Below are 57,671 nucleotides of genomic sequence, written 5' to 3'. Positions count from 1 at the left end.
ACGGTAACTAAATTGAGTGCTGTCTGCTAGATTGGCGTTTCCAAACAAATTGTCTCTGTGATTTTGACCAAATGTATAGGTGTTGAGATATCGAAAACGAGCATCTGCTGAAAAAAAGCCATCCTTAGGATTATAGAAGCTATGACCAATATAAAAACCCCAACCCGCTCCCGCAAGGGCTTTGATATCACTGTCTTGCCAAGCTCCTCCAGCGTTGAGCCCAAAAATCCAATAGCCTTTGCCATTGCCCATGCGCCCTTCACCCCCTTGAGCACTACTTTGAGTAGCTCCCAATAAGCTTAGTCCTAATATTAGACATAAGTAAAGTAATGATTTCATAATGTAAGTTTTGTAAGATAGATTTATTGATATTGAGGTAAGCATCAAAACAGTTGATATATCTATTTTTGGACTGCTTGGTGCCTAAATATGTTCTATTTGTTCTTTTTTAGAACAAGATACAATTCTAAATGTTTTAAGTTTTTCTTAACGTTATTTTTTATAGTAGTTAGTAGTAGCAGCGCAGCTAACTATTGTTTTTAAATAGTGCTACTTAATATTCTGTACAATAATATCAAACTGCAAGTGATCTCCACAACAAATAAAATGCTCTATAAAAAATACAAAAATTAATATTGCAGAATACTCAGGTCTAGTGGCATCAAACTAAGAAGTTGCTTCAAAAAAAACAATAAAAAGTAGGACCAACAAAAAAATGATGGTCTATATTCCTGAGTATGGTTCCAAAATCATCTTCAATAAAACACCAAACTACTGATCCAAAAGGTGTAATGGGTATCTTAGTAGACGCTTTTTAGAATAAAAAATTAAAGGAGAAATAAGTACTTTTTAGAGTTTACCGATTATATACTAATGGTGGTGTACAAAGTTCTGTAGATTCAGCACACAAGCATTATTCGAAAAACAACGATATAAATAATGGTAATTTTGAGGGTCACAAGTATTTGGATAGGCACTTTGGGCAATCATCAACATACTACTTTCGTTGTTAAATGCTCCCAATATATCGTAAATCTGATGTGTTGTCAACCAATTGTGTTCGACATAATCCAATGCCATATCCAATCGAACAGCTGAATTGCATTGGTGTTTTAAACTATGCAGCCAGCCCGAAAAAGCATCTATATGAACAGGAATGTGTACGTAATTCGTATGAGCACAACCAAATGTACAACTGTGACCATGTGAACAAGTATGCTGGTGCCCGTCGTGGTGATGCCCTCCATGATGCACATGATTGGGATTATGATGGTGCCCTCCTCCATTGTAAGTAGGCTGATTGTTCAAATTGCTATTGGGGCGCAAACCACCATTGGGATTGTTACCTCTATTCAACGTCAACATTGAGCCATACTGAGCTTGATTATTGGTAGAATGGTGGTTGTAATTATTATTATTGTTGTAATATGGTGCATTTCCACCCCGCTGTGCCAACAGCCCTAAAGTCGTGCATAAAATAAAAACGAGTGTAAACGTAACTTTTTCCATGTTATTGTGTGTTTTTGATGTTTTATAATTATTATATATTGAAAAAGCGTGCCAAACTTCGCGCATCGGGAACTATTTCTATAAAAAAATAGTTTTACGCATTTTGCCACAATTACCCACCCACACAATTCACTCAATTATAAGTCATTGCCACTAAAACCTCGTTTGCATAAAAAAATTATTGCCTTATTTTTAGGCAAAAAAAAACCACCCAAAGGCGGTTTTCTTTGCTTTACGCAGGGACTGTATTTTTTATTTTTTGAACGTTACATAACAAGTAATACAAGATCTACCAATGATAATCACGGATGTAACAATCCAACTCACGACGACTAGAATTAAAAGCCAATTGATCAAATACAATTCCATAGTTGTGAATATCACATGTTCTGTGGAAAGCATATTTTGCAAAAGCTAATCGAGTACTTTCAAAGCTGAACATCAGCATAATATCTGCAATTTGGTGCGCACTTACATAATTGCAACGTACAAAACGTTTTGCTGCTCTCAAACGATCGTTGTCATAACCACAACCTCTAATTGAGCGACAACCTATATTAAAATCAGCAACACAAACAGGTGCCCAACCATAGTTGTGATTGGTATAGTTGCAATAACCATTATAATAGTGCCCATGGTGATGAGAAGTTACCACCACGTTTACATTGTTGTGGTGACCATGGTGACCGTGATGCCCATTGTTATGATAAACATGATGCGAATTATTGTGATGTCCGTGATGACCGTTGTTATGGTGACCATGATGTCCATGATTGTGATGCCCATACCCATTTGGACGATTTCCTCCTCGTCCGCTATTAGAATAACCACTGTTTGGTCGTCCTCCTCCCCGTCCATAGTTAGAACCGCCTCGGCTTGTTGTACCAAGATTTGGGTTTCTATTTAGGTTTGAGTTTCCTCTCAAGGTAGAATTAGAACTTGTATTCCCGTTGCTATTTAAAGTACCTCCTCCTCGTTGAGCAGAAAGTGCAAAAGATGTTCCTATTATAAGTGCGATGATTAATGTTAGATTCTTCATAGTAATTCATTTGAATGGTGTCAAAATTATTGCATAGATTAGATGTTGTGTATTGGGTTCTATGTAATCTTTAATTTGTTCTATTTATACTAATAAAAAAAGCGTGCCAACTTTTCTTTCGCATCTTAACAAAAAAAACACCCTATTACATCTACACACCTTTAAACATGGGCATTACATACTTTTTAAGGACATCAATAAATCCTCAACTTTAACAATTGCAGCAGCTAAAAACGTACATTTTAACTAAAACATTAGTTTTTTCACTAAAGCAATTGATCCAATATACTTTATTTAGATAAATGAAATTTTTATCCTCTAAAAACCGTCCATATCTCCTTCTTAATCCATTCCAAAAGCTATAGAATTTGCTGCTTTTTTTGTATCTTAAAGAGTAAATACGAACCTCAAATAATAAAAATTTATTGCATGAAAAAAGAGCAAAAAATAGAGCTAAAAGCTCCACCAACACTCTCCTATATAGAGGCTATACGACTAAGACCAGGGATGTATATTGGCAGTGTTGACATGAGGGGCTTCCTTCATTTACTAAAAGGGGTGCTCTATGATAGCATTACCATTTTTCAGTCATCCAATATTAACATAGAGATAATGGGAAGGCAATCCATTCGCTTTCTCATTCGAGACATTCCCCAACCGATTCAAAAATGCTGGGCAAGTTGGGAACGAGACTTTAGTAAAAACCCTATTTTTGTCGGATTAGAAACCCTCAATGCTTTAAGTGCTATCTTTAATGTTCAACTATTGGATGCTTCATCCACTGTTCTTTTGGAAGAGAAATTTGAAGCAGGGGTTGCTAGCCAAAGTACTACCAATCAATTATGGAATGGCACCACATTACAAATAGAAAGCACATTAGACGGTAATATTTGGAAAGATATAGACCTTCAACCTACCTTTATCTCTAATAAAGTAGCCCATTTTGCTTATTTAAACAAACAAGTGCAATTTGAAGTCCAGTATAACACAAATGGTAGAGCTTGTAATGTATTCTATCATTTTAAAAATGGGCTACAAGACCAATTGCGTTTAGAAGCTTTAACAGGATTAGGACAAAATCTTTTTGAAATGTCTATTGATCAACAGTTGGATGGAATGCATATAGAAATAGCTTTTGCATTTAGAGAATATGGTGTTGACGAGGCTATTTTAAAATCTTATGTCAATTATCACCCAACTCATGAGGGAGGAACGCACGTAGATGCCCTTCTAAAAGGATTAACTTATGGAATTATGCGTTATTTAAAACAACAACAAGTTACACATTACAGAATTTCTGAAAAAGGGATAAGAGAAAACTTAATCGCTTTTTTACATCTAAAAATGGATGCTCCCACTTTTGTTGGCTGTGTCAAAAACAAATTGGCGAATCCCGAGGTGCTATCTCCCATTAGCCATTTAGTCGCTGATGTTCTATTTGAACAAATGGAATCCAATTCCCAAAGTACGCAACAGTTGATTAGAAAGTTTGAGATTTACTCTTAGTGGCTTGACTCTTATTCCAAGAAAAAAACACTTTCTAAAAGAAGATAGAAAGTGCTTTTTTTCAACATTAGTTGTTGATTTTTAGTAGTTAGCTACGCTGCTACTTCGTGGTCGTTGATTAGCTCCCTGCGGTCGTGAGATCGCTATCGCTTAGTTGTTTACTTTTTTAGCTCGCTACGCTCGTGAGATCGCAAGCTTACTTACCAAAAAGATAAAAAAGCACATTCCTATTAGTTTCATAATCAAAGTTTTACTTCGAAATACGATAACTTGCAACTTGTTGATTATCAACTGCGCCGCACTCACGAAGTAAACTAATAAAGTTTTCAACGACCACGTAGTAGCAGCGCAGCTAACTATTTTGATTTTAATAATTGTCAATATAAGATTGTAAATCTCGCTGGCTTGAAGGATTGACCAAGACTCCTTGAACGACACTATAATTTTGAGGATCGTATGTTTTAGCATAAGCTTCTTTCGCAAAATCCAAGCGTACGTCTTCAAAAACAAATAGAGTCATAATTTCTTTTACTTGCTCTGCTAGTAGGAAATTATTTGGTAAAAACTCTTTTGCTTTTTTTATTCTATCGCTATCAGAAGAGTAAGCAACAATTGCTGTTTTCATTGCGTCAAAATCACGTGGAGACATGGCTTGTACCGTTCCACCTTGATTGTTGTTGTTACTAGCTGGGTTTCCTAATGTCACATTCCCATTTGGGCGATCATCATTCCAGTTATTATTATTGCTATTGTTATTACTATTTGTATTATTGTTGTTATTTGTATTAGCTGGGGGTCTACTGTTCCCACCATTGTTATTATTCCAGTTATTGTTTGTTGAATTGGAGTTGGAATTAGTACCACCATTATTTAAATTATTATTCCAACCGCTATTGTTGTTGTTATAATTATTGTTGTTATTATAATTAGGATTTGGGCTGTTTGGTGGTCGGTTGTTTCCTAAATTAGGATTGTGATGTATACCTCCTCCATGAGAATGTCCCGTGTTAGGTGGACGAGCATAGTCTTTAATAGGTTGCCCATCTAACCATCTTTCCAAAGCATCCTTACTAGAATCGAAAGTAAAGGCATCGTATACCAAATAATAATTTCTTTGATCATAAGTTTTGGCATAAGCATACTTGGCAATTTCTTCTTGGTTATTCTTAAAATCAAATTCTTTGACTAAAGCGTTAACTTGACTAGCGTACAAATAATTTCCATCGACCAATTGCTTGGCAACTCTTAACTTTCCATTATCAAAAGACTCTGCTCTCAAATGACGCAATGCTTGCGCAAAATCGGCATCCGTAATAGGATAAGGACCATAATATCCGCCCCCTTGATAATCGTTAATTGGCTGCGTACTAACCCAGTCACTAACTCTATCTTTGCTAGAATCGAAGGTAAAAGCGTCATATACAATATAGTATTTGTTTTGGTCGTAGGTTTTTGGGTAAGCATATAGCGCAACCTCTTCTTGATTCGCTTTAAAACTAAATTGTGCTACCATTATCTTTACTTGTTGTGATAATAAATAGTTTCCGTTGATAATTCCCTTGGCAATACGCAATTTTCCATCATCAAAAGATTCTCTCCCCATTTGATTTAGAGCTTGATTAAATTCAATGTCCGACATTGGGATTGGATAATGGTGATGGTGACCATGATGATTATGATGACCTCCTGGGCGTTGTGCCTGTACTATTAGGACATAACTTAGCAGTAGTAATGTAATTATTGTTCGCATAATTTGATGTTTTTTAGATAGTAATTAGTACTCTGACTCTTGTCGTCACTTGTGTCTTGTATGAGCCGTCAATATTCAACCTAATGTTATTAATATCTTTGTAGCAGAGCACTTCTCCTTAGAGTAAATGTACATAATAATAATTATTAGTGCCAAAAACATACCATATCAATTCTATATAGGTCCATTATCAACTTACATCAAGCTACTAACTCAACATAACACACTACTAATCAAAACTATAAAAACAACTCACAAAACTAATTTTTCTCTCTTTTTCTCTAAAAAAACATCTATTTGCCACCTTAACAAATAAAAAAGGGCCAGAGTTTCCTCAAACTCTGGCCGTATTCACACCCTATATCCTATTGATTAAATAATAGGTTATAATATTTGTCAAACACTTAACTATGCGTATTCATCAAAATATTATTCTTTGACAAATTTCATAGTTTGTTGTGTTGTTTCACTTGTAATTCTTACTACGTATACACCTGCTGGTAACTGCTCGATAGGAAGGCTTACTTGCTCTTGTCCTGCTCCTACATTCAAGTTATTCATGTAAGCAACTTTTCCTGTCAAATCTAAGATAGAAACGGTTCCATCTATTGCTTCTTCTGTACTAATTGCTAAATGTACTACACTGTTTGCTGGATTAGGGAACAAATTGATTGTTGTTGCTCCTTCTTCTACTTCTTCTACTGCTGTATAGTAATTGATTACAGGAGGCAACATATTTACAGTAAAGCCTGGCTTCGTAAAGTTACGGCTAAAGTTACCTACAGAATCTACTGTAATAGTATCACAGAAAGTAGATACACAACCATTTACAGTATCCAAAGCCATCAAACAAACTACATAAGAGCCAAAGCTATTGTAAGTGTGTAGTGGTGCACCAGACATTGCTCCTGTACCATCACCGAAATCCCATACGAATGTAAATCCTGCATTCGAAGCAGCACCGTTTACTACTGGTTGCATCCACAATAAGAATGGATCGTTAATACTTTGAGTAATATGAAGATCTGTTGTCAAGTTAGCACAAGGTCCTGTTGGGTTGCCATTGTTCGTTGTTACCATGATTGAATCACAGTAAGTAAAGGTACAGTTTGCAGAATCTGCCGTCAAACATACTAAGTGGTATCCGTTTGTGAAAGTAAACGTTGGATTAGAACTATTCGAAGTATTTCCGTTACCAAAATCCCAAGTAAAGTTTAGTGGGTATTGGTTGCTTGTTAATACTGGTGTAAAGGTCACAACTCCATTCGCACCTACTGAGTAAGTAAAGGAACCATTTCCAAAGTTTCCACATGAATTAGAAGCTCCTCCTACACAGAAGTTTGTTGTTTCTGAATAAGTGAATGAACCTCCTGACACTAATGTCATTCCTGTTGAGTCATCTACCAAAGTATAGCTTCCTTGGCCATACAAGCAGCAAATACCATCTCCATAGCTATCATAGATATTAAAGTTATAACAACCTGTTGGCAAACATAAATTGATTGGTAAGTTTTGACCGTTCATAGCTGAGCTATAGTTTCCACCATTCGCTACTACTACACCATTCGCATCTGTTACAGTCCAAGAAGTTTCTGTTGCATAGTTATCAAACAATAAGTTCAATGTTACAGCATTTTGTGCACATGGGTTTGGATTGCCTCCATTCACATAAATTGAATCACAGTATGTTTCTGTACAAAGTGAATCACTTACTGTCAAGCATACCAAATGCCAGCCGTTTGATAAGTTTACAGTTGGGTATTGTCCGCTTGCATACACACCATTTCCAAAATCCCATGAGTAATAAGTTCCTATTCCGAAGCCTGATGCAGAAGAGTGGAAAGTTACACTATTTCCCATTGCCAAGGAATCAATGAACCATACCGATGTATTACATGGGTTTGGATTACCTCCATTCACATAAATTGAATCACAGTATGTTTCTGTACAAAGTGAATCATCTACTGTCAAACATACATAGTGCCAGCCGTTTGATAAGTTTACAGTTGGATATTGTCCGCTTGCATACACACCATTTCCAAAATCCCATGAGTAGTAAGCACCTGCTCCGAAGCCATACGCAGAAGAATGGAAAGTGATATTATTTCCTGTTGACAAAGAATCAAAGAACCATACTGATGTATTACATGGGTTTGGATTACTTCCATTCACATAAATAGAATCACAGTATGTTTCTGTACAAGACGAATCACTTACGGTCAAACATACTTGATACCAACCATTTGATAATTGTACCGTTGGGTTTGGTCCATAAGCCTGAAAGTTAGTTCCAAATGTCCACGCATAAAATGCGCCTGCTCCAAAACCAGATACTGACGAATTAAAAGTCACATTATTTCCTGATGATAACGAATCTGTAAACGAAATTGTTCCACTACATGGATTTGTATTACCACCGTTTACATAAATTGAATCACAGTATGTTTCTGTACAAAGTGAATCATCTACTGTCAAACATACAGAATACCAGCCATTTGATGCAGGAAATGTTACAGTTGGTCCTCCTACAATGATAGAGCTACCTCCTATATTCCAAGTATAAGAAGTTCCTGCTCCAAAACCAGAAGTAGATGCTTGAAGTGTTACATGATTTCCTGTTGTTACTGAACTAGAAAATGATACAGATGTGTTACATGGGTTTGGATTCCCTCCATTCACATAAATTGAATCGCAGTATGTCTCAACGCAAATTGAATCGTCTACTGTCAAACATACATAGTGCCACCCATTTGATAAGTTTACAGTTGGGTATTGTCCACTTGCATACACACCATTTCCAAAATCCCATGAGTAATAAGCACCTGCTCCAAAACCTGATGCATAAGAGTGGAAGGTTACACTATTTCCCATTGCTAAGGAATCAACAAACCATACCGATGTATTACATGGGTTGGTGTTGCCACTAATATAAACTGAATCATGGTAAGTAGCTTGACAACCTAATGTATCATAAACAGTTACATCGGCAGCATACCATCCTGGTCCAGGGTAAGTAAACGAAGGATTTGCAACTGAAGAACTTCCTAAACCATGAAAATTCCAAGCATAACTATACATTGGATTGCCTCCTACTACATTGCTAGTAAAAGAAGCTGTATTGCCGCTAACTGTATGACTGTGTGTTACAGCAAAACCTGAACATGGATTTGGATTAGTATTGCTAATAATACTATCACAATAAGTTGTTGTCTGACAATTTGTTAAACTATCATATACCGTTAAACAAGCATGATGGTAACCAAATGGAGAACCACCACTAAAGTTGTAATTAATTGTTGGGGTAACTGATGTCACCGTGTTCGTTGTATTATTATTGTAATCATCAATAGTCCATACATAAACAGGATTCATCATCCCCGCACTCGTAGTGGCTGTAAAGTTGTAGTTGTTCCCCGTATTGGTATACGAAAACGTAGCACTACACTGTGCTTGCAAACTACTTGTTGCCCCTAAGAACAGTAAAATAGCTAATGTTAAATAATTAAATGCTTTCATAAGTTGATTTTGATTTAAACGTAATTTTTGTTTGGAGTAATACTTTTCTTTGACAGTACAATAATAAGTAGAAGCATTACTGTTTAAAAAGACATTTTTAAATAAAAATTAATCACTTTAAATAAAAAATTATTTATAAATCATTAAACAACAATACAAAACAACACTAAAAAAACACTAAAAACTTATAACAAAAAACAACAAGGTCAATCCAAAAAAAAATATTTTCCAGAAAAATTTTAGAAAATATTTTTTAAACAATCATTTTTTTTAGAAATATTATATTCCTAATAAATAATGCGATCACAATTTTTCTTGGCGAACAAAGCGACCATTGATAAAGTCAAATTTCTGTCCTTTTATGGTAATGGATTCTCCTTCTTGCGTTTTTGCCAAGTCAAATATGTCCTGTTTTATCAAATGAATAGAACCATTCGTTGCATGAGCCAAGTTTAAATATTCTTCATTAATAATTTTCTCTTGTTTCCCCCAAAAAGAACTCCCGCCATCTTCTACACCACATAGTATGATACGAATAGGTACTTTTAATTGGTGCATTAATTCCAAATCACGTATCGGGCTATAATTATCTGCTATCAAAAAAACTTCATCGTACTTTTTGCGTTTATCTTGTGCCGCCAATAATGCCTCCACATCATTTTCTGGATATTCTCCTCCTCCTCCGTTTCGCATCCCCTTTCTCATGGTATTAATAATAGTATTAAAATCTTTTATTTGCCCCTGACAAAAATAAAACCCACCTGTTGAACCAATCCTCTTTTGTGAAGTAGATTTGTTATCACCGTCATTAAAAAATAAGTATTTTTTATCTTCGTTCTCCATAAAATTTAAAGCATGCCACAAGATCACTTGCTCGGTATAACCATACATAGATCCTGTAATATCGGTTACGACAATTTTATGTTTAAACTGCTTTTTTAACCGAAACAAAGGCGCTAGAACTGCTTTATTTTTTTCTTCAAAAAAATGAGGATTTTGCTTTAATTTTTCTCTATACGTTTGCGCTTTAATTTGCAACATGGCATTCACCCACTCCACACTATCATAGTCTATTGGAATGTAAATATCTTCCTCTGCTATTTTGTGTTTGTTGCCCGTTCTAACCAAAGAATCTAAAAAATGAATGGCATCCATATGAACAAGACGAGACAAAGAATCGGCAATGTGCGCCAATCGTTCTTTTTCTTTAGATCCCATCCAAGTAAAAACAGTTGACATAATCTTATATTCTTTGCCAACATCTAAAGGACGTATCGTTTTGACATTATCATGGTATTTTACAGCAATTCTAAATTCAGATACAAAAGGCAGGTAAAAATGCACTTGCCCTTCAGCATTTGTTGTATCTCTAAAAACTTCCCCAGTAGTGGTATATAAAGTTACGACTTCGTTGGGCAATCGTTGATTGGCAATATTTCTATACGTAAATGTAAAGTAGATAAATCGACGCGTATAGGCTTGATAATTATACGTCACATAAGGAAACGCATTGATTGTAATCGGTCTCAGACAAGTGTGTTCGCCACAATGAACCGTATATGTCTCATCAAAAGGAACCTTGACTTTCACACGTCCATTAGAGCCTGTTATAGCTTCTACCACATGTCCCTTTTTTCCCTTTAACACAACGGGCGCATTGGCATAGGGACTACCGTTGGGATTCATGAGATTCAAGTTGACAAAAGAAATCGTGTCCTCTGGACTAAAATTAGGTTGATGTCCTTGTGCATGAGCTGTTGTGAGCTGTAAACACAAGTAGCATAAAAAAAAAGTGCATCGCATAGTCGGTCATTTTTAAGAACTTCAATAGCTTTTATTAATAATCCCTAAAAAGTCAATTAGTTACACTTTTTTTTATAAAATAGCAGCTTGACCTGTCGATTATTGTAGAGTATCTAAAAATGTGCTGCTATAAAATCTAACGTATGGTTGTAATAAGCGGCTCCTCCTGCCGTGTATAAATCTGTGTGTGCTCCTCCTTTCACAGTATAAAAAGTCTTGTCAGTACTTGCCAAAGCTTCAAACAACTGCTTGCCATATCGAATATGAATATGCTTATCGGCATCGCCATGATTCATCAAAATAGGTTGTTTTATTTTTTTACAAGCTAGTATGGGTTGAATTTGGTACGGATCAAAATTGGCAATCCGCCCAGCAAGCGTTAAAGCTCGATTAGAAGCAAAACGTAAACCAATCCCATAACAGTATCGTTTTTGGTACTGATAAACGATCTCTGATAAATCTGTGAATGTACTTTCAATCACGCCAAATTGAATTCTTGGTTCTATAGCCAATGCCTGCAATGCAACCGCCGCTCCCATAGAACTCGCCCAAATTCCAATAGACGTATTGGGGTCATAATTTAAAATTGCAGCAACGACAGCTTGAACATCTTCTTTTTCATGATACCCAAATGTACAATATTTTCCCCCACTTTGTCCATGTGCTCTGGCATCATAAATCATACAGTTGTATCCTGATTCGGTCAAACGCTTCGCTATCCCTAAATAATCTTCTTTACAACCTCCTATACCATGCAGCATAATGATTGTTCCTTTTACAGAATCTTGGTCTGGCAATGCCAAATAATTGGACAAAATAACACCATCCTTTGTCTCTATCTCCAACACTTCTGTTTTTAGTTGGTAATCTTTAGGGAAGGCACCATAAGAAAATCGCTCTTGGTGTTCTTCTAAATCAATCTTTTAGGGCATTACAATAGCATAAGGAGCTATAAACTCTACAATAACAATTAGCGCAACCAATGCGACAAGCAATAAAATAACTAGCACTTTGTATCCTATTTTTTTCATGGGAAAAATTCATTAGACATGATTACGAATAGAGTCGTATTACCGAAAAAGCAAGATTTTTTGAAGGACAAGGAAAAGCGCAAACTCATAGCTGTAAGCTATGAAGTAGAGCATTTGACGAAGTCAATCCCAAAAAGATGGTTTTGTAGGCATACCATTTCATTCGTGATCATGTTTATTAATGGTTTGGATTTTTTATGATAATAATACGAAATTTTCAAGACTTTAAGTAACTTACCAGCTCTATAAAACCGTATATAAATTATAAATTAGCATCATGAAAGAGCAGATTTTAGATCGTTTTCTCCGTTATGTCAAAGTAGATACTCAGTCTGAGTTTGGAGTAGAAAAAATTCCTAGTACAGATAAACAATTCATCTTAGCCAATCAAATTGTAGAAGAATTAAAAGCCATAGGTTTGAGTGATGTTGAAATTGATGACCATTGTTACATTATGGCTACGCTTCCTGCCAATACCGACAAGAAAATACCTACAGTTGGTTTTGTTGCCCATATTGACACATCTCCAGATTTCACAGCAACAGGTTGCGCTCCAATTGTTTGGAACAATTACGATGGTGGAGACTTGGTATTAAACGAAAAAGAAGATCTTGTTCTTAGAACTTCTGAATTCCCTGAAATGCTCCAATTTAAAGGTCAAACTTTGATTACGACTGACGGCATGACACTTTTAGGAGCAGACGACAAAGCTGGTGTAACAGAAATTGTTTCTGCTATGGAATACCTTATTAACCACCCTGAAATTAAACACGGGAAAATCCGTATCTGTTTTACTCCTGACGAAGAAGTAGGTCGTGGAGCAGATTTATTTGATGTGGAAAAATTTGGTGCAGAATGGGCGTACACAATGGATGGCTCGCTTCCTGGTGAGATTGAATACGAAAATTTTAATGCGGCTTACGCGGCCATTGATATACAGGGAAAAATTGTTCATCCTGGTGCCGCAAAAGACAAGATGGTCAACTCAATGTATATTGCAGCCGAACTTATTCAAGCTTTGCCCGCAGAGGAGGTGCCCGAAAAAACAGAAGGTTATGAAGGTTTCTTCCACCTGCTTTCTGTCAATGGAGATGTAGACAAAACAGAACTCCGTTATATCATTAGAGATCATGACAAAGAAAAATTTGAAGCAAAAAAAGCATTGATGCAACAAACAGTAGATGCTTTAAATCAAAAATATGACCATCGTCTTTCTTTGAGTTTGAGTGACCAATATTATAATATGGCAGAAAAAGTTCGTCCTGTTATGCATATTGTCGACTTAGCAAGAGAAGCCATTAGCAACTTAGGAATGCAACCCATTACTCGTCCTATTCGAGGAGGAACAGATGGTTCCAGATTGTCATTTATGGGCTTGCCTTGTCCTAATATTTTTGCTGGCGGTCTAAACTTCCACAGTCGTTATGAATATGTTCCTTTAGAATCTATTGTAGCCGCTACAGAGACAATTATTGAAATTGCTAAATTAATGGAAAGCCGAGATTGGTAATCTTATCAACAAACTTTACTACCTATAAGTCATCTTCTAATTAAAGAGGATGACTTATTTTTTTCTGACTATTGAGCATTTAAATCCCAATTGTAAGACTTAAATTTCACAACAGCATTATTAGAAATTGTATGATCTGAATATTGTTGAATGTAATTTACAAGTTGGCTGCTGCCACCAAAATCGGTGGCATACCAATCAAAAATTTTCGAAATTTCTATGGTATCAGTTGTTATGGTGTTATAAGTAGGATTATTAATAAAAGCTTTGGTTTGACTGGTATAATATTGTTGAATATTGGATTCTGTCCATGCCTTGTTCAATAAAGGAGGACACGAAGCAGCAGCGCAATTAACTGCAAAATGCACTTTGGGCTCTCCAAATGCAGCCAATAATTTATTTTTTTCGATTTGATCCAATGTATATGCTTGGCTTCCAACCATTATTTGACGCGTAGTCCATACCATACCACCATCAATATCTAAAATACTATTCACAGGATGTTCTACCAAAATAGTATATATCGTATAAGCATTGTATAAATTGATCCAATAAGCCATCTGTTTGTTATCCGACCAAGTCGTTTCTGGACCATTGGATTTTAACCAGTCAATATATGCCAACAGTTTTGCTTCTTCATTTTTAAACCCCACGTAGTCAACATTTCCATTTGTATCTACATATTTTGTTAGAAGAGCATCAAATGAAGCGTGACTCTGAGGCTCATTATTTACGATATTTTTATCACAAGCGGTTATTAACACAACCAACAACAAGAAACCAATCCATAGTTTTTTCATAAACACCAAGCATCTTTATTAAAGAAATAAAAGAAAGTTCTATTGAGACCATTCTTTTTAGAACCATAGGAAGATAACAAGTTCTTTTTAAGAAAACAGGCTTCTAAGTTTTAAGCAGCTCTTTTTGACAGAAGTATTATAATACTCAAATAGTTTTGTGTGTTGTATAAGGAATCCCCCACAAATTAAAGGTATTATACGAGTAGAAATATAAACTCCTAAGGAAAAATCTGCAATTTTTCAGGTTGTCCATAACACAGTTTTTATTACTTGATTTATTCAGTAAATGATTTACATTCCCATCCATCATAATACCCATTAAAATCTTTAGCTAATTTATATAAACTAGTGGTATAAATATTAACTTCATCATAGTCAACTTTATCAAGCCTTGAAAAAACTATTTCATATCTTAATTTATCCTCTTTATTGAATCTCTTTCTAAGCACTTTAAAGTTATCTTTCTTAACAGCTTTCTCAAAAGAACATTGATCTTCTTGCTTTTCAAAATACGCCCAATGACTTACTTCTCTTAATTTCTGAAGAGTATCGCCATGCTTTTCCATATTGCGCAAAACTCTCCTGTTTTGCATCAATTGATATTGTTCTTCAGATGGCATTAATACCATTAAAAATAAATCCCAATTTTTATCTTCACTAAAATGATAAGTGCTTGATGGGAAACTTCGAAAAGGTCCTGAAAGTATATTGTCTATCTGGACTTTTTCCTTGAAATAAATGAAAAAATCTCTTGTTCCTTTTGACGTAATATGTCCCACTTGGATTGCCTTAAATTTTTTCCATAATGTAGGAATAATTTCCTCTTCCAAAATACTTAGCCTGTCAAGATCATCGCTTGTAGGAAAACCATTCTCTTTTGATGTATACCTTATTGAAATGCACAAAAGGTTTAAATATTTTTTTATAGGAGCTATTTGATGCAATCCAATGTTTACAAAAATGGACATCGGACCATCTTCATCTTCTTCAAAGTAAAAGTCCCAATTTTCAGGCATTTTCATATATTAAGGCTTCTTTTTTTAATCACATACAACATCTAACTATATTAATTCCGTTTCCTATTTTTTTTCTTTTTCTTCTTATTTTCCATAATATCCATTCTTCCCGTATTAGATATATCTAACAAAAGCGTCGAGCCATCTTCCTTTACTAAAAGCACATCTGCTACCAAAGTATATTTCCACTTCTTATTGGGATGAAAAATAACATTTAAGGCATCCTTAATGAGTTCCAATTTGTCAAAATCCATTCTTGTTTCGACCACTGTCGTTTTCATTGGTTCGATCACAATTTGTTTTTTATGGTTCACTTTTCCGACAAACAATTCTTCAAAATCAATTTTTCCTTTGATTTCATCAATTACAATCTGATGCAAACTTGGATTTTTAATCGCCAACTGTACATCAAAAACTGCATGGTGCAACTTTAGCTCCCGCTTTTTCATTTTTAATATCTCAACCTTGATAATCTTCGGTGCCAACGTTTGTTCATTAATTTCCATCTCCAACTCCCGTTTTCCAAAAATAGGCAAATCCAAATAGTTTCGAAATACGACTCGTATCGTGGCAGTATCGGTCGGATTCATTTTTGCCAAGGTAGCTTCCAATACTTTTTTATTAATATCGACGGGCACTGTCAAGACATTTTTATCTCCTTTCTTTTGATAATCTCTATCCACAAAAATAGTTCCCTTAGAAAACTCTGTCTCTCCCATATATACTTTATAAGCCATAGAATCAATAATAACATCTAAGTAATAATCTGTTGAAATTTCAACATCTAATTTCATGAATATATTGTTCTCTGTTATCTTAGTATGTGCAGTATTAATCTCTATTTGTACAGGTTGCGTAAGCTCTAACCAGTATTTAGGATTAATAAAAAAAGCAATTACAGCAATTAGCAACAGTGCCAACAACAGCAGCAGCGATTTTTTAATAATATTTTTCATTCAGAAAGATTCGGCTGGAGTATTTTAATATTTGGTTTACATTTTTATAACAAAAAAGAAGTCCATAAAGATGTAAAAAAGTACTATTTAATGCCTCAGCTTCTTACTCCATCGACTTTTAAGGAGAATATAATGACAACCAACTCTCCCTTAGTTCTAGGAGAAAATTAAATCAATTTTTAGACAAAAAACAAGGGAACAAAGGAAGTATACGATCAAAGTTGGTACTCAAAAATTTTCGATGACCTATAACTCCATACTATATGAATCGTCAAAATACCCTCTAAAAAAGGACTCAATCTGATGACTTAGAACAATAGTTAGCTGCGCTGCTACTACGTGGTCGTTGAAAAACTTTATTAGTTTACTTCGTGAGTGCTGCGCAGTTGATAACCAGCAAGTTGCACCCTTGTCGTATTTTACATTAAAGCACTGATTATCAATGCTAATATAAATGTATTTTTTTATCTTTTTGGTAACTAAGCTTGCGATCTCACGAGCGTAGCGAGCTAATCAACGAACTACTATTAGAAAAAATAAACATTATTCCTTCCTGCCTCGGTAGGTATAGCGAACAGAAGATGAGTAGCCAATACTAGCATCATTAATAATCTTCGAATACTGTAAAGACAAACTATCATTATGCCAGTAGATGTTTCTAGATACCTCACGTCTATAATAAGAGTAAATATACAAAGAAGTGTAATTTTGATAACTATCAAATAAATCTAAAGAAAACCTTTGCTGATCAAAGAAAAAAGAATTTCCCGAAGTAGTCACTACTACATTTTTGATATATTGTGTGTCTAGGTTATTTGTAAAGTCTTGTTTTCTTACCCATAGTCTATACGTTCCTGTTAAATTGGCGACATCTCCATGAGGCAAAACGGTCTCGTTTTTTGTCGTGCGAAGTCCATTAAAATCTAATTCAGAGTTAGCACAACCATTGTAAGGACCATAATAACAGTCATAATCGTATTCTATAACAATTCGATTATAATTATTACTATACGTCAATTTTAGGATTTTAGTATTACTATAAGAGTTTGGATTGGGGATAACACTCGCATCAAAATGAGTTTGCGACAAAGAATCGATTGGAAAGGCATAGTTCAAAACCTTAATCGTGTCATTTTCCACATATACTTTTACCACTTGATCTGCCTGATTATTAAAGTCGTCTGGTGGCAACATGATTCGACTAGTATAAATTGAACCATAAAAGTTTCCTTCGAAGTGGCTAGTGCTTGACGTAACTGAAGGGAAAACTGTAAGCGTCTTAGCATCTTGCATTGTTTCTGCAAAACGAATAGTATCTGAAGTAATTGGTGGATCAACAACAACAGTTCCTACCTCTTTAATTGTTTCTTTTTGGCAAGCAGTAAAAAACAACGTAGTTATTAGGGATAGGTAGCATACAAAATTTGTCTTAGTTAACATAATCTTTTTTTTGAGGTAGTGTGGGGATAAAAAACAGCGAACTACACTAAAGACGAATGCTTAGCATAGTTCGTTGTAATAACTTCAGTTATTTTTTTATCCCCCCCTTATTTATCAACCATTAAGGTTTCTTCCAACCATTTAAAAAATTCTGTTTGCCAAATTAAAGCATTTTGCACAGAAAGCACCCAGTGATTTTTTTACAACCTCAATTTACAATTTTTTATTACCCTACTTTTCTGTATTATATTTAGATGTGCAGTACATCTCTACCTATGTAGGCTGGATTAATTCTAATTATCAGTTAGGGTAAAAACCCTACAAATTGTCAAAACAATCTCTAATTAGTAAAAAAACAAACATTATTCCTTCCTGCCTCGGTAGGTATAGCGCATAGAACTCAAGACACCATTATCGTTAACATTTTTCGAATACTGTAAAGACAAACTGTCGTTAAACCAATAAATGTCTCTAGCTATTTCTTCTCTAAAAATATAACCAGAAGAATTGTTATAAAAACAAAAACCAGTATAGTTCTGATAACTATCAAATAAACCTAAAGAAAACCTTTGCTGATCAAAGAAAAAAGAATTTCCCGAAGTAGTCACTACTACATTTTTGATATATTGTGTGTCTAGGTTATTTGTAAAGTCTTGTTTTCTTACCCATAGTTTATACGTTCCTGTTAAATTGGCGACATTTCCATGAGGCAAAACGGTCTCTTTTTTTGTCGTGCGAAGTCCATCAAAATGCAATTCAGAGTTGGCACAGCCACTAATAGGTCCATAATAACATTCGTGGTCGTATTGTATAACAATTCGATTATAATTAATGCTATACGTCAATTTTAAAATCTTAGTATCACTATAAGAATTTGGATTAGGAATAATGCTTGCATCAAAATGAGTTTGCGATAAAGAGTCGATTGGAAAGACAAAGTTCAAAACCTTAATGGCATTGTTTTCTACATATACTTTAATCACTTGATCTGATTGATTATTAAAATCATTGGGAGGTAACATGATTTGACTAGTATAAATTGAACCATAAAAGTTTCCTTCAAAGTGGCTAGTGCTTGACGTAGCTGAAGGGAAAACTGTAAACGTCTTAGCATCTTGCATTGTTTCTGCAAAATGAATAGTATCTGAAGTAATTGGTGGATCAACAACAGTTCCTACATCTTTAATTGTTTCTTTTTGGCAAGCAGTAAAAAACAACGTAGTTATTAGGGATAGGTAGCATACAAAATTTGTCTTAGTTAACATAATCTTTTTTTGAGGTAGTGTGGGGATAAAAAACAGCGAACTACACTAAAGACGAATGCTTAGCATAGTTCGTTGTAATAACTTCAGTTATTTTTTTTATACCCCCTTATTTATCAACCGTTAAGGTTTCTTCCAACCATTTAAAAAATTCTGTTTGCCAAATTAAAGCATTTTGCACAGAAAGCACCCAGTGATTTTCTTCTGGGAAATACAGCAATTTGCTCTTAATTCCTCGCATCTGAGCAGCATTAAAAGCTTCCAAACCTTGCCCAATTGGTACTCTAAAATCCTTTCCTCCTTGGATGATTAGGATTGGAGTATCCCATTTTTGAACATGCTCAATAGGATTGAATTCATTAAAACTACGTTGTGCCACCTTGTTGTTTTTGTCCCAATAATGACCTCCCATGTCCCAATTGACAAAAAACATTTCCTCTGTTGTTCCATACATTGATTTCCAATTAAAAATACCATCGTGTGCAATAAAGGTCTTGAAACGCTTCTCATGAATACCCGCCAAATAGAAACAAGAATAGCCACCATAACTTGCCCCAACACAACCCAATCTATTTTTATCAACATAAGGTTCTTCTGCAACAGCATCAATGGCTGCCAAATAATCTTTCATATTTTGCCCGCCATAATCTCCACTAATCTGTTCGTTCCATTCAACCCCATATCCTGGCATTCCTCGGCGATTGGGTGCTACGACAATATAACCTTGTGCTGCCATAAGTTGAAAATTCCAACGAAACGAATAAAATTGGCTCAACGCTCCTTGTGGACCTCCTTGGCAATATAACAGTGTTGGATATTTTTTATTTTTATCAAAGTTTGGAGGATAAATTACCCATGTAACCATTTCTTTTCCATCCGTCGTTTTTACCATTCGTTTTACCACATTGCTCTTATTGATGCCCTCATAGATAGCATCATTCTCATGCGTCAATTGTTTCATTTCGCCAGTGGTAATATCTACGGTATACAACTCTGTCGCATGGTTCATGTCTCTACGAGCAACCACCATTGTAGCACCATTGTGTCCAACAATTCCATGCACATCAAACTGCCCTTTTGTAATTTGCTTCGGAGCTGTTACTTTAGCTTCATAAGAAGTGGGCACCGCCAATTCGAACAAATGAACGGTTCCCCCTACGGGTGCTGTAAAATAAATTTTGTCACCTTCATTACTCCACAAAAAACTATTGACCGTACCATCCCAATCTTTTGTTAGATTGATATCGCCTTTTTTTCCCCCTTCTTTGTAACGAATAATAATATCATTTTTATCCGACTCATAACCATCTCGTTTCATTTGCAACCAACCCAATAATCCCTTAGAAGAAAATGCAGGTGCCATATCATAACCATTATTATAACCCGTCAAATTTTCTGTCTTTTGGGTAGCTATATCATAGGCATAAATATCGGTGTTGGTACTCTGAGTATATGCCGTTCCATGTAGTTTTTTGGTAACATACAATACTTTCTTACCATCAGGACTCCACAAATAGTCTTCCCCACCACCAAAGGGCATGGTAGGGCAATCGTAAGGTTCTCCTTTCATAATATCCACTCGATCCATCATACGCCCTTTTATGTTCTCTACAAACAAGTGGCTGTATTCTCCATCTTCCCAAGTGTCCCAATGGCGATACTGTAAACTTTCGTAAATACGCACATTTGAATTTTCTAGTGTTGGATAATAATCCGTTCCAGTAACACGCTCTATTTTAACATTTTCGGCTGTAATTTTCAATTGACCATCTGGAGACACGTGTCCGTCTTTTACCAAGTTGGAGTAATCACTAATTGTTTTTTTCTCTCCACCTTTAATCGGTTGCAAATAATACTTTGTTGTTTTGGAATTACCTGCTACATTATATTGAGAAGAACGATAGACAACAGCTGTTTTGTCATTGGTCAACCCTACTGCTGACACTCTATTTAGTTCCAATAATTGTTGCGGGGTTAAGTTTTTTTGCGCTTGTATACTTCCTAAAAAAGCAGTCAAACAAAGTACTAGATATTTTTTTTTCATAGTTGAATTAGACTACATACACGGCAAGCAATAGGTTGTTAATTGGAGTTTCGAACAGTTTTTAAATTTGTCTAACTACCACAGTTCCATCAATACCACAACTTCAAAGTTAGATCTGCGTATCTTTTATTTGATAATAATAAAAAATTAGATACTCTTAGCAGCACGATCTTTCTATTTATCAAAAATAATGCTCTGTCCTGTAAAAATTTACAAACTATTGTGCAAATGTATTATTATAAAAAATGCGTTTAATCACCCAATAAAGGTAATTAAACGCATTTGATTCTTCCTTATTTTAAAGAAAAATTCAACCAAACAACTTATCAATATACTTTGTTGACAAACCCGTTGGCAACATAGGTTGATCCTTTGGAAATAGAAAGAATGGTATAAGTTTTAAAGTCACCCTCTATTTTTTGAATAGACTCTATACGCTCAAAACTTGTCTTGCCAGTTTTTTCATCAAAAACCATGACTTGCACCTCTGTTTGGGACAATGCCTTCCAAGTTTGCTTATTTTTTTGGTTTCTTAATTTTGCCAACGACACAAATCCCTGTCCTTTGATATATAAAGGATGATCAGGAGTAATTGAAATTTGATAGGAAGCCGTTTTTACATCCAATAAACTCAAATGACGTTGATTGGTTGTCAATTCTACTGCAGATTCGAATGTTTGAGATGTCTCCAAATCAATGGCCAACAATGTAGTCCCGACAGTCAATCCTTCTACCATTTTTGTTGTGTTATTTGCTAGACTAATTTGAGTAGTTGGTGCAAAACAACAAGCAACATGATCGATATGAGAAATACAAACATCTTCCCACTTTTCTCCTTTGTATACGTCTACTATTTCAAATTTAAAATTCTCTTTTGTTTCCCAGTTGATGTGATGTGGTAATTCAAAATGCTGTGCTCCCATTTCATCGGTCAAATCCAAGTAACAAATTGGCTCACCATGTCGATGCACCTTAAACCGCTTTACCCTTGAATTGTATCTCCAGTTTTGAGGACTAGACTGATAACCGTTGTAAATCACATTCACAGTAATTGCTTTGACCTCAAAAGATTCACCAATACCATACCCTTGTACCCCTTCTACCCAAGCTGTCATTGGATTATCGTCTGACAAGTTTCCTATGTTATAATTTTTAGAACCTTGCCCTTTTAGCGTGGATGAAGCATGTATTGGTGTTACACCTTGCGCACAATCGTTGTAAAAGAAACCAGGATTTTTCTCATCGGCATCTTCCGCTTCTTGCACCGATCGCCAATCTATTTCTACGCCATCTCCTCCTTTGGCTTTTACAACAGGCAGCTGCGCCTGAACATGAACAAAAAAGAAGCACCCAAGAAACGTTGTTGACAATAATTTAAAATTCATTTTTTTATTTTTTGGTATTTAATTATTGGTTGTTCTTTCTATTTCTAAAGATGCATTTGAACCCAACCAATAAATCTTAAAATTGTCTCAATAATTCAAAACACAATAAAACATCTTATTTTACAAAAGACTAGCCAAAGCTGTTATTAATTTGTTAAAATAGAATTGTAAAGCCTGTTTGGGGTATCTGAAAGATTAAATGAATGCTGGTGGATATAGTAAAAATATTGTTAGCTTTTATATTTTTTAATTGTTTGGAATATCTTGGTGTATAGTTGTGTATAGGAAAATTAAAATCTCATATATTTTGCTCAAAATCTCAATTTGACATACAAAAACCTTGTTTATGACTTATGAAATATTGGATACTATTGAAAATTCAGAAAATAAAGTGAGTCCAATAAAAAAAAGACACTTGGAATAATGTGGCTTCTATTAGGTTGTTATTTCATATATGAAGGAAATAACCTATTCCAATCTTATTTAAATCAACAACATCGATTAACTGTTCTTCTTCCCATTTCAATAATAAGTGTCTATAATCTCTTAGTAAAAGGTCTACTTGCCATAACTATTACATTTTTTTTGTTCTCAAAATCAAAAAAAGTAATTACATTAATAACTATTTTTCTAGGAACGATTTCTCTAAGCTTTATCACTTATCTTTGGGCTAATGGGATGGAAATTATTACACTCATATTTTTTATCGTATATATTTCCAAAGTAAACTCCCTACTCCTATTTATTACTAGCATTCTTATTTATGAAGTGAGAATTTTTATTCAGCTTTTACCAAGTAAACTTTCTGAACTAATTAGTTTTATGGGATATCTAGAATATGGACTTTCTCTAACAATTCTAAGTTTAATCATTTTGAAAGGAAATATTTGGTTGCAAGGAAATCTAAATTGGAAAACTAAAATTCTTATTCTATTTATTGGTTTTCTTGATCATATATTAGTATACTTAATGTATTTTCAGGAAGAATATCCCTTCAAAAATCAAATCATTGAAACTAAATCATTGAAATATAACTCAAAAGCTGAATGAAATGGATCTAAAGATTTTTTTCTCTAGTTTTTTTCAACAGTCTAACATTGTACCAAATTAAAAAATTGAAAAAATGGAAATTACTCCTTTACAAAAAGAGTTTTTAAAATTAGCAGTGGTTCAACAGTACTCTTATGATGAAATTGAAACTATTTTGAATATTCCTCGAAAAGAACTTTCTTTATGGTGGAATAATCTAAAGGATACACGAGAAAAACTTTCTAAAATTAGAAGAATATGGCTCTCAAAAAATCCTACAATAGATTTAACAAAAGAAGAACAATGCAATAAATTTTATGATTTCAAAAATTGGTTTGAATTATCAAAAAAAGAATGTTACTATTGCCATATTTCTGAAAAAGAACTAAAAGTTTTATGGGAAAAAGACCCATTCCTTACAAAAAGAAAGAGGGGAAAAAAATTAGAAATTGAGCGAAAAGTTCCTAATCAACCATATTTAGACATTGAAAATCTCGTATACTCTTGTTATTGGTGCAATAATGGAAAAACAGATACATTTACGGAATCCGAATTTAAAGAAATAGGTCAAGTTATTTCTAAAATTTGGAAAAAAAGACTACTCCATTAATGCAAAATCATAGACTCTAAATATAAAATCAGCAACCTACTTCCTCCAAAGGAAATTATTCAAATATCCCTAAGTAACGCATGACAAAAATCAAAAAGCGTCTAGTAGTTTTTTACCACTAAACGCTTCTTGATTAAAAAGACTGCGAACACAATCACTTTTATTTATCCTCCCCTCGTCCACTTCGATTCACATCTCTAGCAGAAGCCTGCTGTGTTCCGAACATTAGGATATCCTGAATATTCACATGATCGGGTCTCGTGGCAACATAGTAAATTGTCTCGGCAACATCACGTGCAGAAAGAGGTTTAAAGTCCTCATAAATTTTTGCTTTTTCCTTATCCTCATAACGTACCTCTGCAAACTCTGTTGCTTCTACATGTCCAGGGCTTACACAAGTTACCTTAATATTGTGTTGATACAAATCCAAACGCATAGATTGTGTCAAAGAATCAACAGCAGCTTTAGTCGCACAATACACACCACCACCAGGGTAAACCTGCGTTCCAGCCACAGAACCTAGATTAATAACATGCCCCTTCTTACGTGCTACCATATTGGGAGTTACCATGCGTGTCATGTACAACAACCCTTTTATGTTTGTATTAATCATTGTTTCCCAGTGCTCCACGTTGCCTTCATGAATAGAAGCTAACCCTTTTGCCAATCCTGCATTGTTAATCAATATATCAATATTAGACCATTCTTCGGGCAAGCTATCCAAAGCATTTTTGACTGCATCCAAGTCACAAACATCAAAATTCAAACTATGAATATGTGTTTCTTCTAAATGCTCCTCCATCAATTGCTGAAACTCATCCAAACGTTCTTTTCGGCGACCAGTAATAATCACTTTGTAGCCAGCCATAATAAATTGACCAGCAATAGCCTGTCCAATTCCCGAACTCGCTCCTGTTACCATCACCACAGTATCTGCATTAGGACTTCTTTCCTCTTCAATTACTTCCTCTTCCTCCTCTAGTTCCTGAACAGCTTCCTCTACTTCATCCTCCAATATGCGAAGCACTCCAAAATAATTGTCATTTTCTGCGGTTTGAAATTTAGCAGCATCCAATACACAAGCCTGCAAATAGTTAGCTTTTGCTTGGTCAATCATTCCCATCTCTCTTTGACATTGCGCCAAACCTAGGTAAGCATCTTCAAACATCGAATCAATTAACAAAGCTTCTCTAAAAGAGTCGCTTGCTTTGTTATAAGACTTAAAGTATTCTTTTTGCAACAAAGCATATTCATAGTACAAAGCAGCGTTATCATCATTGACCATAATTGCCTTGCGGTACAAATGTGCTGCCTCCATTGTCTCTCCGTCGTAATGTCTAGCCAACAAACGAGCCAACCAGATTAATGCTCGACCATTATAAGGATCCAGTTTAAGAATACGTTCGTATGTTCTTCGAGCATCCTCAAAATCTCCTTCTTCCGCATTACTTTCTGCTATATGAAATAGGATATCTACATCCTCTACCTCATCTATATTATACTGTTCCAATATAGCCTGTGCATCTACACTATCTAGATCTTTCAACCCTTCCATTGTAAATGGGAGCTCTACTTTATCCTCTTCAGATTCATCAACAATAGCAGTAGTTTCTTCTGGTTTCTCTTCTAGTTCTTCATTGACCTCCTCTACTAACTCTGCTAGCACTTCTTCTTTGACCGTCGCCTCAGGTTCAGACAAGATTTCCTCTATTTCCTCCTCTATTAATTCTGCTTCTGGTTGTTCTTCTGTTGCTTCATTTAAGGTAACTTCTGGCAATGGCATTGCTTCGATTGGCTCTTCTGAAAACACCTCTTCTTCTATTTCTTCCTTTGTTTCTTCTTCGTTTTCTGAAGTTGTAGGAAGTTCTTCTTCGTTTTCGTTAGAAGGTATTTCAGATGCAGATACCTCTACCGCTATGCTTTCTTCATCGCCTTTTAAGTCCAATACTTCTGTTTCCGCATTTTCCTCCACAACCACTTCCTCAACAGGTATCTCAATAGTAGGAATTTCTGAGACTTCTTCCTCCTCTTCTCCCTCAACAAAAACTCTTTCAATACCAACTTTATCAAAAAGCATTTTGTAATCATCGGCACACAACTCATCCCAATCGGCAGGTTCGGTACTATTAATTTTTCGAATAAAATTCGAAATACTACCCACTGACATTTTTTTAGCAATCTCTTTTTGCTCATTCAAAGCTTCCTGCTCTTCTATAGGAGCACTTTTAGATTTTTTGCGCAAAGCAATCCATTCTTCATACCAAAAATCTCTGTAATACATGACATTATTTAGTGTCTGAATTTTGGTAGGATACACTTCCATCTGAGACGTCCCCACTTTTAGACGGCGACCATGCGTAATAACTGGAATTATTCGATTTTCTAGATCTTCATCTAACAAACGATCTAAGTGCGTTGTTTCTTGAATAGATTTGAGGTAATTATCGCTCACTAAAAGAAGTCCTGTTGCGTCTTCTTTTTCTACCAATTGCGTTACCTTCTCAGCAGTTGGTGCCGCAACGATACAATTAATATTCGTGTGCTTTAAATCTTTAGCAATTTGATTGGCCTCTATTTCATTAGCCTCAGAAAAAAAGATATAAACAGTGTGCTTTTGCATGAAAAAAAATTTATTGGGTGCTTAAGTTATTTATAAATCACTAATTTGTAACACGATGTTTCCGCTCTTATGTGGGTACTCCATTTTTTGCTACATTTATTCAGTAAGATAGGACTTCTTAAATGTATGGTTTTTGTCTAAAAAAACGAAAAAGATACTAGCTAAATATTGATTTAAAGGATTATTTCTATTTTAATTCATCAATCTCTCCAAACTACCACCTTGAAAAAACAACTACATTTCAATCGATTATAAATAGAATAACGAACCATTCCTACAAGGTAGGATACGTTGAATCTTCCACAAGATATACCGCTCCTTTATCCTCTCTAAACTTAAATAAAAGTAAAATTAGCCCTCTACTATTTTGCATAACCTACATAAATAAACGTACCTTAGTGAACGATTTGGGCACTACTTTGTGTTAGGAGAACATGACAGTTTTTAATTTATTATAAATCAATTGGATTGGAAGGGATTGTAACAAAATCAACAGGCAAATGGTATATCGTCAAGTTAGAAGATGGGCGATTGATGAATTGTAGAATTAAAGGAAAATTTAGATTGGGTAAATTTAAATTGACCAACCCTATTGCTGTTGGTGACAAAGTTTGGGTAGAACAAGAAAAAGGCTTGGACACGGGAATGATTGCTAAATTATTTCCACGAGAAAATTATGTCCTAAGACAATCTACTCGACGCAAACATTATATGCATTTGATTGCGGCCAATATTGATCAAGCTTTTATTATTGTTACCATCCAAGATCCTATGCTCAAGCCAGGATTTATTGATCGTTTTTTGTTAACAACAGAATCTCACAACATTCCCACTTATATTATCGTCAATAAGGCAGATATTTATACCGACGATGACATGGCTATTTTTAATGGTTTAAAGCAATTGTATGCAGAAATTGGCTATCAAACGAAACTAGTTTCTGCCGAAACAGGTACAGGTATCGAAGATTTAAAAGAACTTTTAAAAGACAAAACGACGCTTTTATCTGGGCATTCTGGTGTTGGGAAATCTTCCATTGTCAATTGTATACAAGATAATTTAGAACTGGACACACAAGAAATTTCGGAATATTCTGGTAAAGGAATGCATACCACGACCTTTGCGCAAATGCATGAATTAGAGTTTGGAGGTGTTATTATTGATACCCCGGGTATCAAGGAAATGGGTTTTATTAATATGGATCCCGCAGATGTAGCGCATAATTTTAGAGAAATATTTGAGATGTCTGAACATTGCAAATACGGCAATTGTATGCACATGAACGAACCACATTGTGCGGTTAAAGAAGCCGTTGAATCGGGGGCTATTAGTATTTTGCGCTACCAAAGCTACCTTTCTATCTTAGAAGATGTTATGGGTCAAAACTCTTGGGAACGTTTGACGGATTGGTAACTATTTCTTTTAGTTTTGGCTATCAATTGGGGAGCATATTCCCTTTCTGATTTTTAGTTTAGGAACACATTCGACACACCCATATATAAAATTCTTCAAACCCTGTAACACTTTGTTCTACTGATGTTAAGGTCTCTAGAGCTTCCTTGAATTGCTTAAACAGCATCTTCTCTTCTTTAGATTCAACAGGAATTATCAATAATTTCTTGAAATATTGGAGAGCAATTTTTTCAAAGGTGTGCATTTCAGCTTTTAGCTTCTTATTTCTATATACACTTCTGAATAGATATTCCAACACTTTATAGCTAGATAGTTTATAATAAATTGCCATTTGTAAAATACGAGCAAATTGCTGTACGTCTTTTCGTGGTTCATATGTTCTCGCAATTGTCAAAATCTTGTTGAGCCAATCTGCAGCGGCCTCATAGTTTTCTAATAAAAAATAGGTAATTGTAGAATTGTAATAAAACGCTAATTTGCGAGCAGGATTAATTTTTTGAGTATACTTATTAAGTCCTTTTTCTATTAAGGGAATTAATTCTTCGGCAGCTTGTAACTTCTTGGTATTTAAATAATACAATTGTTTATAAAAATAAACATTTTGAAATTTCTCTCCCTCTTCATCAAACGTAGTTGTTTTTAAGCTTTCCATTTTTTCAATTAAAGAAAAAACCACTTCATATTTTTGACAAGTAAGGCTATTATTGATGTAATTAGCCAACCTTGCTATATAAACAGACCTTTTTTCCTGAATTATGGTAGGATTTGCTTCCCATAAGGTCAATATTTTGGCATGTATTTCATTCCCTTTTTCATATTGTTTTGTCAGTTGATGATACAAACTCTGTATGGTATAATAATAATACTGTGTTTGAAAAGTCCCTGTTTCTGGGAAACCTTGCTGAATCACAAATTGATAGCCTTTTTCCATTTGTTCAAGTATCTTGGCTGTTCTAGGATGTCGCCATTTTCTAAAAATCAATACAAACCAATGGTGCCAATAAATATAATGACTTTCTTCTTGCAATTGATGGTGTATATGTTGAGTTTGATGATACAAAGCATCTAGCTGTTCTGTTAATTTTCGATCTTTGTCAGCCACTATTAATTCTATTTTCCGAGGAGTGATTTCTGCCAGTATGAAATTTTTGTGCTGTTTTGTTGCCAATTTCTCTGCACGATTCAGTACTTCCATAGCTAATCTGTAGAAGCCCTTTCTACTCAAAATTTCAGCATCCATTAGCAAATTATACAATTTGGCTACAATAGATTTTTCGGCATGAAAAATTCGCAAGCTCTCCATAATACGCTGATAAAGATAATTTTCAGTAACATGCAGTCTTTTGACAAATTTATAGCCTGATAATTTTTCGATAATCTGTTGTTTGTCATAAGTCTCTTGTGCTTCCATTTCTTCAAACAGCAACACATAGTTTTTTTTACCAGATTGCAAATCTGTAGACAACTGAAAATGTCTTTTTTCATTACTAGTCAAAGACTGAATCAAATTAAACAACTCAAGGGAAGAAGCCATCTCATTCTTTTTAGGACAAATCAGAGATTCAAAAATAGCTAAAATGGGATTTTACATTTTTCAAAAAGTTGGTTTTACCTTTTTGGATTTCTAGTCTATATTTGAATCATCAACAAGGGTTAATAATAAATTGAATCATGCCTCCACAACAAAGAAAACAATATATACTTTGGATTAATGAATTGAGATTAAAACAAGCTGCTGCAATTACCCTTCCTCATTTCTATAATCCTGTTGCCATTATTATTCTAGTAGTCGTGATCGAAGATACCAAAAACAATGAATTTATTGTTATACCAAAAACATCTCATTCGATTTCAAAATATATTACTTTTATCGAAAAAAACAATGAAAGAGTCTTAAAAAAAGTATGTATTAACTATGTTTTCAATGAATTGAATAAAAACAACTTTGAGAGCCTTTTCTTTTTGGTGGAGATAGCTAACTCTGAAGACTATACAAAAGCACTCCAAGAAGTAGAGAAAATACTTCATACAAAATCAGAGGTATCAGAAAAAAGTACTTCTATGAAGACAATTGAAAAGATACAAACCTCTTTTAATTCCTTTTTGTGTAACAATATTTTTTTATGGAGAAAAAATAGCTCCTCTCTAGATGATACACTAGAATTACATATAGACAATCATTTGTTGTTTTTAAAAGCCACCCTATTAATACATTTACAACCACCTAAATAATATATTATGTTGAAACTAAAAATATTGCCTTATCCTCTTAATGATCAAAAGAAGATATATTCTAATGATAAAATTATTAATCTCCCTATTGACCCACCTTTTGAAGAAGGAACACAGCAGGCTCCCATTCCTTCTTCCAAGGGAAAAATAAAGTCGCTACTGTTGGTACTACCTAAAGATAAAAAGCTAAAAAGCAAATTCAATTTCTTTCCAATTCTAAGAGAGCTAATCCAAAAACTGCCAGAGGTACAATTTATTGTAGTACATAGAGGAACAGAACTTGATTTAGATCCAACTTTTAAACTGTGGCTAAAAAATCATCCCAGAGTAGCCTTAAAATTGATAAAAAATCAGAGAGGAAGAGCGGCTACAGATGCTGACTTGTCCACTTGGGCACAAGACCACTTTTATCCTTTAAAACTCATAAATGAAAGAACATCTTCTGTCACTACTTATGGTATGATAGGAAATATAGATAGCAATTATTTATTTTCCTTAAAAAGACTTGCTCAGTCTACTGCTGAATCCAATTTACTTCCAAATTTCAAACTAAAGCAAACAGGGCTTCCATTTGAAGGGGGGAACCTATTGGTTGGAGACGGTTTTATGTTGGTTGGAGCCAATGACATTCACCCTGAAGATTGTAAGGTAGATTGTAAAAAGGTTTATGAGAACTGGTTTGGAATCAAAACTATTTTTGTCAAGTCTTGTGTACCTCCTCCTCATGAGGAATATCATACCTCAAAAGATACCTTTGAAAACAAGTTTCCACTTTTATCTGATATTAGAAAACAGCCCATTTATCATTTGGACATGTTTTTAACCTTAGCTGGATTTAACAAAGACAAAACAAGCTATACAATAGTAGTTGGTCACCCCAGACTTGGAGTAGAAGCTCTAGAGCAATTGGATCATGAATTTTACTTGTTTTTGAATGGTTGGATCACACAAATGCAAGCTTCTCTTTGCTCTTGTATAGAAAACCTTAAAACTAGTTTTGTACAGGAATTGAAGGTAAATCTAAATATAGTTTCTATTCCTTTGATACTGACATACAATGACAAAGTAGGCTCAGCTTGTCTTAAAAGAGAATGGTTTTGGGCTTCTTATAACAATTGTTTGGTAGAACATATTGAGGAGACTCCCCAACAAAAAACTTCTAAAAAAGTCTGGCTCCCAGCTTATGGAAGTAGTGCATCTGATTTTTCTAAAAAAGAAATGTCATCTAATTTGAGTAGAAATATCCAACAATGTCTCAGAACCAACCATCCTATAAAATATGGAGATTGGACACATCTAAAAAAATATGACCTTGAAAGTAAATATGTATGGGAAAGCTTGGGCTTTGAGGTCGCTCTACTTGAGCAAAGTTACCTTCCTTTTGCTCGACAGTATGGCTCTTTAAATTGTTTTACAAACTGCCTTGAAAGATAAAATAACAATGGCGATTGCTGAAAAGCCAAAATAGAGTAAGCATTTAATCATAAAACTTTGAATCATGAGCGATTATCCTCAAAAAGTTACTTACAGTGACAGTACTAAAAAACTAACTTTGCACTTTGAAGATGCTTCTAAGAACACAGAACTCTTGCTAAGTGAAGGTCTTGAACTAACCATTTATAAACACAAAAATACTGGTATTCTGCAAGGGGAATTAAGCATTGCCGATAGCAATGACTTTGACAATGCTCCAGTATATTCTAAAATACTCTTTAACACTATTGATTATGATGGAGACATCAAAGGTGGTTTCGCTGATGCTACTACCCAACTCAAATTAAAAGATCTAGATAGCCCTTATATTGATATTGCTAATTCAAACAAATTCATGCTGGGTATTATTGGTGTAGATGACATTCGAGCATTGACATCAGAACCAAAATTTAATCAAATCTATCTGATGCAAAAACAGCGAATATTCTTAAAAACCACTACCAATAGTAATAATAAAACTACAATAGAAATAAAGTACATGAAACGCACTTAAGCTACTACACCATACAACTTTTTCAGATTAGGAATGGCCTAGGGCTATTCCTAATCTCCTTCTAATTTTCCAACACCTATTTCTCGACCAGTAAACTGCTACTTTTTGATAATGACAAAAACGTGGCTAGCCCTCCCTATATCCAATTATCAACTAAAATTCAATAAAAATGAAAACAATCACGATTCTATTTCTTGTACTAATCTCTAGTTTCTCTTATGCCCAAAAGGCAAAAGACGTTTTAGAAAATGGTATTAGAATAAAAAAACTAGAAAACCTCTTTTTAAAATTTGATTTAGCCAACCAACAATTGAAATATCAGGTCAATAAAAGCCTAAACGATCCCCAAAATCCTTTTTCGCCTAAGTCCCTAGAAGACAGTACCATTTTTTTGGTTTCTGAGAATGGTCTTAACCTATACATGCGCCCACTCAACCCCTTAAATTACAGTGTGACAACACAAAATGAAATCATTCTAGATCCTATCAATGAAGCAGCAGAAAAGGCGTTAGCAACTATTTTAGAGGGTCTGCCATCTAATAAAGTAGCAATGGTTATTAACACACTTGATGACAACTCTAATGATACGAGTTATGTTGAAAGTGAATGTCATACTCACAAAGGCATACAAAATAAATTGTTACAAATAAAAAAACACTTAGAAATCAATAAAAAAACAAAAATAAACCATGTTTTTACCCTTTTGAAAGCCTTAGATTTTGCCAATCCAACCCATACAAAAAAGAAATTGGATGAATTAAAAGATAGCCTTAGTGACATTGAACTGCATTTTACAAATATTAAAGCGCTTATCGAGTCATTCTCATTAGAAACCCAAATGAAATCTTATGATTGTGATGCTCCTCACGCCTATGTAGCAGAGTTCATTTTCAACTCTATCTTAAACGATTTAACAACTATTTTTTATGAGCAGAGGAAAAGATTTGACAATCTTAACAAAGCCTACGAGCTCGTTAAAGACACCTATGACAAAGCCATGCAAGTGGATGGAGACTGGAGTCCTGGATTGGAATGGAGCCTCCATATAGCCTCAGTTCCTATAAAAAAAGGTAAGGTATCTGTCCATACCATCACCATTCAAAAAAGTGGCTATGTATTGTCTGATAAAGGCGAGATTGTCAGCACCTCCCCCCAAGAAGTACTCAAACGTACTCAAAGATTCAGAAAATTTCAACGCTTCATTCCTGAGGTCTCTATTGGGCTAGCTTATACCTCTTTCTCTTTTATTTCTTATGGAACAAAATTCGACTCTGTGAACAACCAAATGTATGTGGGAGATTCTATTAGAAACCATGTAGGTAACATCAATATATCTACCATGCTTAATTTCAATTACGTTATAGAAAACTCTCCTTTACACCCTTTCTTCCAAATAGGTTTAGGAGTAAACACAGAGGTTCCAACACTGATGGCTGGTCTTGGCATAAGAAGTAATATCAATAACGTAAGACGAATCGCTATATCTGGAGGTATTGCTCTTTCTTGGGTAAAAGAATTAAACACACTTCGCCCAGGAGATCCAATAACTGGTTCTGACGATTTGGAAAAGGATTATCAATACAATTTTTCTTGGCCTCCTAATTTCTATGTGGGGCTTCAATACAATTTTTAATTTAATAATCTTTAATTTGATAAACATCATATATCATGGAGAAATCTATTTTCAATGGCGCTAGAATTAACACCTCTATATCTAAGGAATTGTACGAAACTAACAGTCCAGATGAAGTATTTACATCCGAAAACCCCTTTGAGCAAACAGTTAAGATCTTACAAGAACATGCTATTTACGATTGGGAACAGTTGTATGCTCTAGTCAAGAATAAAGCGATAGAACAACAATTAATCAGCACCCTTCAATTGAAGGACAATACTCAGTTAAAAACAATTGAAACTATTTGTGAGCGTATCATTCCTAGCTATAATTTAGAAAAATTAAGCGGTCTTGGCTCCATTGATTATAAACTAGGTGCTAAGCGACCTCAAAACTTTGAAAATTTTAACGATAATAAACTAAAAGTTCCTATTTACGAGGATCGGGAGAATACCGTAGATGTTCAGGTAAAGATGCATTCAATTGACCGTCTTAATAACACTGATTTTACCCTAGCAAATGCTGTCAATCACATTCATTACCTAAATCCAATCCAAGATCAAGGAAATCAAAGAGGCACTTGCACAGCCTTTGCTGTTACAGTTGCCAATGAACTTTCCTACTATATGCAAACTGGTAGAAAATATGACCTTTCAGAACAGCATCTATTTTTTGAAACCAAAGCCCTTGAGTCAGATAATGAGTGCGCTGCATGGCTATCTTCAGCTATGCATATCATTGCACACAAAGGACAATGCGAAGAACAAATATGGTCGTACAACCCTAATGCTCCTTGTATTCAACAATATGGAAAACCATCGAATGCACAAAGTAATGCAAGAAACTTTACAAACACTTATGCATTTGTAAATGGTCAAGACATCTTAACTCTGAAACAAATACTAAATACCAATCGAATTATTCCCTTTTCTATTCCAGTCTACAAGAGTTGGTATAGATCAACTGAAACACGCCGAACAGGCAGAATTACATTGCCTATAAATGGGGATGAAGAAATTTCAGGTCATGCAATGACTTTAGTAGGTTATCAAGATGACTCTACATTTGAAGGAGGTGGTTATTTTATTGTTAGAAATAGCTGGGGTACGACTTGGGCTCCTGATAGTTATTATGGTGCTGGTTATGGTATTATTCCCTATTTGTATATGAAAAAGTATTGTTGGAGTGCATTAACGTTCTAAGTCATTCTACATACACCAATTCCCCATTATCAGCAAGATCAATTCAGGCAAAGCCGTTTTTGATGCAAAAAAAGACGACTCACCAAAAACTAAAATCTTTATTTTTTAATTTTAATCTGCTAAAACTGTCTTAATAGCTCTCATATACTATACTATTCATAACTATTATGATAAACCAAGTACAAAAGGCTCTATCACCTAGGCGAACTCTTTTATTTTGTACTTCATAACGAGCTACTTCTTTTTATATAAAAATTAGCAGATTACTAAATTCCGTAATTATGAGTAATTTTTGTAAAGAACTTATAAACCAAATTGGCTTAGGGACTGCTTTTCACGATATGGTGGAAGCCGAAAGCAAAGAGTCCTATTATAAATCAATTAGAACTATTCTCTTGAAAGGAGAATTTAGCTCTATTACCGATTTGCAAACATTTGCTACAAGTCTAGATATAGGATTACCGGTATTCTCAGGAGATAGTTCTGGTTCATCTACGCGACAACAAACCAAAACATATCAAAAACAACTAGCGACAGACAAAATGTTTCTTAAAAAGTTTGAAAAAGAAAAATCAGAATTTATTTTAAATTTGAACGAAAAAGTCGCTGAAGCAATTTTAAATTGTTCTAAGAATAGCCCCAAGATTGAAAGCACTCCTGGATTACACGTTCATTTCAAACTCTTGGATACTTACGACAAGAAAGTCCAAGTCTCTTTTAAATATATACCTTACTCAATAGAAAACTATGCAGAAATAAAAGAGTTTGCCCTAGATGAAGAAGTTGAAAATAGTAGCTCGATTGAAAATTTTAAAATATATGCAAATCAAGAAGTAAATTTTACATTTACTATAAAAAATGACGCAATAAGAAGCGTTTCTATTTCTAAATTGACTTTTAAGAATCAAACACCAATAAGAGTTATTTATCGAACACCCATTATTATCTATTTTGCATATGAAAAAGAGGGGTTAGAAGTAGATTTCACGAATAATGTAATTGAACTAGGAAATAGAGTTTTTATAAGAGAGGCATCCGTTCTAGAATTCAATTCAGGGCTAAAAGCAATCAACAGTAACTCTGTCTATTTAACCCATTTGCCTATTCCAAAAGGGAATTCGAAATTCTATCTCCAAATAGGTAGAATTGAGATCCAAACTACTCTAAAAAAATATCGGGAAATTTGTAAAATAGGAGTCTTATCGGGAAAAACTCTAGACATCAAGGATTTTAATAAAGCTAAAATTATCAAGAAAATAGGTTATATGGAAGGCTTGCCTAGAGATCGATATGGTGAAAAGGCAAATTTATTTGAGTACGATAGAGAAGCTAATTTTATTACACTATTTATACAATTTAAAGATGCTTGGGCTGGTCATAAAGTTAAGGTCCGCTTATCTACTCTTAAATATTATTCTTTTTAAGGATTTAACGATTCATTACCATTACTGCTATTCTAATAATGCCACTGAATTATCTCTTTTTCAATAAAATAATACTCCGTTGATTTTTTAGTTTTCCTACGAAAAACGTAAAAAAGCATCTTGCATTAGTTTGATTACCAGCCTTTTAGCACAAAGACTAACAAAAGCACATCTTACTGATAATCAAACTAATACGATTTTTCAACGGAGTAATGTAAAAACAAGCAAAATATTATATAAATTTAAATACCAAGCAACAAATACATTTTCTTTACTGTCTCTTGCCCTCCACAGCAAGAGACTTTTGGCATTTTAAAAGTCGTTATTGAACTTTATTTGTCCAACAACTGTATATAATTAATGGTAAATTAAAAGAACCTTTTGAGGCTTATACTCGATTTTTAATTGAAAAAACTTATCTTTCAAAAAATTTGATTCACAAACCGTATTGATACCATTTTATGAATTTGCAAAACGTAAAACAAAAACTAGAAAAAGTCAATCGTTTTTATGACTATTTAAATGCTAATCAGGAAATTATTTCTAGAGTAGATCATGATGCTTTAATAGCTTCTATTCGAGAACTATACGACGCTTGTTTTGATGAAGCAACCGCAAAAGTAGCAACAACTAGTACACAAGAAGTTCATAAAACAACTACTCCTACCCAAAAAACAAGAGAAAAAGAAGCCAAAAAACGCCCTAAGTTGGTTTTCAATACAACAGATCCTAGCCCAACAACCGAAAAAACGGGGAATGAAGTAACGCCCAACAAATCTCCTAAATCAACAGTTAAAGAAGAACCTATTGTTGAGCAACCAAAAGAAACAACGCCTACAGAAACAAAACCTGCTGTTGAGCAAGAGACTCCAAAGGCAGAAAAACAAGTAGAACCCCCTAAAGACAGCACAACAAGTACTGCCTTTAATGAGGATTATGAAGAATTATTTATCTTTAAAGAAGCAACTGATTTATCTCAAAAACTAAGTGCCACTCCTCTTAGTGATTTAAATAAAGCATTAGGGCTTAACGAAAAATTTCTATACATTAATGAATTGTTCGGTGGAGATGTTGCTAAATTTCAAGCTGCTATAAAAGTACTAAACGACGAAAAAGATTTTAACAGCGCACGTTTGTATATTGAATCTGAATTAGCAGATACGTACAATTGGATGAAAAAAGTGAAAAAACCAATTGCTAAAGATTTTGTAAAACTGGTTCGCCGTAGATACTTATAATCATACGCTATGCTCAATCAAGTACTTTGGAAAGGCAAAAGCCGCTGGCAAACTATTGGTGCATCAATAGGCATTTTTATAGGTCTATTTTTGTTGCTTTTTGCACTACAAGTTTATTTAGATGTGCAAATTTTGACCAAAGGAGCAAAAGATGATAATTTTTTGGTCATTAATAAAGCTTTTGAGAAACACTATGGAAAACCACTAGAGTTTTCTTCAGCTGAATTTCAAGAAATTAGCCAGCAACCTTTTTTTAATCAAGTCGATGCTTTTGAGTCTAATGAATATAAAGTGTCCTTATCTAGCCAAAAAATGGGCTTTAGGACACTTCTATTTTTTCAGTCGTTGCCACAAGAATTTCTAAGTGTAGACAGTACCTTGTTTCAATGGCAACCAGGAAATCGAATTCCAATCGTCCTATCCAGTGACTACTTAGCCTTATACAACTTTGGATTTGCCCCAAGCCAAGGATTGCCCAAATTCTCGGCAAGTACGATTAGTATGGTTGACTTCAAAATTACAATAATGGGCAATGGGATACAAGAATCTTTTGATGGCTATGTTTGTGGTTTTACACCCAATGTCAACTCTATTTTAGTGCCCCAATCGTTCATGGAATATAGCAACAAAAAATTTGGAGAAGCTAAAGAAGCAAAACTGCCTACACAAATCATTGCCTCTACAGACAACCCCTATAGCGTTGCCCTAGAGGAATTTTTAGAAGAAAAAGGCTATGAAATTTCTAGAGGTGGTCTTATCGGAGGTGAACTCAAAACAACGCTATTTATGCTTGTTTTCCTTTTAGTTGCCATAGGAATGACTATTGTTGGTTTGGCGATGTTGGTCTTTATCTTAAACTTTCAAGTACTTATTGCTCAAGCTAGTCACGATATTCAATTACTGCTTCAATTGGGATACAAAGACCAGCAAATCACCAAAACATTAGCTCAAAATCTACTCCAATTATTTGGTATTGTCGTTGTATTGGTTTTTGCAATATTAATTCCAACCAAATATTTCATCTCGACTTTGATAACAGAACAAGGATACAACCTAAGTTTTGGTTTGCACCCAATTGTTTGGGGAGTTGGGTTACTTTTTTGTATCTTGTTTATATGGATTAATTTATCTAGTATTCGTAAAAATGTGCAAAATTTGGCATAATTTCAGTACTATACTATTCATTAGTAGTTCGTTGATTAGCTCCCTGCGGTCGTGAGATCGCTATCGCTTAGTTGTTTACTTTTTTACCAAAAAGATAAAAAAGCACATTTATATTAGTTTGATAATCAAATTCTTAACATAAAACACAGTAAAACTATAACTTATTGATTATCAAACTAATAAAGTTTTTCAACGAACTGTTGATTCATCTGATCTACGAATCAATTTATCATTTGCTACGATCGACGCTTTTACTTTGTAAGAATCATTTCAATTTATTTTTATAAAACAACCTGTTCTAACCCACACAAATAGAACTTTTGCTATCATATTCACAAAAAATAGTTTGTTAGAATAACACTAAGAATACTATTTATTAATACTTTGTATATTTTTTTTGTAAGAACTAAAAGACCCACGAAGCGAAGTATTTACAGCAAATGGCAATCATTTTTTTATAGATTTAAATTATCCCTAAATTTCACTATCTTGAATTAAAAATTAACACAATATGAAAACCTCACATCTACTTTTCATAATCTTAATTTTATTTTCCTACAACAGTTTTGCTCAAACAGGAATTTATAAATATGAAGACAAATCATCAAAAGAAACCATTGAATTAAACTTGCGACGAGATGGTGTCTTTTTTTATACCTACAATAAAGAATGGACCAACTGCATTACTCAAGGCAAGTGGCGACCTCTTGGAAGCGGTCGAGTAGTTCTAACCAGCGATCATCAGCTAACAGATTATGTTGTAGAAGAAGTTGAAGATCCTCAAATCAACAATTTGCACGTCATCATTCAAGGAAAACAAAAGGGACAAAGCCCTACCTCTATCTCTAGTATTTTTGTTAATGAAGACGAAACGGCTACATTGGAAATGGATGGAGAAGCAGGTCTAAAAATGCTAGAAGAACGCCAAAAATTAATGATGGCTGCTTCTACGGAGATAAGAGATAGCCTCAAAAATAGTGACCCTCCTCGATTTTATAAATACAATAAGAATAAAGCAATTCAATCCATCACCATTGAATTTGATCAACGAGAATTAACCATTCCTATCGAAAATCCCAAAGCCAACAAAATTATCATTACAACAGCCTTTGCTACGAATGCGGCCTATCATTACTTAAATAGCGTAGAATTTATTTCTGATGGAAAATTTATTCGAGAAGAAGGAAGCAGTAAAAAGCTAAAAAAACAAAGACGATAAGTTATTGAAAAAAAAGAAAGGTTTGCCAAATTTTCATTTAACAAACCTTTTAATCACCAAAAATCAATCAATTAAATTTTAAAACCTTAATTGTTCTTTTGTTGTTCTCTTTATAGAACCACAATTAATGTTTTATAACCTTAGCTCGAAAGTAGGAAATGTTTTATAAATTTCCAAAAACTATTTTATAAAATATAGTTTACTTACAAAAAAAAGACTTTTTGCGGTTAAAATCACTTATTTTATCTTTTTTGTACGCAAAATTGCCAAATAATAAATTTGATACTATCAATGGGTTTTTTATCTCTAAAAGTAATGTCTTTACGCTTCTATTTTTGTTTTTAAGCATAGAACAAGTGGTTGTTCAGAAAAATTATCGTCTCTTTCTTTTGACAAAATAAGACAAACATCCACTATGAAAAATTTATGGCCACTACTTCTATTGATAAGCTTCTATTTTTATCAATGTGCTAGTACTGAAACTAGTCAAGAAGCCCCCTTTCAAGCAACAAGTGCAGATAGTATACAATTTTCTAAAGAAAATACTGCTCCTACCATCAAGTTGGTAGAAACACAACGATCTAACATCAATTTAAAGACGATTGCTGCCCGTACAGCTGCTTTTGAAAAACAATTTGGAGCATTTCACCAACACATTCCTTACACCATGTTCATCAACAACCAACTGTATTTTATTGTTGCTACGGGGGATTGGAAGGAAGACAATTGGAAGGATTCAAATCAAAATGCAGCTCCCAAAGGCTCTTATAAAGTAGGTTTGGTCAATGAATTGAACGAAACGATTATCCCAATAAAATATGATAAAATCTACAACATGGGTGGTGTTGCCCCCAATCTTATGGAAGTGGAATTGGATGGTAAACTAGGAGCTTATGACATTGTTGGCAATGAATTACTAAAAGCAGAGTTTGACGGCATTTATCCTTGTAACAATGTTAAAAATGCTTGGGTTCAAGTTAGAAAAGGGGATCAATTTGGTTGGCTTAGGACTTCTGGCGAAGTCTCACTAGATACTATGTCTCATTACAACAAAGCCCTTTTCAAAGCACAATCAGTGGCTAACCTTTTAACCAATTGGTCTTTTGATTCCAACTCAGAGACATTAATTCCAATTTTTAAAACACAAAGAACGTTTCAAAAAGATAGCCGTGTGCAACAAGAAGCCTTGTTAGTTCTTCCATCCTACCTCTACCAATTAGGATTGGTTCCTGAATTTAGAACAGAATGGAGTCCGTTTGTAAGGAATGGTCCTGGCAATGGCGAAACAACGGCAACCATCGAAACTGCTCGAAAAACAGGCAATAATCAAACCGTTATTAGTGCTTTTAAACAGTATATAGCCGACCCTCGTGGTTATTATGAAGAACGTAACGATATTATTACCGTCAATGAAAAAATGGAAAAAATAGATGTGCTGAGTATAGAACATTATGGTATACAAGGCCCTTGTTCTCCCAATATTCGTTTCCGTTTTATTGATGATAATACCTTAGAAGTAATGATGATTAAGGCAGCTCACCACCCAACTTATACGATGATGACAACTTATACTTATCATCATATTAGTGCCAATGGAAAAATTAGTTCTATTGACGTCAAAGGTCTGTATCCCTTTACTAGAATACTTAAAATTACAGATTTTTATTTTAAAGGCTGCTTTTCTCGTGACCTCACCGAGGAAGAACGAGCAACTGTAAAAGAAGATGATTATCTAAATTTTGCGAACTTAGAGCACCTTACTATTGACGACTTGGATGTAATGCGCAATGAAATTTATGCGGCGCATGGTTACATTTTTACAAAGAAAAAATGGCAAGATTATTTTGCAAAACAAGCATGGTATACCCCACAATTTAAAAATGTAGACGATCAATTAAGTGAAATAGAAAAACACAACATTCGTGCTATTCTCAACCAAAAGAAAAAAATGGAAGGACATGAAGCTGAATTCATCAATACCACCTATGGGGTATTTGTCGCTGCTGGCTAATGTTCTCAAAAATATTGGAAAAGGTATTGGGCTACTGTTCATTTTATCGATGGCTGTTGTGATTACAGTTGGTAGCCTCAAGCACTTTTCTCCTTACACGACCCCTTCTACTTTCTTAAAAACTAAACAAATACATTATTCTATTTATCTACCTGCTTTGTATGGTCATATTGTAACTAGTGGCTGTATTTTGGTCATTGGTGGCTTGGGTTTTAGCCGTTGGATTCAAACCAATGCTATACAATGGCATCGTAGAATGGGGAAAGCTTATGTAGGACTTATTTTATTTATTTCAGCTCCTTCCGCCTTAATCATGGCATTCTATGCACGTGGAGGTTGGCTGATTAACAGTTGTTTTTTTGCTTTATCTTTTTTATGGTGGTTATTCACTTGGCAAGCTTGGATGTATATTCGCAAGAAAAATATCCTCCAACATCGAGCATTTATGTTACGCAGTTACGCTTTAACCTTATCTGCTATTACCTTACGTTGGTATACCTTCTTCTTGGGGTATTTATTCAATTGGTACAACCTAAATAGTTATACTTGGGTTGCGTGGTTTAGTTGGGTTCCTAATCTAATTATTGTTGAGTATTGGATATGGGCAAATATTAAGAAGAAAATAAAACCTACCAATAATGCTTCTTAGGTTGACCTCCTACAAAAAAGATCCAAAGTAGCCCTAAAGATAATCAAGCGTTTAACATTGCATGAGATTGCTTTACTTAGTACCTACAAAATACTCTAACAGAATGGCATACTATTCATCTTTTTGTTAAAAAAGTAAAAAGCAACGAGCTACTATTCTAATAAAAAAGTATTTTTAGCAAGCGTCTACCCTATCTCAGGTCAACCAACACCAACTAAAAATCTAAAACATTAACAAACAACAACAAATACTGCAATAAGATAATACCATCTGCTAAATAATAATTCTTACAATGAAAAAATATTTATATTTTCTACTTATCATCACGTTTGCTAGTTCTTGCCATGAAGAAGATCACCCGAGTTCACTTCCTACACAAAACTGGTCTGAAAAATTTATTGACATCCAACAGGTAGATTCGTTAGAATATGGGAAATCCTATCTTTCTATTTATTCTCAAATATACAGTGCAGACGATAAGCGAGTGACGAACTTAACAGCTATGGTTAGTTTGCGAAATACTAGTGACACAGATACTATTTATTTACTGAGTGCTTCTTATTACGACACATATGGAGCATTAATTAGAACTTATTTTGATCAACCTGTGTTCTTATCACCTATGGAAACAACAGAAATCATCATAGACTTAACAGATGTAAGTGGTGGAACGGGTTCTAATTTTTTATTTGAGTGGAAAATACCTTTGGGCTGTCCCGAACCTTTATTTGAGGGAATCATGAATTCAACCAAAGGGCAACAAGGTTTGTCTTTTTCAGCTCAAGCAAAACGAATAAAATAAAATAGCATTAATATGTCTGAATTTATCACGACCTTTTTCTTTTTGATTGCCGTTATTGATCCCCTCGGTTCTGTTCCTGTTTATTTAGAAGCTACTAAAAACTTTGATAAAGTCCAACAACAAAAAATTGCAATTCGTGCTGCAGGAATTGCCTTTTGTATCTTATTGTTTTTTATTATAATAGGACAATTAATTCTAGAAGGAATGGAAGTTTCTTTGGATGCTTTTCAAATATCAGGAGGTGTGATTTTGTTTCTATTTGCGCTCAGTATGATTTTTGGAGACAGCAAACCTGAGGAAGAAATCAATCGAATAACAGATTATAATCATGTTACTATATTTCCCGTAGCAATGCCTTCCATTGCTTCTCCTGGGGCAATCATGGCTGTAGTTCTAATGACAGACAATCACCATTATAGCATTCAACAACAAGCTGTGACCACCCTGATTGTTCTAATTGTTATTGCGCTAACAGGTCTGATATTACTGGCAGCTAATGCTGTGCAGGAAAAAATTGGTAACTATGGGATTATTGTCATTAGTAAAATCATGGGACTAATTCTAGCAGCCTATGCTGTACAAAGTATTTTAACAGGCATCAAACACTTCTTTTTTAAATAAAAAATGAGTCCATTTTTTGGACTCATTCCTATTCTATCAATAGTTAACTGCGCTGCTACTACGTGGTCATTAAAAAACTTTATTAACCTTATAATCAATAAGTTATAGCTTTATTGTGTTTTGTATTAAAATTTTGATTATCAACTGCGCAGCACTCACGAAGTACCACGTATTAGCAGCGAACCGAGCTATGCGAGTTCACGACAGTAGGGAGTAACAAAGCTAACTAAAAGCGCAGCACTCACGAAGTAGCAGCGCAGCTAAACTAATATAAATGTACTTTTTTATCTTTTTGGTAACTAAGCTTGCGATCTCACGAGCTAATTCTATAACTACAAGAAGTTATTTCTTTTTGGGCTTGTCCTTGGGCGAAGGAATCATTGTCCAACGATAGATACTGTTGTCTAAATTATGCTCCAAAACCATCTCATCTTTTTCTACACGTACAATTCTATAATCGTTCCACCCATTCACACCAACAAACTGCACAGAATCATTTTTGACATTATAATTAAAAATACGGTCGTTCCCCCCCATTTCCATTTTAAAGACATTAATCACCTCTTTTACCTTTTTTTTCTTCTCATTCCCTTTTGCATCTGTAAATTTTTCTGTTTTCATATCTTTTCGAATCCGAAACTCCATCGTTACAATTCCTGCAATCCCCTTGATATTGATTTCACGGCCATCTTTTTGGAGTTTCTTGCATTCCCACTTGCCTACTTTAGCAATTGTTTTAGCTGCTTTTTTGTCATCTTGATCCTGAGAAAATGCTTGTTGAGCACCTAACAACAACAGCATTATACTAATTAACATACTTAGATTAAAAGTTCTTTGCATAACATTAAATTTTCGTTTTGAAACAACTGTTTCCTTGTTTTAGAACACCGAATAGGTGTTTTATAGTAACTCTATTCTATTTTTATACCAAAATCTTAAAATTTAATTTCATCTTCATTCAGCAGCAACAGAAAAAACCCGCAAAACACTGATTAACAACCAAATAAACTAAAATCAACTAGATATAAAAACTAATTATTCAGCCTACTACTTCTAAAAGATTGCTTGCTATTTTTTAGAAGTAGATAAAGAAAGCTCTGAATTATTGACCTGAAATAGAAGTTATTAAGTAATCGTTCATAAAAATTTATAGGCAAAACAATTACATTTTTAACTATACTTTTTTCTGTCCACTTACTTAAATGATTACTTATGCAAATACCAACTCAACTTATCATTGCTCAATATCATTGAATCTTGCGACAAATGAACCACCTTCATGGGTGGAAAATTATTATTGGGATAAGAGATCATACTATCCTGTCCTAAAATATAATCTACAATTTCTGGTGGAGGAGCAGGTTCTTCATTCAAAGTTTTCGTTCGTTTTCCTTCCTTATCAAAAGCATATTGAGGGTTTCCCATATATGGTCCAGGCATAACTCTTCCATCATGAAACCGAAAAGCGGTTACTTTCCAGAGACCATAAAACCATTCTGTATTCAGTCCTTTTTTTGAGGAAGCTGCTTTATTTGTTGCCTTGCAAGCAACTAACAATAAAATTACACTAGTAAAAACAAGTATAGATTTCATAAAATTATTTTAATTGAGCAACAAAAGCATTCCAAAAAGTTGATTATCATACTTATTTTATGCCTTTCTTTAATATTTAGTTCTCCAAAGTATAATCAAGTATCGCTTTTGTGATTCGAAGGTGTTATATAAGAATCTATTTCTATCAATTGATTTCCTTCGCTACCATAATCCCAAGTAGACCATTGATAGTTAATCAAACATTCATAGGTGTCTGCCAAATAAGCACTCAAACTACTCGTTGTATATCCTGGTCCTTGACCATCTTGAAATTCCATTCCCACTATTTGTCCTACTTGTCCAACTGGTCCAGGATCATGGTCTACTAGCAATTGATTGCCTCCACTATCTACACAAAATGGTATCCAACCTTTACTACAATATTTTCGGGCAAGGCGCTTATCTTTCCAATTGGTAAATCCATGCTGCTCTTTGAATGCAACCGTATCTTTGAAGATACCTTCATCTATCAATTCCGCACTACAACTCCAATTATTTAAAACAGTAGCAGGATTTTCATAAACATAGCCGCCTTCAAAATCTATTCGATAATCACAATAAGTCAAAAACTCAACCAGTTCATTGTGTAAGCTAAAACCTACTTTTTTTTCCAAATCTTGGATTTCGATCGAAGTCATTGGATTAAATGTAAGGTTTTTGTAATAAGGAGCATGTTCCCAATAAAAATCCTTAATAAGTTGTAAATATTCTCTAACTGTCTTCATTAAATCAAAAATATAGTTCTCTATCTACAGAATGAATGTTAACAAGAACGTTATTTTTTTGGAAAAACTAGTTCTAAATTTATTATTTTTGTACAACCGAGCTCCTTAATCGAATGAATTAGATATCTTTAAGTATGCTCATAAACTCTTGGTCGTGCTTGGCTCTTCTCATTACAAAAACACAATTCGAACCTTAACTATTTAATTGTCAAGACTATTATTAGTTCATCTGTACTCATTATTATAAATCAATCAATATGCCCAAATTCTTATCCTTGCCTATTTTTGTACTTTTGCCCTTTACTTTTTTTGCACAGTCTGATGCTTATCATCAAGCCATTACACAAGGAGAAAGTGCACAAGCCAACCGCCAATATGCGCAAGCCATACAGTATTATACTCAGGCGATACAATTGGAACCTACCAATGTAGAGGCTTATCTAAGGCAATTAAATGTTGCTATACAAAAAAGGGATTTAACCACATTTAAACGTACAATTGGGCAATTAGAAGGGTTAGAGTATCCTCTGCCTTTAGAAATTTATATTACTTATGCTCAATTGGCAAAAAAACAACGCCTTTATAACGATGGATTAAAAATGCTTGCCAAAGCAGAATTAAGACACAAAACAAACAAAACAATATTAGTGCATCGTGCTGATCTATATCAAAAGCTAAATGATAATGCTGCTGTTATTAAAACACTTAACCAAGCCTTAGAGTTGAATCCTCAAAATATGGATATTGTCCATCAACTAGCAACCATTTATATAGATATCAATACTCGAAAAAGCATTGATTTATTTAAAAAATTATCCACCAACCCTACGTACAAAGATGTAGCGCTTAGTTCTTTGGGACTACTTCACACCAAGCTATATCAAGCTGACCCAGGACCTAACAATCGAAATAATTTAGTTTTGGCATTGCAGTATTATAATGAATATTACAAAAAACACCCCCAAAATCAAGATGCTAAAACGATGATTGATAATATCCGTATTTTGTTAGAATCTTAATTGGGACGCTTCCTACAATTTTGAAGAATAGAAAACCTAGTATGGTCTTATCTCTTTAATACAAAAAATATTATATTTAAATTAAATTTTCATCTTGTGTTCAGTAATAACAACTTGCTAGTCATCAAGCAATTTATTACAGAACCCAATTAATCCAAGCCAAATATATGAAACAGTTCCTTCTTTTTCTCCCGATTCTTGCCCTCTTTTCTTGCCAAGAAACTACTTCATCAGAGCAAACTGAAAAACCTAAAGATTATGTGGTATTTTCGGGAAAAATTGCCCATACAACTGCTGATTCGTTAGCAATTTTATCCCGTGATTTCGCTAAAACAATTGCCATAAAAGAAGATGGCAGTTTCACAGATACATTTAGTGTCGAACCTGGTACCTATTATTTTACAACTAGGCAAAAAGGAATGATTGTCTTTTTAAAAGATGGTTATGATCTTTCGTTGGATGTAGATGCGGAGGACTTTGCAGAAACCGCTAAATTTACAGGAGAAGGCGCTAAAGAAAATAACTATCTAGTTGCTAAGGCTCGTTTTGAAACAGAATTATACGATCAAAACTTAACACATTTAGACTCTACTCAGTTGGATAGTGCTACTCAAGTTCTTGTCGATCAAGCGAAAGACTACATCAATTCTCAAAAAGATATAGACTCTATTTTGATCCATGAGAATTTAAATGAATTGTCTATCATCGCTCAATCTTTAAAAGAATATCACTTAGAGATCATTCGATTAAAAAACGAAATGCCTAAAGGTAGTAGCTCTCCTATCTTTACTGATTTTGAGAATTATGACGGAAGCAAAACATCTCTTTCTGATTTAAAAGGCAAAAATGTATACATCGATGTTTGGGCAACTTGGTGTGGTCCTTGTAAAGCAGAAATACCTGCTTTAAAAAAATTGGAACACGATTATGAAGGCAAAAATATTGCTTTTGTAAGTTTATCCATTGATGATGCTCAAGCACACCAAGGTTCATGGGAAGTTGCCAACCAAAAATGGAGAGCGATGGTCAAAGATAAAGAACTCGGAGGCATACAACTATTGGCACCCAAAGGCTGGGAAGACCCCTTCATTCGTGCTTACAAAATTAATAGCATTCCTCGTTTTATTCTATTAGATACCGAAGGTAATATTATTAGTGCAAGTGCTCCAAGACCAAGTGACGAAAGCTTACGAACCTTGTTTGACGAAATTATTTAAACTTAAAACATGAGTCATCCCGAATTTTTCGGCGATGACTTTTTTTTTGGAAAAAAGATAGGAATCTACTAGATTTAATTACCACAAAAAATTAGAGATTCCTATGTATTATAATAAACTACAAGATACAGAAAATATCAATAAAGAGAATGGAGCAGGATGGACAATTTTACATCGCTCACATCAATACTTGTCTAAATTACTCTTAAAACTAGATGAAGATTTAGATAAACGTTTGGTGCGTACATTTTATAATGTATTTATAGCAGTTTTAATGTCAAGAAATCGTTCAGATGCCTTGCTATTGACCGAGTTAGGCGCCTTAGTTCTTGGTCCTAAAAAAGCTAAAGCAGGAGTAAAACGTGTGAGTAATTTATTTCGCAGTAAGAAATGGGATTACCAAATAATAGATCAACATTTAGAAGAAGAGTTTGTTGCTAGATTGGAAGATAAGCAAGAATTAGGAAAAAGTTGGTTGATGCTCTGGGATGATAGTGTACTAGAAAAGCCCGAAAGTTGGTTTAGTGAAGGGCTAAGCCCAGTACACAGTAAGAAGAGTCAACGGTTAACACGAATAAAACCAGGTTATTATGATAAGCATAAACGTATTTGTGTTCCTGGATTTGAGTGGTCGGGTGCAGTTTTAACCTCCTTGCATGCGAAGGAAGTTCCTCAAATATCTAAAATGCGTTGGTTTGCCACAAGAGGTAAACATAAAGAGGAAAGTTCGGAGATATTTTATCGGATGTTTAATGCTCTAAATAAACGTGTAGCATCTACACAAGCGGATGTGCTTCATGTCTTTGATAGAGGTTATGCCAATGGTGTTTTTGTAGAACGTATGCTCAACTTTAAAGCAAAGTTTCTAGTTCGTTGGAAAAAGCTTAATAATTTGATTGATGAAAATGGAGTGAAGAAAAATACCTATCGTCTTTCTCTGGGACAAAAAGCTAAGGATCATCGCCTAATATGGGATAATATTCGGAAAGAAACGAGAAGCGTCAAAATACTCTACCGAAAAGTAGCTCATCCATGGTTTCCCCAAACAGATTTATACCTCGTTATTGTTCGTGATAAACGCAAAGGCACTTCTCCTATGTACTTGCTAACCAATGAAGTAATTGACACTTGTGGCAAAGCATGGGAAATGTTCTATTCTTATATGAAACGATGGGATATTGAACAGGTTTTTAGATATGGAAAATCAGAGTTGGGTATGGAGTCTCCTAGGCTTTGGTTCTTTGAAAATCGTCTTAAAATGTTGATGTTAGTTACTTTGGTAATGGATTTTTTGTTTCGGATGTTGAGGAACTTTAGAGCAACTATGACTACTATCATTAATATTTGGTGTCCTAGAACAGGAAATCGGCACCGAAAGACTTCGATGCCGATTTACAGACTTAGAAAAGCCATCCATTTTATCTTAACATTTTTATTTTGTCAATGTGCTTTAGAAAATTCGGGATGACTCATGTTTCCTTTTTTAATAACTCTAAAAACACAACTCTGATTCCAAAACTGAAATCAAAAGCTGTGTTTCGTAGTACAAAAATATATAGTTACTTCGTTTAAGTAATTGTTCAGAAAAAATTATATAAAAAGAACCTTATTTTTTTCTGACCACTTACTTTTTTTAATTAAATAATACCTTGTGTGTGGATCTAGTTCCATTCTCAAAATGAGCTACTATCGTGTACATTCCTTGTGCCAACTCTCCTTTTTTCAATTCAACCACTCCTCTTGCATCTTCGATAGTTTGTACCATTTCTCCCAAAACATTAAAAAGTTGAAGAGAAACATTTTGCTCTGTTCCCAAATCAATATTCAATTGATAATTGGTTGGATTAGGGTAAATACTAATAGCGGGCGCAGCTCTTTCTATTTTTTGTATGCTTGTATAATTTGTATCGCGATATAGAATTGTTGCACACTCCGCTCCTATTGAAATTGTTGTTCCGTCTGCTCGAATCGCTTTGAAGTCCTCAAAACAAACCTGTGTAGACATCGTACCTGCATTTACTGGAGCGTCGGCATCTACTCTAAAAATTAGACGCCCAAGGTTTCCTCCTCCTGTATAATTGACTTGATTAAGACGGGTGCCAACATAATGAATTCGACCATCTTCCGATGTCATTCGAGCATGAACAGGTGCTCCATCATCGTCCAACCAACCATTGTCTAAGTTTGTATATCCTAGCCCAAAAACTGGACTGCTTGCTGTTGCTTGTAGATTCAAATTCAAAACAGCCTCATCATAATTAACTCTAAATGTCACACCATGCAAATCTGTAATATTTTGTACAGCATCACCAAAATTAACATCCAAGACAGCGTAACCTCTTAACGGTACTATTGTATCAGCCGCAAGAGAAATAGGCATTGAAGTACTGTAATAACGTTCAAAAAACAAGTCGGTTCCAACCGTGTTAAAACCTTCCACAGCTCCCGTGTACAAACTGTGCGTTTTTTGCCAATTTTCTTTATTAGCGATCAAATCCAATGTATCTATGATATTGTCACCGTTCGCATCCACATAAGCATTCGTAATAGGTGTTGGTGGCATATGAGGCATCCAATGATCACCTATTTGAGTACGAGCCACTGCTGCCCCACCATACTTTAGTCCCATTTCCAAAATATCAAAATCATTGTCTACTCCATTGTTATTGGCATCCCCTGGATAGACACAATTGCTGGTACAAAAAACGGATTGTGTACACGCCATAGAAAAATTATTATCATAATATTGCTGAACCAAATCTATTTGTTGCTCCATCAAGTTGACATTCTGAAGGTGATTACTGTCAGGGTCTCTATGATAAGAATAAGCTAAATCTACGGTAAAGATTTCTCCAGGTAATAAACTGTCTTTATAGATAGAACCAACAGTACGTTGGTCGAATCCCCATAGATTTTCAGTATACATAGACCATCCTGCTGCATCGTTGGGATTGTCAGGAAATGCATAATTTACTGGTATTGCATTGGGATCATTGGAATTATAACCATTACCTCCATGAGTCAATGGGGTACCATCCATAAATTTTCCTGTTAACAGACGATAATATACGTTTTGACTAACAGGGTCTGATCCTTGTGTTCCTACATAATAGATACTATGCGCCAAATCATGATTTAGTATAGTAACGGCTTGTACAGGTGGATTAGTACCATAACCCGCCTCACCTGTTACTGCACAAGGATTATCATCGTCGTTATCAGCGTTGTAAGAATATATAGTGTTTTTACTGGGTATCGTTCCCATATAGTCGTCTTCTCCGCAGCCCATATCAAAATCAAGCCAAACACCATAATAATAATCATATAGTTTTAATGGATTTCGATTGATAACTTTATGTTTTACAAACAACGTTTTATTCAATAATGGGTCGTTAGAGCAGGAAAACAAATAAGCCGTTTGTTGCACTTCTACGTTTAAAGCTAGTCCTCGACTTTGTGTTTGTAGTCCTCCTTGGTCATTAAATACAGACCACAATATTTCTTCTGCAATAGCATTGGGATTACCATCTTCAAATACAGGATAATCACCTCCCATAGGATCATAGATACCATTGTTATTGGCATCAAAAAATGGCGCTAAATCTTGATTGGCAGGCAATGGGAACCCCATTTGTGCCAAAAAATCAGGATTATTTCTGCCTGGCCATTGCAAAATACTGGGATTGACAGGACCATCAATAATCCCATTGTCGTTGTAATCTGCTATATGCTGCTCAATTGCCCAACGCTGTACTTTCCAAATATGGTCAAATCCAGCACAATCATAAACCATTCCTGTCGCCTCATCTATTGGACCTGCCCAATAATCATTTCCTCTAGCACGGTATGTTTGCGCTGATAATAGCACTTGTCCTCCTGGGTCAAGAGCTCCCATCCAAGTAGCCGCCGCAAACATAGAATGGGCTTGGTTATTTGAATTATAGACATAAGGTACGGCATATTGAGCTTGAATATCGCCATCCCAAAACATATCTCCCCCATTTCGAAATAAGATTTTCATATCCGAATTTTGGATATATTCCTGTGCATTAGATTCTGCACAGTTTTGCGCCCAAACACTTTTATTAAACAAGCATATTCCTGAGGCTATAAGAATAACAAGTATTTTTTTCATATTTTCTATCATTTTTCTAATGCAAGCATTGCTAATCAAGAGTTTGCAAAAAAAATATTAATTTAACAATCAATAAATTGCAATTTCAATGCATTTCGCAGCAAGATCACTGTTTTAGTTTTTCTTTTATCAAAGAAGTGAAAATAGACACCCTCAAAAGGCTATACATCTCTCGAGGATGCCAATAAAGAAAAAGACTTCAGTGATCCATACCACTTTATTATTACAGGAACTACATTTCGTGAAGGTCGTTCTTAGTTGAACACAACCTTATGGCTAGATTTTGTCCCATTTTTAAATTCGACAACCATAGTATAGATTCCTTGTGCCAAATCATTTTTGTATAATTCTACAATACCATTTGCATCTTTGATAGTTTGTACAGCTTCTCCCAAAACATTAAAGAGTTGAATTGAAACATTTTGCTCTGTTCCTAAATCAATATTCAATTGATAATCGGTTGGATTAGGATAAATACTAATAGCGGGCGCAGTTCTTTCTATTTTTTGTATGCTTGTATAATTTGTATCGCGATATAGAATTGTTGCACACTCCGCTCCTATTGAAATTGTTGTTCCGTCTGCTCGAATCGCTTTAAAGTCCTCAAAACAAACTTGCGTGGACATTGTAGCTGCATTTATTGGAGCATTGGCATCTACTTTAAAAATCAAGCGACCGATTTTTCCCCCTCCTGTATAATTGACTTGATTGAGACGGGTACCAACATAGTGAATTCTACCATCTTCCAGTATCATCCGAGCGTGAACAGGTGCTCCATCATCGTCCAACCAACCATTGTCTAAGTTTGAATATCCTAGCCCAAAAACTGGATTGTTTCCTATTCCTTGTAGGTTCAAAGTAGTTTCATCGTAATTCACTCTAAATGTCACTCCATGCAAATCTGTAATATTTTGCACAGCATCCCCAAAGTTCACATCCAATACAGCATAGCCATTTAACAAAACCACTGTATCCTTAGCAAGGGAAATAGGCAACGAAGAACTATTATAATAACGTTCAAAAAATAAGTCCGTTCCTACCGTGTTAAAGCCTTCGACAGCTCCCGTATACAAACTATGTGTTTTCTCCCAGTTGTCTTTATTAACAATCAAATCCAATGTATCTACGGTATTGTCACCATTCGCATCTACATAAGCATTGATAATAGGTGTTGGTGGCGTGTGAGGCATCCAATGATCGCCTATTTGAGTACGAGCCACTGCTGCCCCACCATACTTTAGTCCCATTTCCAAAATATCAAAATCATTGTCTACCCCATTGTTATTGGCATCCCCTGGATAAACACAATTATTAGTACAAAAAGTAGGTTGTGTACAGCCCGTCAAAGCAAAATTATTATCATAATACTGTTGAACCAAATCTATTTGTTGCTCCATCAAGTTGACATTCTGTACATGGTTGCTGTCAGGATCTCTATGGTAAGAATAAGCTAAGTCTACAATAAAAGTTTCTCCTGGCAATAGACTATCTTTATAAACAGAACCGATAATACGTTGATCAAGTCCCGATAGATTTTCAGTATACATAGACCACCCTGCTGGATCATTGGGATTATCAGGAAAAGCATGGTTTGTAAGTGTTGCATTGGGATCATTGACATTATAACCATTGCCTCCATGAGTTAATGGTGTACCATCCATAAATTTCCCCGATAATAAGCGGTAATAACCGATTGAACTAGTAGGATCTCCCACTGGATTCGAGCCATTGATATAATAAATGCTATGTGCTAAATTATGATTTAGTATAGTAACCGCTTGTACAGGTGGATTGGTGCCATATCCTGCTATACCTGCTGTTCCACAAGGGTTATCATCGTTATTATCAGCATTGTAAGCATACATCGTATTTTTGCTAGGTATGGTTCCGATATAATCGTCGTGAGAACAGCCCATATCAAAATCTAACCAAACACCGTAGTAATAATCACGGAGTTTTATTGGATTACGATTAATAACTTTGTGTTTTACAAACAACGTTTTGTTCAATAATGGATCGTTAGAGCAGGAAAACAAATAAGCCGTTTGTTGCACTTCTACCTTTAGAGCTTGACCATTGCTTTGGGTGTGTACATTTCCATTGTCGTTAAATACAGACCACAGTATTTCTTCGGCAATAGCATTAGGGTTACCATTTTCAAACACAGGATAATCGCCTCCCATAGGATCATAGATACCGTTGTTATTCGCATCATAAAATGGCGCCAAATCTTGATTGACAAGTAATGGGAAGCCCATTTGCGCTAAGAAATCAGGATTGTCTCTGCCTGGCCATTGCAAGATACTTGGGTTAACAGGACCATCAATGACCCCATTATCGTTGTAATCTGCTATATGTTGTTCAATTGCCCAACGCTGTACTTTCCAAATGCGATCGAATCCTGCACAATCATAAACCATCCCTGTTGCCTCATCTATTGGGCCTGCCCAATAATCATTTCCACTAGAACGATACGTTTGCGCTGATAATAGTAGATTTCCACCTGGGTCATAAGCCCCCATCCAAGTCCCCGCAGCAAATATAGAATGGGTTTGGTTATTTGAATTATAGGTATAAGGTACGGCATATTGAGCTTGAGAACTACCATCCCAAAACATATCTCCTCCATTGCGGAATAAGATTTTCATATCCGAATTTTGGATATATTCTTGCGCTGTTGATTCCATACAAGATTGTGCCTTTGATAAATTGTGGTAGCAACTTGCTAGAAATAAAGTAACTATTAAGAGTTGTTTTTTCATAGAAATAGTTTTTTGTTGAGTTGGTTAATGAACCTGTAGTGATTGAGAAAAGTTAGAACTTATACCATCAATTTCACAATGCCCTTTCCGTAAAATTTGATGTCATTCTGTATTTACAATATTAATTATATTAACTAATAATCTCAAAAACATTATTCAACATTCCTCAACACTAAAAACATCACAACTATTTCTAATAAAGCAACCCAGCTATTATTTCCCAACAAATAACAACAGTATATAAAAAAACGGATTTAGGCTAAAGCACTAAATCCGTTTTAAATATAAAAATTAATACAATAAATTAATTTCCATTTTTTATTATTCAGCCATGTTCTTCAAACACATACATAGCATTATGCCTTCTTAAAATTAAGTATTGTTGTTTCAATAATTTTGCAACACTCATCCAACTGAGCAGCTGTCATCACTAAAGGAGGCGCAAAACGAATGATATTTCCGTGTGTAGGTTTTGCCAATAAACCATTCTTAGACAAGGCAATACAAATATCCATAGCCGTAGAACTATCTGGTGTATCGTTAATCAAAATAGCATTCAACAAACCTTTACCTCTTACTTTGGCGATCAAATCCGTTTTTTCAGCCAATTGATTCATTCGCTCTCGGAACACCTTTCCTAACTCAAAAGCATTATCAGCCAATGCTTCGTCTTTTACAATATTTAAGGCTTCCATAGCTACTGCACAAGCCATAGGATTACCACCATAAGTAGAACCATGCTGTCCTGGCTTGATCACGTTCATAATCTCATTATCTGCTAAAACTGCTGATACAGGATACATTCCCCCCGAAAGTGCTTTTCCTAAGATTAGAATATCTGGACGCACATTATCATAATCACAAGCCAACAAACGACCTGTACGAGCAATTCCTGTTTGAATTTCGTCTCCAATAAACAAAACATTGTGCTGCTGACACAATTCATAAGCTTTTGCTAAAAAACCATCGTCTGGAACATTTACACCTGCTTCTCCTTGAATGGGCTCTACCAAAAATCCAGCAATATTAGCAGCATCAGCCTCCATTACTGCTTTTAGAGCATCCAAATCATTATATGGAACCGCTTCAAACCCTGGCGTATAAGGACCAAAATTTCCTCTTGCATCAGGATCGCTAGAAAACGAAATGATGGTTACAGTACGTCCATGAAAGTTTTCTCCACAAACAATAATTTTTGCTTTGTTTGCTTCAATTCCTTTTTTCTCATATCCCCACTTTCGACATATTTTAATTGCTGTTTCAACCCCTTCTGCTCCAGTGTTCATCGGCAATAGTTTATCATAACCAAAGTACTCCGTTGCAAATTTTTCAAACACACCCAATTTATCGTTATAAAAAGCTCTAGAAGTCAAGTTTAGTGTTGATGCTTGCTCCGTGATAGCCGTAACTAGTCTAGGGTGACAGTGTCCTTGGTTCACTGCAGAATATGCAGATAAGAAATCAAAATACTGCTTTCCTTCTACATCCCATACATAAACCCCTTCACCTTTAGCCAAAACCACACCCAGTGGATGATAATTATGAGCACCGTGCTTATCTTCTAAATCCATTAAATCTTGAGAACTTAATGTTACATTTGTTGTCGTTTCCATATTTGATTATAAATTTTAGATTTTTAGTCAAAATCACTTTATTCTTTATAAATTTGTTTGACACAGAATCAAACAGTACCACAAAAATACAAAAAACTTGAGACTATATCGAAATTTAGTAGAAGCGTCTATAAAGGCATTAAAAAAAATTTTCACTGAAAATCAGTTGGCTGATCGAGTTGTTCAAACAACCTTGCGTTCCAA

43 protein-coding genes (2 of these 43 only partly in view) are annotated in these 57,671 nt (G+C 34.7%); 21 read left to right on the top strand and 22 right to left on the bottom strand.

Annotation, left to right across the window (positions count from 1 at the left end; translation table 11 throughout):
- The 3 genes from QP953_RS11490 to QP953_RS11480 all read right to left on the bottom strand — a co-directional run.
- Positions 1 to 339, bottom strand: the 5' end (the start) of a protein-coding gene (locus QP953_RS11490; protein WP_309555112.1) for a hypothetical protein. 5,322 nt of this gene lie to the left of the window's left edge; 339 of the gene's 5,661 nt are visible here — the first part of the coding sequence; its start codon is at positions 337 to 339; its stop codon lies beyond the left edge, outside the window.
- Between the two features lie 531 nt (positions 340 to 870).
- Positions 871 to 1,509 (bottom strand): DUF4476 domain-containing protein, encoded by a 639-nt coding sequence (locus tag QP953_RS11485; protein WP_309555111.1) that lies wholly within the window; start codon positions 1,507 to 1,509, stop codon positions 871 to 873.
- A gap of 289 nt (positions 1,510 to 1,798) precedes the next feature.
- Complete coding sequence (locus tag QP953_RS11480) at positions 1,799 to 2,548, bottom strand: DUF4476 domain-containing protein (protein WP_052599669.1); 750 nt, start codon at positions 2,546 to 2,548, stop codon at positions 1,799 to 1,801.
- A 429-nt stretch (positions 2,549 to 2,977) separates the two neighbouring features.
- Between QP953_RS11480 and QP953_RS11475 the strand changes: the two genes are divergently transcribed.
- Complete coding sequence (locus tag QP953_RS11475) at positions 2,978 to 4,054, top strand: hypothetical protein (protein WP_309555109.1); 1,077 nt, start codon at positions 2,978 to 2,980, stop codon at positions 4,052 to 4,054.
- A 367-nt stretch (positions 4,055 to 4,421) separates the two neighbouring features.
- On the opposite strand, the gene QP953_RS11470 is transcribed toward QP953_RS11475, so the two are convergent.
- The 4 genes from QP953_RS11470 to QP953_RS11455 form a co-directional block, all read right to left on the bottom strand.
- Positions 4,422 to 5,804, bottom strand: a complete 1,383-nt coding sequence (locus tag QP953_RS11470) for a DUF4476 domain-containing protein (RefSeq protein WP_309555108.1) — start codon at positions 5,802 to 5,804, stop codon at positions 4,422 to 4,424.
- Positions 5,805 to 6,233: 429 nt separating this feature from the next.
- Positions 6,234 to 9,320, bottom strand: a complete 3,087-nt coding sequence (locus QP953_RS11465) for a PKD domain-containing protein (protein WP_309555107.1) — start codon at positions 9,318 to 9,320, stop codon at positions 6,234 to 6,236.
- A 303-nt stretch (positions 9,321 to 9,623) separates the two neighbouring features.
- Positions 9,624 to 11,123, bottom strand: coding sequence for a hypothetical protein (locus QP953_RS11460; protein ID WP_309555106.1), 1,500 nt, complete (start codon positions 11,121 to 11,123; stop codon positions 9,624 to 9,626).
- Between the two features lie 113 nt (positions 11,124 to 11,236).
- Positions 11,237 to 11,968 carry an alpha/beta fold hydrolase gene (locus QP953_RS11455; protein ID WP_309555104.1) on the bottom strand — a complete coding sequence of 244 codons (732 nt, stop codon included), beginning with the start codon at positions 11,966 to 11,968 and terminating at the stop codon, positions 11,237 to 11,239.
- Positions 11,969 to 12,431: 463 nt separating this feature from the next.
- Between QP953_RS11455 and pepT the strand changes: the two genes are divergently transcribed.
- A complete protein-coding gene (gene pepT / locus QP953_RS11450; RefSeq protein WP_052599675.1) occupies positions 12,432 to 13,664 on the top strand; it encodes a peptidase T in 1,233 nt (410 codons plus the stop codon).
- A 68-nt stretch (positions 13,665 to 13,732) separates the two neighbouring features.
- On the opposite strand, the gene QP953_RS11445 is transcribed toward pepT, so the two are convergent.
- The 7 genes from QP953_RS11445 to QP953_RS11415 form a co-directional block, all read right to left on the bottom strand.
- Complete coding sequence (locus tag QP953_RS11445) at positions 13,733 to 14,464, bottom strand: DUF547 domain-containing protein (protein ID WP_309555102.1); 732 nt, start codon at positions 14,462 to 14,464, stop codon at positions 13,733 to 13,735.
- A 275-nt stretch (positions 14,465 to 14,739) separates the two neighbouring features.
- The gene (locus tag QP953_RS11440) at positions 14,740 to 15,486 is read right to left on the bottom strand and encodes a DUF695 domain-containing protein (protein WP_309555101.1); all 747 of its coding nucleotides are present in this window, start codon (positions 15,484 to 15,486) and stop codon (positions 14,740 to 14,742) included.
- Positions 15,487 to 15,530: 44 nt separating this feature from the next.
- Positions 15,531 to 16,436: a hypothetical protein gene (locus tag QP953_RS11435; protein WP_052599678.1), complete on the bottom strand. Its 906-nt coding sequence runs from the start codon at positions 16,434 to 16,436 to the stop codon at positions 15,531 to 15,533.
- Positions 16,437 to 16,979: 543 nt separating this feature from the next.
- The gene (locus QP953_RS11430) at positions 16,980 to 17,876 is read right to left on the bottom strand and encodes a hypothetical protein (protein WP_052599679.1); all 897 of its coding nucleotides are present in this window, start codon (positions 17,874 to 17,876) and stop codon (positions 16,980 to 16,982) included.
- A 362-nt stretch (positions 17,877 to 18,238) separates the two neighbouring features.
- Positions 18,239 to 19,141 (bottom strand): hypothetical protein, encoded by a 903-nt coding sequence (locus QP953_RS11425; RefSeq protein ID WP_309555099.1) that lies wholly within the window; start codon positions 19,139 to 19,141, stop codon positions 18,239 to 18,241.
- 106 nt (positions 19,142 to 19,247) lie between these two features.
- Positions 19,248 to 21,182: a S9 family peptidase gene (locus QP953_RS11420; RefSeq protein ID WP_309555098.1), complete on the bottom strand. Its 1,935-nt coding sequence runs from the start codon at positions 21,180 to 21,182 to the stop codon at positions 19,248 to 19,250.
- Positions 21,183 to 21,508: 326 nt separating this feature from the next.
- Positions 21,509 to 22,567, bottom strand: a complete 1,059-nt coding sequence (locus QP953_RS11415) for an NADase-type glycan-binding domain-containing protein (protein WP_309555097.1) — start codon at positions 22,565 to 22,567, stop codon at positions 21,509 to 21,511.
- Positions 22,568 to 23,690: 1,123 nt separating this feature from the next.
- Here QP953_RS11415 and QP953_RS11410 point away from each other — a divergent pair.
- Complete coding sequence (locus QP953_RS11410) at positions 23,691 to 24,206, top strand: hypothetical protein (protein WP_309555095.1); 516 nt, start codon at positions 23,691 to 23,693, stop codon at positions 24,204 to 24,206.
- Positions 24,207 to 24,366: 160 nt separating this feature from the next.
- Here the strand turns inward: QP953_RS11410 and QP953_RS11405 are convergent, their stop codons facing one another.
- Positions 24,367 to 26,826: an SDR family NAD(P)-dependent oxidoreductase gene (locus tag QP953_RS11405; protein WP_309555092.1), complete on the bottom strand. Its 2,460-nt coding sequence runs from the start codon at positions 26,824 to 26,826 to the stop codon at positions 24,367 to 24,369.
- A 468-nt stretch (positions 26,827 to 27,294) separates the two neighbouring features.
- Between QP953_RS11405 and rsgA the strand changes: the two genes are divergently transcribed.
- Entirely contained in the window at positions 27,295 to 28,239 is a 945-nt protein-coding gene (rsgA, locus tag QP953_RS11400) for a ribosome small subunit-dependent GTPase A (RefSeq protein WP_052599684.1), read from the top strand.
- A 58-nt stretch (positions 28,240 to 28,297) separates the two neighbouring features.
- Here the strand turns inward: rsgA and QP953_RS11395 are convergent, their stop codons facing one another.
- Positions 28,298 to 29,773 carry a hypothetical protein gene (locus QP953_RS11395; protein ID WP_052599685.1) on the bottom strand — a complete coding sequence of 492 codons (1,476 nt, stop codon included), beginning with the start codon at positions 29,771 to 29,773 and terminating at the stop codon, positions 28,298 to 28,300.
- A 137-nt stretch (positions 29,774 to 29,910) separates the two neighbouring features.
- Here QP953_RS11395 and QP953_RS11390 point away from each other — a divergent pair, with 137 nt between their 5' ends.
- From QP953_RS11390 to QP953_RS11330, 13 genes are all read left to right on the top strand, one after another.
- Positions 29,911 to 30,471 carry a hypothetical protein gene (locus QP953_RS11390; protein ID WP_052599686.1) on the top strand — a complete coding sequence of 187 codons (561 nt, stop codon included), beginning with the start codon at positions 29,911 to 29,913 and terminating at the stop codon, positions 30,469 to 30,471.
- Positions 30,472 to 30,477: 6 nt separating this feature from the next.
- The gene (locus QP953_RS11385) at positions 30,478 to 31,905 is read left to right on the top strand and encodes a hypothetical protein (protein WP_052599687.1); all 1,428 of its coding nucleotides are present in this window, start codon (positions 30,478 to 30,480) and stop codon (positions 31,903 to 31,905) included.
- Positions 31,906 to 31,969: 64 nt separating this feature from the next.
- Positions 31,970 to 32,458 carry a hypothetical protein gene (locus QP953_RS11380; RefSeq protein ID WP_309555091.1) on the top strand — a complete coding sequence of 163 codons (489 nt, stop codon included), beginning with the start codon at positions 31,970 to 31,972 and terminating at the stop codon, positions 32,456 to 32,458.
- 169 nt (positions 32,459 to 32,627) lie between these two features.
- Entirely contained in the window at positions 32,628 to 34,091 is a 1,464-nt protein-coding gene (locus QP953_RS11375) for a hypothetical protein (RefSeq protein WP_309555090.1), read from the top strand.
- 35 nt (positions 34,092 to 34,126) lie between these two features.
- Positions 34,127 to 35,275, top strand: coding sequence for a C1 family peptidase (locus QP953_RS11370; RefSeq protein ID WP_052599690.1), 1,149 nt, complete (start codon positions 34,127 to 34,129; stop codon positions 35,273 to 35,275).
- A 281-nt stretch (positions 35,276 to 35,556) separates the two neighbouring features.
- On the top strand, positions 35,557 to 36,699 hold the full coding sequence (locus QP953_RS11365) for a hypothetical protein (protein ID WP_052599691.1): 1,143 nt from the start codon (positions 35,557 to 35,559) through the stop codon (positions 36,697 to 36,699).
- A 461-nt stretch (positions 36,700 to 37,160) separates the two neighbouring features.
- A complete protein-coding gene (locus QP953_RS11360; RefSeq protein WP_309555089.1) occupies positions 37,161 to 37,937 on the top strand; it encodes a hypothetical protein in 777 nt (258 codons plus the stop codon).
- Between the two features lie 9 nt (positions 37,938 to 37,946).
- Positions 37,947 to 39,101: a hypothetical protein gene (locus QP953_RS11355; RefSeq protein WP_309555087.1), complete on the top strand. Its 1,155-nt coding sequence runs from the start codon at positions 37,947 to 37,949 to the stop codon at positions 39,099 to 39,101.
- A gap of 511 nt (positions 39,102 to 39,612) precedes the next feature.
- Positions 39,613 to 40,320, top strand: a complete 708-nt coding sequence (locus QP953_RS11350) for a hypothetical protein (RefSeq protein ID WP_052599694.1) — start codon at positions 39,613 to 39,615, stop codon at positions 40,318 to 40,320.
- Between the two features lie 415 nt (positions 40,321 to 40,735).
- Positions 40,736 to 42,331, top strand: a complete 1,596-nt coding sequence (locus QP953_RS11345; RefSeq protein ID WP_309555086.1) for a YARHG domain-containing protein — start codon at positions 40,736 to 40,738, stop codon at positions 42,329 to 42,331.
- The gene (locus QP953_RS11340; protein WP_081909647.1) at positions 42,279 to 42,980 is read left to right on the top strand and encodes a DUF2306 domain-containing protein; all 702 of its coding nucleotides are present in this window, start codon (positions 42,279 to 42,281) and stop codon (positions 42,978 to 42,980) included. The genes QP953_RS11345 and QP953_RS11340 overlap by 53 nt, the downstream gene beginning before the upstream one ends.
- A 292-nt stretch (positions 42,981 to 43,272) precedes the next feature.
- Positions 43,273 to 43,782 (top strand): DUF3124 domain-containing protein, encoded by a 510-nt coding sequence (locus tag QP953_RS11335; RefSeq protein WP_309555085.1) that lies wholly within the window; start codon positions 43,273 to 43,275, stop codon positions 43,780 to 43,782.
- A 12-nt stretch (positions 43,783 to 43,794) separates the two neighbouring features.
- Positions 43,795 to 44,403 (top strand): MarC family protein, encoded by a 609-nt coding sequence (locus QP953_RS11330; RefSeq protein WP_309555084.1) that lies wholly within the window; start codon positions 43,795 to 43,797, stop codon positions 44,401 to 44,403.
- 342 nt (positions 44,404 to 44,745) lie between these two features.
- Here the strand turns inward: QP953_RS11330 and QP953_RS11325 are convergent, their stop codons facing one another.
- From QP953_RS11325 to QP953_RS11315, 3 genes are all read right to left on the bottom strand, one after another.
- Positions 44,746 to 45,243 (bottom strand): lipocalin family protein, encoded by a 498-nt coding sequence (locus QP953_RS11325; protein WP_052599699.1) that lies wholly within the window; start codon positions 45,241 to 45,243, stop codon positions 44,746 to 44,748.
- Positions 45,244 to 45,609: 366 nt separating this feature from the next.
- Positions 45,610 to 45,996 carry a hypothetical protein gene (locus QP953_RS11320; protein WP_052599700.1) on the bottom strand — a complete coding sequence of 129 codons (387 nt, stop codon included), beginning with the start codon at positions 45,994 to 45,996 and terminating at the stop codon, positions 45,610 to 45,612.
- 95 nt (positions 45,997 to 46,091) lie between these two features.
- Entirely contained in the window at positions 46,092 to 46,721 is a 630-nt protein-coding gene (locus QP953_RS11315) for an SMI1/KNR4 family protein (RefSeq protein WP_052599701.1), read from the bottom strand.
- 257 nt (positions 46,722 to 46,978) lie between these two features.
- On the opposite strand from QP953_RS11315, the gene QP953_RS11310 reads away from it, so the two are divergent.
- The 3 genes from QP953_RS11310 (at position 46,979) to QP953_RS11300 (ending at position 50,425) form a co-directional block, all read left to right on the top strand.
- On the top strand, positions 46,979 to 47,740 hold the full coding sequence (locus QP953_RS11310) for a tetratricopeptide repeat protein (protein WP_052599702.1): 762 nt from the start codon (positions 46,979 to 46,981) through the stop codon (positions 47,738 to 47,740).
- A gap of 167 nt (positions 47,741 to 47,907) precedes the next feature.
- Positions 47,908 to 48,957, top strand: a complete 1,050-nt coding sequence (locus QP953_RS11305; RefSeq protein ID WP_052599703.1) for a TlpA disulfide reductase family protein — start codon at positions 47,908 to 47,910, stop codon at positions 48,955 to 48,957.
- A 103-nt stretch (positions 48,958 to 49,060) separates the two neighbouring features.
- Complete coding sequence (locus QP953_RS11300) at positions 49,061 to 50,425, top strand: hypothetical protein (protein WP_052600389.1); 1,365 nt, start codon at positions 49,061 to 49,063, stop codon at positions 50,423 to 50,425.
- Between the two features lie 165 nt (positions 50,426 to 50,590).
- Here the strand turns inward: QP953_RS11300 and QP953_RS11295 are convergent, their stop codons facing one another.
- From QP953_RS11295 to rocD, 3 genes are all read right to left on the bottom strand, one after another.
- Positions 50,591 to 53,092 (bottom strand): T9SS type A sorting domain-containing protein, encoded by a 2,502-nt coding sequence (locus QP953_RS11295; protein WP_309555083.1) that lies wholly within the window; start codon positions 53,090 to 53,092, stop codon positions 50,591 to 50,593.
- A 254-nt stretch (positions 53,093 to 53,346) separates the two neighbouring features.
- Entirely contained in the window at positions 53,347 to 55,854 is a 2,508-nt protein-coding gene (locus QP953_RS11290; protein WP_309555082.1) for a T9SS type A sorting domain-containing protein, read from the bottom strand.
- 356 nt (positions 55,855 to 56,210) lie between these two features.
- Positions 56,211 to 57,467 (bottom strand): ornithine--oxo-acid transaminase, encoded by a 1,257-nt coding sequence (gene rocD, locus QP953_RS11285; protein WP_309555081.1) that lies wholly within the window; start codon positions 57,465 to 57,467, stop codon positions 56,211 to 56,213.
- Positions 57,468 to 57,564: 97 nt separating this feature from the next.
- Between rocD and QP953_RS11280 the strand changes: the two genes are divergently transcribed.
- Positions 57,565 to 57,671: the beginning of a class I SAM-dependent methyltransferase gene (locus QP953_RS11280; protein ID WP_309555079.1), read on the top strand. Its footprint extends 1,093 nt past the window's final position; 107 of the gene's 1,200 nt are visible here — the first part of the coding sequence; its start codon is at positions 57,565 to 57,567; its stop codon lies off the right edge, out of view.

Origin of the sequence: Aureispira sp. CCB-E (assembly GCF_031326345.1) — a bacterium.
In the GTDB taxonomy this organism is placed as follows: Bacteria; Bacteroidota; Bacteroidia; order Chitinophagales; family Saprospiraceae; genus Aureispira.
Note: the sequence above shows the minus strand (reverse complement) of the source record. Positions and strands in the feature narration are given on the sequence as shown.

Bases quoted from the DNA above. Each gene is read 5' to 3' on its own strand.
- QP953_RS11310 (WP_052599702.1), top strand. From the start codon at position 46,979: ATGCCCAAATTCTTATCCTTGCCTATTTTTGTACTTTTGCCCTTTACT.
- QP953_RS11475 (WP_309555109.1), top strand. From the start codon at position 2,978: ATGAAAAAAGAGCAAAAAATAGAGCTAAAAGCTCCACCAACACTCTCC.
- QP953_RS11470 (WP_309555108.1), bottom strand. From the start codon at position 5,804: ATGCGAACAATAATTACATTACTACTGCTAAGTTATGTCCTAATAGTA.
- QP953_RS11290 (WP_309555082.1), bottom strand. From the start codon at position 55,854: ATGAAAAAACAACTCTTAATAGTTACTTTATTTCTAGCAAGTTGCTAC.
- pepT (WP_052599675.1), top strand. From the start codon at position 12,432: ATGAAAGAGCAGATTTTAGATCGTTTTCTCCGTTATGTCAAAGTAGAT.
- QP953_RS11460 (WP_309555106.1), bottom strand. From the start codon at position 11,123: ATGCGATGCACTTTTTTTTTATGCTACTTGTGTTTACAGCTCACAACA.
- QP953_RS11480 (WP_052599669.1), bottom strand. From the start codon at position 2,548: ATGAAGAATCTAACATTAATCATCGCACTTATAATAGGAACATCTTTT.
- QP953_RS11435 (WP_052599678.1), bottom strand. From the start codon at position 16,436: ATGAAAAATATTATTAAAAAATCGCTGCTGCTGTTGTTGGCACTGTTG.
- QP953_RS11355 (WP_309555087.1), top strand. From the start codon at position 37,947: ATGCTCAATCAAGTACTTTGGAAAGGCAAAAGCCGCTGGCAAACTATT.
- QP953_RS11485 (WP_309555111.1), bottom strand. From the start codon at position 1,509: ATGGAAAAAGTTACGTTTACACTCGTTTTTATTTTATGCACGACTTTA.
- QP953_RS11390 (WP_052599686.1), top strand. From the start codon at position 29,911: ATGCCTCCACAACAAAGAAAACAATATATACTTTGGATTAATGAATTG.
- QP953_RS11410 (WP_309555095.1), top strand. From the start codon at position 23,691: ATGGAAATTACTCCTTTACAAAAAGAGTTTTTAAAATTAGCAGTGGTT.
- QP953_RS11465 (WP_309555107.1), bottom strand. From the start codon at position 9,320: ATGAAAGCATTTAATTATTTAACATTAGCTATTTTACTGTTCTTAGGG.
- QP953_RS11335 (WP_309555085.1), top strand. From the start codon at position 43,273: ATGAAAAAATATTTATATTTTCTACTTATCATCACGTTTGCTAGTTCT.
- QP953_RS11395 (WP_052599685.1), bottom strand. From the start codon at position 29,773: ATGGCTTCTTCCCTTGAGTTGTTTAATTTGATTCAGTCTTTGACTAGT.
- QP953_RS11330 (WP_309555084.1), top strand. From the start codon at position 43,795: ATGTCTGAATTTATCACGACCTTTTTCTTTTTGATTGCCGTTATTGAT.
- QP953_RS11315 (WP_052599701.1), bottom strand. From the start codon at position 46,721: ATGAAGACAGTTAGAGAATATTTACAACTTATTAAGGATTTTTATTGG.
- QP953_RS11340 (WP_081909647.1), top strand. From the start codon at position 42,279: ATGAAGCTGAATTCATCAATACCACCTATGGGGTATTTGTCGCTGCTG.
- QP953_RS11320 (WP_052599700.1), bottom strand. From the start codon at position 45,996: ATGAAATCTATACTTGTTTTTACTAGTGTAATTTTATTGTTAGTTGCT.
- QP953_RS11430 (WP_052599679.1), bottom strand. From the start codon at position 17,876: ATGTTAACTAAGACAAATTTTGTATGCTACCTATCCCTAATAACTACG.
- QP953_RS11350 (WP_052599694.1), top strand. From the start codon at position 39,613: ATGAAAACCTCACATCTACTTTTCATAATCTTAATTTTATTTTCCTAC.
- QP953_RS11375 (WP_309555090.1), top strand. From the start codon at position 32,628: ATGAAAACAATCACGATTCTATTTCTTGTACTAATCTCTAGTTTCTCT.
- QP953_RS11365 (WP_052599691.1), top strand. From the start codon at position 35,557: ATGAGTAATTTTTGTAAAGAACTTATAAACCAAATTGGCTTAGGGACT.
- QP953_RS11420 (WP_309555098.1), bottom strand. From the start codon at position 21,182: ATGAAAAAAAAATATCTAGTACTTTGTTTGACTGCTTTTTTAGGAAGT.
- QP953_RS11385 (WP_052599687.1), top strand. From the start codon at position 30,478: ATGTTGAAACTAAAAATATTGCCTTATCCTCTTAATGATCAAAAGAAG.
- QP953_RS11380 (WP_309555091.1), top strand. From the start codon at position 31,970: ATGAGCGATTATCCTCAAAAAGTTACTTACAGTGACAGTACTAAAAAA.
- QP953_RS11325 (WP_052599699.1), bottom strand. From the start codon at position 45,243: ATGCAAAGAACTTTTAATCTAAGTATGTTAATTAGTATAATGCTGTTG.
- rocD (WP_309555081.1), bottom strand. From the start codon at position 57,467: ATGGAAACGACAACAAATGTAACATTAAGTTCTCAAGATTTAATGGAT.
- QP953_RS11345 (WP_309555086.1), top strand. From the start codon at position 40,736: ATGAAAAATTTATGGCCACTACTTCTATTGATAAGCTTCTATTTTTAT.
- QP953_RS11360 (WP_309555089.1), top strand. From the start codon at position 37,161: ATGAATTTGCAAAACGTAAAACAAAAACTAGAAAAAGTCAATCGTTTT.
- QP953_RS11305 (WP_052599703.1), top strand. From the start codon at position 47,908: ATGAAACAGTTCCTTCTTTTTCTCCCGATTCTTGCCCTCTTTTCTTGC.
- QP953_RS11445 (WP_309555102.1), bottom strand. From the start codon at position 14,464: ATGAAAAAACTATGGATTGGTTTCTTGTTGTTGGTTGTGTTAATAACC.
- QP953_RS11405 (WP_309555092.1), bottom strand. From the start codon at position 26,826: ATGCAAAAGCACACTGTTTATATCTTTTTTTCTGAGGCTAATGAAATA.
- QP953_RS11440 (WP_309555101.1), bottom strand. From the start codon at position 15,486: ATGAAAATGCCTGAAAATTGGGACTTTTACTTTGAAGAAGATGAAGAT.
- QP953_RS11295 (WP_309555083.1), bottom strand. From the start codon at position 53,092: ATGAAAAAAATACTTGTTATTCTTATAGCCTCAGGAATATGCTTGTTT.
- QP953_RS11425 (WP_309555099.1), bottom strand. From the start codon at position 19,141: ATGTTAACTAAGACAAATTTTGTATGCTACCTATCCCTAATAACTACG.
- QP953_RS11370 (WP_052599690.1), top strand. From the start codon at position 34,127: ATGGAGAAATCTATTTTCAATGGCGCTAGAATTAACACCTCTATATCT.
- QP953_RS11300 (WP_052600389.1), top strand. From the start codon at position 49,061: ATGTATTATAATAAACTACAAGATACAGAAAATATCAATAAAGAGAAT.
- QP953_RS11415 (WP_309555097.1), bottom strand. From the start codon at position 22,567: ATGAATTTTAAATTATTGTCAACAACGTTTCTTGGGTGCTTCTTTTTT.